Origin of the sequence: Streptomyces sp. Je 1-4 4N24, assembly GCF_026239515.1 — a bacterium.
GTDB lineage: Bacteria > Actinomycetota > Actinomycetes > Streptomycetales > Streptomycetaceae > Streptomyces > Streptomyces nigrescens.
This window is the reverse complement of the sequence record NZ_CP110836.1, coordinates 2,228,519-2,286,189: the sequence shown is the minus strand read 5'-3', so window position 1 is coordinate 2,286,189 and position 57,671 is coordinate 2,228,519. Positions and strand designations below refer to the sequence as shown.

Here is a 57,671-nt window from a genome sequence, read left to right as displayed (position 1 = left end):
CCGCATGAATACCGACACTGTGCGGCCGGCGGTTACCGAATTACGGCTGTCCGCCTTCAAAACCCATCGCGGCGTCACCCTGCCGCTCACCCGGCTGACCTTGCTGAGCGGCGAGAGCGGAAGCGGCAAGTCCAGTGCGCTGCAGGCATACGAGATCCTCGCCCGGCTCGGGAGCGGGGAGTCGCTCGCACGGGCCGTGGGGGAGGTGGCGGGCAGCCCGGCGGCGTGTGTGCCGGCGGGCGCGCGCCCCGATGAACAGGGGCGGCGGGGGTTCCGTATCGGCTGCACGGTCGACGGTCCGGCCGGCCCCGTCAGCCTCGATCTCGCCGTGCAGGCCGAGCCCGAACTGCGCATCGTCGGCGAGCGGTTGACCGGTGGCGGCGAGACCTTGCTGACGACCGCGCTCACGGACCCGAACCGCCCCTCCGTCCAGGCGGCCTGGCACACCGCGGGGGCGACTCCGGTGACTCGTGCCCCGCTGCCCGACGACCGGCTCGGCACCTCACTGCTGCCGTTGCGCGTCGCGGGCAAGACGGAGGGCCAGCGGCTGGTGCTCGCCGCGGCCGAACAGGTCGTGGTCGCGCTGCGGTCGGCCTTTGTGTGCGACCCGCGGCCGGAGGTCATGCGGGGTGTGGGGACGGGCGGTACGGGGGGAACCGGGCAGGACGGTGGATGTGGTGCGGACGGTGCCGGTGGTGCGGGGCGTGGTGTCGGGGTGCGGCGGAGTGGGCTGGGAGCGGGTTCGGGGGGCGGGCCGGGGAAGCCGGGAGGGGCCGGCGGGACTGCCGGGGCTGTCGGGGCCTGGGGGACGCGGAAGCGTAAGGGGAGCGGTGGCGGTGAGGCGGGCAGCTGGGGCCGCGATACGGAGGGCGCGCGTGGCGAGGGGCGGCTGCGGTCGTCCTGCGACAACCTGCCCGCGGTGCTGGAGCGTACGAGCCAGGAGTGTGCGCGGCGGCATGCGGTGCTGGTCGCGGCGGTACGGGAGGCCTGCGCCGGTCCTGTCGAGGGGCTGCGTGCGGTGCCACGGCAGGCGGGCGGTACGGGGCACGGGGCCGCTGACGCCGCTGGGGTGGCGGGGCCGGGCGGGTCATCGGGGCCGCAGGCCGGGGCGGTGGGCGTGCGGGCCGTCCTCGACCGGGGGGCGCTGGGCGAGCTGCCCGTCGAGCAACTCGGCGATGGTGAGCTGCGGTTTCTCGCGCTGGCGCTGGTGCTGCTCACCGGGCCGGAGGTGCTGGCGATGGATCCGGTCGGGGAGGTCCCGTCCGCTCATCAGCAGATGACGGTGATGGCGGACGGGATGGACCGCTGTATGGACCCCAGGCAGGCGCGCGAGCTGGTGTCGCTGGCCCTGCGGATGACCGACCGGGGGCATGTGCGGCTGCTGGGGACGGTGCGGGACCCCTCGGTGGCCGAGGGGTTGCCCGGCGTACAGGTGCTACACCTAGGGGTATGAGCGAGGATCTTCATGCGCTGCAGCGACGCCTGGCCGAATTTGCGGCCGCGCGGGACTGGCAGCAGTACCACACCCCCAAGAACCTGGCCGCGGCGCTCAGCGTGGAGGCCGCGGAACTCGTCGAGATCTTCCAGTGGTTGACGCCGGAGGAGTCGGCGAAGGTGATGTCGAACCCGGGGAAGGCCGGCCGGGTCGAGGACGAGGTCGCGGACGTGCTGGCGTATCTGCTGCAGTTCTGCGAGGCGCTGGGGATCGACGCCCTGGCGGCCCTCGCCGCGAAGATCGAGCGCAATGAGTCGCGGTTCCCTGCGGTCCGCTCGGCGCGGCCGGACCGGCCGCGGGAGGGCGAGGAGTAGGGGCGAGGAGCAGGGGCGAGGAGCAGGGGAGAGGGGCAAGTGGCACAGGGCGGGGCCGGCGGGGTGTGAGCGCCGGCCCCGCTCGCGCGTTCTCTGCGGGCTGCGGGCTGCGGGCTGCGGGCTGCGGGCTGCGGGCTGCGGGCTGCGGGTGCGGGCTGCGGTCTGGGTTCGCGGGTCATCCGGGCGTTCCCCGGCGGCCGTTCCGGCGTTTCCCGGCGGCCGTTCCGGCGTTCCCTTCGGGTGTTTCGCGTGGCTTGTGCCGGTCGTGTGAGGGGTGGGGATGCTGGGGCGGGAGGGGAGGGAGCGGGGGCGTAGCCACCGCGTGTCACTCTCCGGAGTCATGGATCTTTCCACACCGCCTTGCTTGTCCACAGATTTGCGAATTCCCCTGGCTTTTTTGGGTGTTCGCATTCACTCTGGGTAGTGGAAAGAGTGCAGGGTGCATGCGAATGGAGAGGAAGGGAGGGAGCGGATGGACGCGGTGCGGATCATTGCGGCCAGTCGGCGCGGGCTGGCGGAGGCGAACACGGTGCAGGGAGTGATCGTCGAGGCATGGCAGGCGCAGGCCTTGGCGGAGGCGGTCGGCAGCCATCTCGCGATATTCGGGCCGTACGAAGTGCGGTCCAGGGCCCGGGGGCTGGGCGACGCGGGCGGGCGGTTCAGCGGGGGACTGCTGTGCCCGGCGTCGGTCGCCGGTGGGCTGCGGGCGGCTCAGCTGTCCGAAGTGTGTGATGCCAAGGCGGCTTTAACCGGCCTGTGCAGACTGCTGCGAGAGGTGTGCGAAGCGCTGGTGGCAGTGGTGCTGCTGGCAGACGAGGAGGGGATGTACTGGACGTGCGTCGAGGCGATGGACACGGTCGATGAATCGAGAGATCGTGTGGCCGGAATACTGGAAAAGCTGGAGGTGCGCGACCGGAATCCTGCCTGAGCAAACCTGATCCGAACCGACCGCGATCACGCGGTGGGCAAGCCCCGAGCGGTAACGCACCGACCGCGGGCCGGGAGTGCTCGCGCCCCACACCCAGACGGCATGGCCGAGCCATCGCGTCGGCCCCTGGCTGCCACTGCTGATGTCACCGCACGACCACGACGGCCCCTGCGCGCGCCACCGCGTATCCCGCACGGTTCATGGACCCACCCGCCCACCGTCAGCCCTGCCCCGCCGCCAACGTCACCCAGGCCGTCTCCGTGTCACCCAGGTCGTCTCCGCGTCACCCAGGCCGTCTCCGTGTCACCCAGGCCGCCTCCGCCGTGGACCCACCCACAGCGTTGGTATCGCACGGCGTCCCGCGAACTGCCTCGCAAGCCGTCCCGCAAGCCGCCCCGCGAGTCGCCCTGCAAGCCGTCCGGTCGACCGCCCTGCCCGGCCGGCCCGGCACCACCATCCGCTCACCACCGCGCCCTCGTCACGACAAGGGATGGCCTGCCCCGCCCTGCCCTGCTTCTGTCCCTCCCGTGTCTGGATCGACCCAACGGCTGCCCCACCGCCCCCGTGTACTCAAACGCTCTCCGACGATTGGGGCGTCGCGCGGAGTGCAGGATGGAGGTATGGACCTACGAATCTTCACCGAGCCCCAGCAGGGGGCCTCCTACGACACTCTGCTGAAGGTCGCCAAAGCTACTGAGGATCTTGGTTTTGATGCGTTCTTCCGCTCGGACCACTATCTGCGGATGGGCAATGCCGACGGGCTTCCCGGCCCGACCGATGCCTGGATCACGCTGGCCGGCCTTGCTCGTGAGACCCGGCGCATCCGTCTCGGGACGCTCATGACGGCGGGTACCTTCCGGCTGCCGGGTGTGCTGGCCATCCAGGTGGCCCAGGTCGACCAGATGTCCGGTGGACGGGTCGAACTCGGCCTCGGGGCGGGCTGGTTCGAGCAGGAGCACACGGCGTACGGCATTCCGTTCCCCAAGGAGAAGTTCGCGCGGCTGGAAGAGCAGCTGGCGATCATCACCGGTCTGTGGGCCACCGGGACAGGAGAGGAGTTCAGCTACGACGGGACCTACTACCAGCTGGAGAATTCGCCCGCGCTGCCCAAGCCCGCCCAGGGCAAGGTGCCGGTGCTGGTCGGTGGACACGGGGCGACGCGTACGCCACGGCTGGCGGCGCAGTACGCCGATGAGTTCAACATTCCCTTCGCCTCGCTCGAAGACAGCGAGCGCCAGTTCGGACGGGTGCGGGCGGCCGCCGAGGCCGCCGGGCGGAAGGGCGATGAGCTGGTGTACTCCAACGCCCTCGTGGCCTGCGTAGGGAAGGACGAAGCCGAGGTCGCGCGACGGGCCGCGGCCATCGGGCGGAACGTGGACGAGCTGAGGGCCAATGGCCTCGCGGGCTCACCCGCCGAGGTCGTCGACAAGATCGGTCGCTATGCGGCCATCGGCGCGTCCCGGATCTACCTGCAGATGCTGGACCTGGACGATCTGGACCACCTCGAACTGATCTCGACACAGGTGCAGTCGCAGCTGGGCTGACGCCGGGCGGCGCTTCCGGAAAACCAGTGGGGATCGGGCTGTCTTGCGGTAATACTCGGACGCGTGTTCCTGACGATAACCACCACCGGCAGCGCCGACCGTCCCGCGACCGACCTCGGGTTCCTGTTGCACAAGCATCCCGACAAGGTGCAGCAGTTCTCGACGTCGCACGGCACCGCACACGTCCTCTATCCGGAGGCCGACGCACAACGGTGCACCGCGGCACTGCTGTTGGAGGTCGATCCCATCGCCCTGGTGCGCCGGAGCCGCGGCAAGGGCCGTGGCGGCGCGCCGGATTCGGCGCTGGGCCAGTATGTGAACGACCGCCCGTACGCGGCCTCCTCGCTGCTGGCGGTTGCGCTGCGGAGCGTCTTCGCGAGCGCGATGAAGGGGCAGTGCACGGCACGGCCCGAGCTGGTGGCGCAGGCGCTGCCGCTGCGCATCGAGGTGCCGGTGCTGCCCGCCCGGGGCGGTACGGAGCTGGTGGACAAGCTGTTCCGGCCGCTGGGCTGGACGGTGCGGGCCGAGCCGGTGCCGCTGGACGAGACGTTCCCGGAGTGGGGCGACTCGCGCTATGTGCGGCTCGTCCTGGAGGGGGAGTGCCGGCTCGCCGAGGCGCTGCGGCATCTGTATGTGCTGCTGCCGGTGCTGGACGACGCCAAGCACTACTGGGTCGCGCCCGACGAGGTCGACAAGCTGCTGCGGGCCGGCGAGGGCTGGCTGGAGGACCACCCGGAGCAGCGGGTGATCGTCGGCCGCTATCTCGCGCGCCGCGGGTCGCTGACACGCCAGGCCATGGAGCGGCTGGCGCTGGAGCGGCTGGCCGAGTCGGACGATGTGGCCGCCGAGGAGCTCGACAACGCCGTGGACGAGGAGGCGGACACCGAGGACAAGCCGGTGCCGCTCGCCGTCCGGCGGCGGGAGGCGATCCTCGCGGCCCTGCGCTCCGCCAAGGCGGCGCGGGTGCTCGACCTGGGCTGCGGGCAGGGCCAGCTGGTCGGTGCGCTGCTCAAGGAAGGGCAGTTCACCGAGATCGTCGGCGTGGACGTGTCGATGCGGGCGCTGCACGAGGCGCGGCGCCGGCTGCGGCTGGACCGGATGCCCGAGCGGCAGTCGGAGCGCGTACGGCTCGTACAGGGGTCGCTGGCGTACACCGACAGCCGGCTGAAGGGGTATGACGCGGCGGTGCTCAGCGAGGTCGTCGAGCATGTCGATCCGGCGCGGCTGCCGGCGCTGGAGTATGCGGTGTTCGGGGCGGCCAGGCCGCGCACGGTCGTGGTGACGACGCCGAACGCCGAGTACAACGTGCGCTGGGACTCACTGCCGGCCGGGCACGTGCGGCATGCGGACCATCGCTTCGAGTGGACCCGGGAGGAGTTCCGGCAGTGGGCGCGCGGGGTCGCCGCACGGCACGGTTACGAGGTGAGCTTCGGCCCGGTGGGTCCGGACGACCCCGAGGTCGGTCCGCCCACCCAGCTCGCGCACTTCCGTATCACCGGCGACGGAAGTGGTAGGCCTGAAGACAGCGGGAGCAGCCGGGAAGGCCGGGGGCCCGAAGGTGGCGGCAGCGCTGCGGACAGCAGCGCTTCGATGAGCGGGAAGGAGGTCGCGGCATGACGGACGACGCCCGTACGGGGTACGGCGAGGAGAACCAGCACCCGCACGAGAACCAGCAGGAGAGCGGGAGCCGGCAGGAGGGCGGCATCCGTCAGGAGCGCGCGGAGCGGGCGCAGGACCGGCCCGAGCGGGCGCCGCGTACGCTCGCCGTGCCCGACCTCGCGCTCGTGGTGCTGATCGGAGCCACCGGCTCCGGCAAATCCACCTTCGCCGCCCGGCACTTCCGGCCGACCGAGGTCCTCTCCTCCGACTTCTGCCGGGGGCTGGTCAGCGACGACGAGAACGACCAGAGCGCCAGCGGCGATGCGTTCGACGTACTGCACTTCATCGCCGGCAAGCGGCTGGCCGCCGGGCGGCTGACGGTCGTGGACGCCACCAACGTGCAGTCCGAGGCGCGCGCCCAGCTGGTGCGGCTGGCCCGGGAGCATGACGTCCTTCCGGTGGCGATCGTGCTGGACATGCCCGAGCAGGTCTGCGCCGCACGCAATGCGGCGCGCGCCGACCGGGCCGGGCTGCCCCGCCGGGTCATCCAGCGCCACCAGCGTGAACTCCGCCGTTCCCTGCGGCACTTGGAGCGGGAGGGTTTCCGCAAGGTGCATGTCCTGCGGGGCCCGGAGGAGGTGGAGTCCGCCGAGGTCGTCCTGGAGCGGCGGTTCAACGATCTGCGCCATCTCACCGGCCCGTTCGACATCATCGGCGATATCCACGGCTGCCGTTCCGAGCTGGAGACCCTGCTCGGCAGGCTGGGCTATGCGCTGGTGCGCGACGCGCTCGGCCGGCCCGTGGACGCGGCACACCCCGAGGGCCGTACGGCGGTCTTCGTCGGTGACCTCGTCGACCGCGGGCCGGACAGCCCCGGAGTGCTGCGGCTGGTGATGGGCATGGTCGGGGCCGGGCATGCGCTGTGTGTGCCCGGCAACCACGAGAACAAGCTCGGCCGCTACCTCAAGGGCCGCAAGGTCCAGCACACCCATGGGCTCGCCGAGACCATCGAGCAGCTGGAGAAGGAGGATGCCGCCTTCCGCACCGAGGTCGGCGAGTTCATCCACGGTCTGGTCAGCCACTACGTCCTGGACGGCGGCGGACTCGTGGTGTGCCACGCAGGGCTGCCGGAGAAGTACCACGGCCGGACGTCGGGGCGGGTGCGTTCCTTCGCGCTGTACGGCGACACGACCGGCGAGACCGACGAGTTCGGCCTGCCGGTGCGCTACCCCTGGGCCGAGGACTACCGCGGCCGCGCCGCCGTCGTCTACGGCCACACCCCCACCCCGCGCGCCACCTGGCTCAACAACACCCTCTGCCTGGACACCGGCTGTGTCTTCGGCGGGGCGATGACCGCGCTGCGGTGGCCGGAGCGCGAGCTGGTGGACGTACCGGCGGAGCGGGTCTGGTACGAGCCCACGAAACCGCTCGCGACGGAGGCGCCCGGCGGGGCGGACGGCCGCCCGCTCGATCTGCACGATGTGGCCGGGCGGCGGATCGTGGAGACCCGGTACATGGGCCGGCTCGCGGTCAAGGAGGAGAATGCCGCAGCCGCGCTGGAGGTGATGAGCCGCTTCGCGATCGACCCGCGGCTGCTGCCGTACCTCCCGCCGACGATGGCGCCCTGCGCGACCTCGGCGGAGGAGGGGTATTTGGAGCACCCCGCGGAGGCGTTCGCCGGCTACCGGGCCGACGGTGTACGGGAAGTGGTGTGCGAGGAGAAGCACATGGGATCCCGGGCAGTGGTCCTGGTGTGCCGCGACGAGACCGTGGCCGGTGAACTCTTCGGTGTGCCGAAGGGGGTGTCGGGAGCCCTGTACACCCGCACCGGCCGGCCGTTCTTCGACGACCCGGAGGTGACCGAACGCCTTCTGCGGCGGGTCCGGGACTGCGCCGAGGAGGCCGGTCTGTGGGACGGGCTGGAGACCGGCTGGCTGCTGCTGGACGCCGAGTTGATGCCCTGGTCCCTGAAGGCGACCGGTCTGCTGCGCAAGCAGTACGCGGCCGTGGGCGCGGCGTCCGGTGCGGCGTTCCCGGGCGTGCTCGATGCGCTGGAGGCGGCGGCCGCCCGGGGTGTCGAGGTGTCGCCGCTGCTCGGCCGGCAGCGGGACCGGGCCGCGGACGCGGCCGCGTTCACGGAGGCGTACCGGCGCTACTGCTGGCGGGTCGGCGCGACGGCGGCGGACACCGCCGAGGCACCGCAGGAGCCGGGCGGCGGAGCCGGGCTCGGTGACCTGGACGGCATCCGGCTCGCGCCGTTCCAGATTCTCGCGGTGCAGGGCCGCAGCCTCGCCGGGCTGGCGCACACCGACCAGCTCGCCCTGCTCGACCGGCTGATCGCGGCCGAGGGCGCGGTGACGGCCCGGGAGTCCGGGACGGCCGGGGGCGCCACGGACCGGCCGGGGCTGCTCGCCACGACCCGGCGGATCCTCGTCGACACCGAGGACGAGACCTCGGTCGCGGCCGGGATCGCCTGGTGGCAGGAGCTGACCGCCGACGGCGGTGAGGGCATGGTCGTCAAGCCGGTGCGGGCGCTGATCCGGCAGGCCGACGGACGGCTCGTCCAGCCGGGCGTCAAGTGCCGTGGCCGCGAGTACCTGAGGATCATCTACGGGCCGGAGTACACCCGCCCGGACAACCTCCAGCGGCTGCGCGTCCGTCACCTGGGCCACAAGCGCTCGCTGGCCCTGCGGGAGTACGCACTCGGCCTGGAGGCGCTCGACCGGATGGCGGACGGCGAACCGCTGTGGCGGGTCCACGAGGCGGTCTTCGCGGTGCTCGCCCTGGAGTCGGAGCCGGTGGACCCACGGTTGTAGGCGCGTCCGACGGGGAGGGGCGGGCCAACCCCCTCCCCGTCCTGCCCGTGCCGCCCTCTAGGACCGCTGGCAGCCGGCCGGGCTCCGGTCCGACCGGACCGACATCGCCCGACTCCCTCCGCCGGGCCGTCCGAGCGGCCAAGATGGACGGATGGGATTCCAAGTCGACTCCGAGGCCGGGCGGCTGCGCCGGGTCATCCTGCACCGCCCCGATCTGGAGCTGAAGCGGCTCACGCCTTCCAACAAGGACGCCTTGCTCTTCGATGACGTGCTGTGGGTGCGCCGGGCGCGGGCCGAGCACGACGGGTTCGCGGATGTGCTCCGGGACCGGGGGGTGGAGGTGCACCTCTTCGGGGATCTGCTGGCCGAGAGCCTGCAGATCCCCGAGGCCCGGCAGCTCGTCCTCGACCGGGTCTTCGACGAGAAGGAATACGGGCCGCTGGCCACCGACCATCTGCGGGCGGCCTTCGACGAGCTGCCGGTGCCGGACCTCGTCGAGGCGCTGGTCGGTGGCATGACCAAGCGGGAGTTCCTGGAGCGGCACGCCGAGCCGATCTCGGTCCGCTTCCATGTGATGGATCTGGACGACTTCCTGCTGGGCCCGCTGCCCAACCACCTCTTCACCCGCGACACCTCCGCCTGGATCTACGACGGGGTGTCGATCAACTCGATGCGCTGGCCCGCCCGGCAGCGCGAGACCGTGCACTATGAGGCGATCTACCGCCATCACCCGCTCTTCCGCGGTGCGGGCTTCCATGTCTGGTCCGAGGGGCAGGCGGACTACCCCTCGACGATCGAGGGCGGCGACGTCCTGGTGCTGGGCAGTGGCGCGGTGCTGATCGGGATGAGCGAGCGGACCACCCCACAGGCCGTCGAGCTGCTGGCGCGGGGGCTGTTCGCGGCGGGGTCGGCGCGCACGATCGTGGCGCTCGACATGCCCAAGCGCCGGGCCTTCATGCATCTGGACACCGTCATGACGATGATCGACGGGGATACCTTCACCCAGTACGAGGGCCTGGGGATGCTCCGCTCGTACACCATCGAGCCGGGCTCGGGCGATCAGGACCTCAAGGTCACCGACCATCCGCCGGAGCATATGCACCGCGCCATAGCGGCCTCTCTGGGCCTGTCGGACATCCGGGTGCTGACCGCGACCCAGGATGTGCACTCGGCCGAGCGTGAGCAGTGGGACGACGGCTGCAATGTGCTGGCGGTGGAGCCGGGTGTGGTGGTGGCGTACGAGCGGAACGTCACCACGAACACCTTCCTCCGCAAGCGCGGTATCGAGGTGATCACGATCCCGGGGAGCGAGCTGGGGCGCGGCCGCGGCGGACCGCGCTGTATGAGCTGTCCGGTGGCGAGGGACGCGGTGCCGGGGGCAGCCTGAGCGTGACCCGTACTCCGCCGGGGAGCAGGCGCCGGACCCGTACGGCAGCAGGCAGTCTGTATAGAGATACAGGCGTGCGTATATAATTCCAGGGTCCGAGTCCGTCCCGACCGCCGCGAACCAGGAGCCCACCCATGGCGATAGACCTCACGGGCCGCCACTTCCTCAAGGAGCTGGACTTCAGCGCCGAGGAGTTCCGCCGACTGATCGACCTGGCGGCCGAGCTGAAAGCAGCCAAGCGCGCCGGCACCGAGGTCCCTCGCCTCCAGGGCAGGAACATTGCCCTGATCTTCGAGAAGACCTCGACCCGGACCCGCTGCTCCTTCGAGGTCGCGGCCGCGGACCAGGGTGCCTCCACCACCTACCTGGACCCGTCCGGCTCACAGATCGGGCACAAGGAGTCGGTGAAGGACACCGCCCGGGTCCTGGGCCGGATGTTCGACGGTATCGAGTTCCGCGGCAGCCGCCAGTCCGACGTCGAGGAGCTGGCCGCGTACGCCGGGGTGCCCGTCTTCAACGGACTGACCGACGACTGGCACCCGACCCAGATGCTCGCCGATGTGCTGACCATGGTCGAGCACGGCCAGGGCCGCCCCCTGACGGAGACCGCGTTCGCCTACCTCGGCGACGCCCGCAACAACATGGGTAACTCCTACCTCGTCACCGGCGCCCTGCTCGGCATGGACGTACGGATCGTGGCACCCAAGCAGCTCTGGCCCGAGGGGCCGGTCGTCGCCGAGGCGCAGCGGCTCGCGGAGGCCAGTGGCGCCCGCATCACGCTCACCGAGGACGTGGCCGAGGGCGTACGCGGTGCGGACTTCGTGACGACCGACGTCTGGGTCTCGATGGGCGAACCCAAGGAGGTCTGGGACGAGCGGATCGCGCTGCTCGCCCCGTACGCGGTCACGATGGACGTGCTGCGCGCCACCGGCAAGCCGGAGGTGAAGTTCCTGCACTGTCTGCCCGCGTACCACGACCTGGGCACGGCGGTCGGCCGGGAGATCCACGCCCGGCACGGGCTCTCGTCGCTGGAGGTCACCGACGAGGTCTTCGAGTCCGCCCACTCCGTGGTCTTCGACGAGGCGGAGAACCGGATGCACACGATCAAGGCGGTGCTGGTCGCGACGCTCGCCCGGTAGGGCCGCTCGCCGCCCGGGCGCACACTGCACAAACAGGACACTGCATAGCCATACGCACAAACGGGCGATCATACGGTGGCAGCGGTTACCATCTAGCCGCTCGCGGGGTTCGGACCCACCGGTCCGGACCCCGCTCTGTGTGCGGCCCACCCCCGCCGCGCGCACCGCACCACCAGAGAGAGAACCACCGTGCGCCCGCCCGTCTCCCGTCCGTCCGGACTGCGCATCAAGTCGCCCGATATCCTCATCGCCGAATCCGGCGCGGATCTCGAAGGCAACGGCCTCAAGCGCAGCATGGGGCTCTTCCAGCTCATCTGCTTCGGCATCGGCGCCATCGTCGGCACCGGCATCTTCGTCGGCCTGTCCGACACCGTCGCCGAGGCCGGCCCCGCCGTCATCGTGTCCTTCGTCCTGGCGGCCGTCACCTGCGTCTTCACCGCCTTCTCCTTCGCGGAGCTGGGCGGCGCGATACCGGTCTCCGGCAGCGCCTACTCCTACGCCTACGCCACCCTCGGCGAGCGCATCGCCTTCCTCGTTGGCTGGTGCCTGCTGCTCGAATACGGCATCTCGGTCTCGGCGGTCGCCGTCGGCTGGGGCCAGTACCTCAACGAACTGCTCGGCAGCCTGACCGGCTGGCAGCTGCCCGCCGCGCTCTCCCAGCCGCCCGGCGACGGCGGCATCGTCAACATCCCGGCCGTCGTCGTGATGGTGCTCGCCGCACTGCTGCTCGTCCGCGGCATCCGGGAGAGCGCCCGCGCGACCGCCGCGATGGCCGTGCTGAAGCTCGCGATCCTGGTGCTGTTCTGCGTGATCGGCTTCAGTGCCTTCCGGGCCGGCAACCTTTCGCCGTTCGCCCCGGAGAGCGTCGCCGGCATCACCTCCGGCGCCTCGCTCGCGTTCTTCTCGTACATCGGCTTCGACGCGATCACCACGGCCGGTGAGGAGGTCAGGGACCCGCGGCGGAACATCCCCATCGCGATCATGGTCTCCCTCGGTGTGGTCACCGTCCTGTACTGCCTGGTCGCGGTCTCCGCCATCGGCGCGCTCTCCGCCGACCAGGTCGCCGGCCGGCCCGCCGCGCTGTCGCTGATCGTCAACCACGTCACCCACTCGACGCTGGGCGGCGGGGTGATCGCCTTCGGCGCCGTCGTGGCCATCGCCTCGGTCGTCCTGGCGGTCATGTACGGCCAGACCCGCATCCTGATGTCCATGTCGCGGGACGGACTGGTCCCGCGGATCTTCGAGCGGGTCTCGCCCCGGACGTCCACCCCCGTCGCCAACACCTGGATCGTCGCGGTCGTCTTCGCCGTGCCGGCCGCGGTCGTCCCGCTGGACGCGGTGATGAATCTGTCGACCATCGGGACGCTGGCGGTCATGGCGGTGGTCAACCTCAGTGTGATGGTGCTCCGCCGCACCCGCCCCGATCTGCCGCGCCGCTTCCGTGTCCCGCTCTTCCCGGTCAGCCCGGTGCTCGGCGTCGGCTTCTGCCTCTATCTGATGTACGGCACCGGTCCGGCGACCTGGCTCCAGTTCGCCGGGTTCCTGGTGGCCGGTGCGCTGGTCTACGCGTGCTACGGGCGCCGTCGCTCGCGGCTCGGCGCGGTGCCGCAGGACCCGGCGGCCGGGGCCGACGAGGCCGGTGCGGCCGTCGTCAGCGCCGGCGCGGGCGCCGCAGCTCGGGAAGGGTGAACCAGACCGCCTTGCCGCGCGGCGTCGGACGGCAGCCGGAGGCGGCGCTGAGGGACCGGATCAGCAGCAGACCACGGCCGCCGTGGCTCCCTCCGCGGCCCGGGGCGGCGGAGGGGGCGTCGATGCCGTTCGCGGCATCGGCGTCGTCCGCGCCGGGGGAGGTGTCGGAGGTCTCCGCGCTGTTGTCGTCGTCGGCAAGGGCGTTGGCGTCGGCGTCGGTGTAGTCGTCGGGATCGGCCCCCTCGCGCCCGTCGTCCTGGCCGTCCACGCCGTCCTGGCCGTCCGCGTCGAGCTCGTCGTCCGCGCCGTGCTCCTCGTGCCCGTCGGGTTCCTCGCCGTGCCCTTCGTGTCCGCCCTTCCCGGTCTCCCAGGTCTCCCCGGTCTCCGCGGCGCCGTCCGCGTCCTCGCGGTGCCCGCCCTGCTGCCCGGTGTCCTCCGCGCGCTGCATCGGGACATGGCCGTCGGCCGCCGGGGGGCCGTCCGTCGTGCGGACCGGCGGGGGACCGGCCGGTGCCAACGCCACCAGCGGGGCGTCCGGTTCCGCCAGGGGAAGCGGCTCGCCGAGTCCCTCGACGAGCCGCGGACTGTCGTCGTGCACCTCGATCCGGCAGCCCGCCGGCCGCAGCTCCACCACCAGCTCGATGGGGTCGGCGCCGCGGGTGTGCTTGAGCACGTTGGTGACCAGCTCCGCGGCCAGCAGCTGTGCGGTGGTCCGGTCGGCCGTCGCCCGGAGATCCTGCATGGCGGTGCGGACCATCGCACGGGCGATGGGGACCGCGGTCGCACCGCGCGGCAGCGTGATGCGCCAGGTCGCAGGGGTGGGCGGTTCCAGCATGCGCGGTCGTCCGTTCACAAAGGGCCGGGTCGGCGGCTCGAAGCCGGATCGGATACCCCCACCGTAGAGAGCGCGGGGGTGGGGAATCAGGGGCGAGCGGCCGGGGCCGGCATGACCTACGTCCTGCGGTGGCCGGGACCTTCGGCAGGTTCACCCCGACGGCCCCCGGCGGGTGGCGAGAGGCTGCCGACGGCGGATGTCGTATCGCGTTCTCATGACGACAGTCATGAATGAGTGATAACTTCGAAGAGCATCCGGAACAGCATCCACCGGCCGACCGGCCAAAGGGGGCAGGCAGTCCGATGAGCCCGTTCGCAGGATCCGCCCGCAGTACACAGACCTGGCAGCACATCCGAGTGACGAGGCAGGACGGGGTCGCCACCGTCACCCTGGCCCGCCCGGACAAGCTCAACGCGCTCACCTTCGAGGCCTACGCCGACCTCCGCGACCTGCTCGCGGAGCTGTCCCGGGAGCGCTCCGTACGCGCCCTGGTGCTCGCGGGGGAGGGGCGCGGCTTCTGCTCCGGCGGCGATGTCGAGGAGATCATCGGCGCCACCCTGGGCATGGACACCGCGCAGCTGCTGGACTTCAACCGGATGACCGGGCAGGTCGTCCGGGCGGTGCGGGAGTGCCCGTTCCCGGTGATCGCGGCGGTCCACGGGGTCGCGGCGGGGGCGGGCGCGGTGCTCGCGCTGGCCGCGGACTTCCGGGTCGCCGACCCGTCCGCCCGGTTCGCCTTCCTCTTCACCCGGGTCGGACTGTCCGGCGGTGACATGGGCGCGGCCTATCTGCTGCCGCGCGTCATCGGCCTCGGGCACGCCACCCGGCTGCTGATGCTCGGTGACACGGTCCGCGCGCCGGAGGCCGAACGGCTCGGTCTGATCAGCGAGTTGGCGGAGGAGGGCCGGGCCGACGAGGCGGCCGCGGCGCTCGCCCGGCGGCTCGCCGAGGGGCCCGCGATGGCGCACGCCCAGACCAAGGCGCTGCTCACCGCCGAGCTCGACATGCCGCTGGCCGCCGCCGTGGAGATGGACGCCGCCACCCAGGCGCTGCTGATGAACAGCGACGACTACGCGGAGTTCCATGCCGCCTTCACCGAGAAGCGGGCCCCCAAGTGGCAGGGGAAATAGCCATGCGGGTCGCCGTCATCGGCGGCGGGCCGGGCGGGCTGTACGCAGCGGCCCTGCTCAAGCGCCTCGACCCCACCCGCGAGATCACCGTATGGGAGCGCAACGCACCCGATGACACCTTCGGCTTCGGCGTCGTGCTCTCCGACGAGACCCTCGGCGGCATCGAGCACGCCGACCCGGAGGTCTACCGCGCCCTCCAGGCGGAGTTCGTCCGCTGGGACGACATCGACATCGTCCACCGGGGCCGCACCCTGACCTCCGGCGGGCACGGCTTCGCGGCGCTCGGACGGCGCCGGCTGCTGGCCGTGCTCCACCGGCGCTGCCGCGACCTCGGCATCGAACTGCGCTTTCGCACCGAAGCCCCGCCGGCCGCCGAACTGGCGCGCGCGTACGACCTGGTGATCGCCGCCGACGGGGTGCACAGCACGACCCGCACCGCGCACGCCGACGCCTTCGGTCCGCAGCTGACCACCCACCGCTGCCGCTACATCTGGCTCGCCGCCGACTTCGCCTTCGACGCCTTCCGCTTCGAGATCGCGGAGACCGAGCACGGCGTCGTACAGCTCCACGCCTACCCCTTCGCCCGTCCGCAGCCCGGTCACGATCCCGCGGCACCGTCCGACGGGCCCGAGGGCTCCGCCGGCGCCAGCACGGTCATCGTCGAGATGCGCGAGGAGGTCTGGCGGTCGGCCGGACTCGACCGCTGCGACGAGCGCGAGTCGGCCGAATGGTGCGCCAAGGTCTTCACCGACGCCCTGCGCGGCCGGTCGCTGCGCGGCAACAGCTCCAGCTGGACCGCGTTCCGCACGGTCGTCAACGAGCGCTGGTCGCACGGCAACACGGTGCTGCTCGGCGATGCCGCGCACACCGCGCACTTCTCCATCGGCTCCGGCACCAAGCTCGCCGTCGAGGACGCCCTGGCGCTGGCGGCCTGTCTTCAGGAGCAGCCCGACACCGCCACCGCCCTGGCCGCGTACGAGGAGGAGCGCCGCCCCGTCGTCGCGTCCACCCAGCGTGCCGCCCGCGCCAGCCTCGCCTGGTTCGAGGAGCTGGCCACCTACCTCGACCAGCCGCCGCACCAGTTCGCCTTCAACCTCCTCACCCGCAGCCGCCGGGTCACCCATGACAATCTGCGGCTGCGCGACGCCGGATTCGTCACGGCCGTCGAGGACGAGGCGGGCACCCCGACCGGCACACCGCCCATGTTCACGCCGTTCCGGCTGGGCGGGCTGACCCTGCGCAACCGGGTCGTGGTCTCCCCGATGGACATGTACTCCGCCGCGGACGGCAACGGCACCCCGGGTGACTTCCACCTCGTCCACCTCGGCGCCCGCGCGATGGGCGGCGCCGGACTGGTGATGACGGAGATGGTGTGTGTCAGCCCCGAGGGGCGGATCACGCCCGGCTGTACGGGGCTGTACGCGCCGGAGCACGAGACGGCCTGGCGCCGGGTCACCGACTTCGTGCACACCTCCGCCCCCGGCACCGCCATCGGTGTCCAGCTCGGCCACTCCGGCCGCAAGGGCTCGACCCGGCTGATGTGGGACGGCATCGACCAGCCCCTCCCGCACGGCAACTGGCCCCTCGTGGCACCCTCCGCGCTGCCCTACCGCCCCGGCGTCAACCAGACCCCGCACGCCCTCACCGAGCCCGAACTCGCCATCGTCCGCGAGCAGTTCGTCCGAGCCGCCCGGTCCGCCGCCCGCGCCGGCTTCGACCTTCTCGAACTCCACTGCGCCCACGGCTATCTGCTCTCCGGATTCCTCTCGCCGCTCACCAACCACCGCACCGACGCCTACGGCGGCGATCTCACCGGCCGGCTGCGCTTCCCGCTGGAGGTCTTCGACGCGGTCCGCGCCGTCTGGCCGGCCGGGCGCCCGATGACGGTCCGTATCTCCGCGACCGACTGGGCGGACGGCGGCACCACCGCGGCGGATGCGGTGGCGATCGCGGAGGCCTTCGCCGAGCACGGTGCCGATGCCATCGATGTGTCCACCGGCCAGGTGGTGCCCGACGAGCGTCCCGACTTCGGCCGCTCCTACCAGACCCCGTTCGCCGACCGCATCCGCAACACCCTCGGGGTGCCGGTCATCGCGGTCGGCGCGATCTCCTCCTGGGACGACGTCAACTCCCTGGTGCTGGCCGGGCGGGCGGACCTGTGCGCGCTGGCCCGACCGCATCTGTACGACCCGCACTGGACGCTGCACGCCGCCGCCGAGCAGGGGTATGCGGGGCCGGGCGCACCCTGGCCGCTGCCCTACCAGGCGGGCAGCCGCACTCCGCCCACCGGGCGCACGGATGCGCCGAAGCCCCGCCTCACGCTGCAGTGACGGGGAGGCACGGGCAGCGGGGCGGGGCCGTTACGGAGCCGGTCCGAAAGGGGACGTCGGCGGGCCGGTGCGCTCCGGCAGGGAAACCGTCAGGGGACCGGCGGGCCGGCGCGGCGGCCGGTCAGAGGCCGGTCAGGGCGTCGGCACGCTGGTGATCTGGGCCGACACGACCGGCTGGCCGTGCTGTTCGACGGTGACCTCGACCTGCCGGCGGTCGTCGTCGCCCCGGCCGGTGGTCCGTGCCTGAACCCAGGACGGCGCATCGAGTTCGGCGTACCGCGAGAAGGAGCACTCGAATGAGACCGGCAGTGTGAAGCCGGGCGTCGTCGCCTGCGCGGCCTGCCGGGCGGCCTCGACCATCAGCATGCCGGGGGCGTGGTCCACGGGGTGGTCGAAGAGGACCGGGTGCGAGGTGTCCACCCGCAGCTGCCAGAGGTCGGGCCGGTCGGTGGGGGAGAGCACCACATCGCGGTCGTGTTCCCGGGCGACCAGCCGCGGGCTCACGGCCTCGGGCAGCGGCAGCGTCCGGGAGTTGGCGAGTGCCACATCGCTGTACTCGCCGCGCAGCCGGCGGTAGACGGCCGGGCTGTGACAGGAGTAGTCGAGCGTCGCGGAGGCCAGCTCGGCGCCGTCGCACATGATCCGGAACTCCTGGAGGGCGCTGACCAGCCGCTTGCCGCGGAAGACCATGTCGTGATCGCTGATGTGCAGTTCGACCTCGGCGGGCTGCTGCGCGGTGCGCAGCGCCTGCGGCGCGAGGTCGTAGCGGACCCGCTGCCAGATGATCGGGTGGTCGAGCGGCACACGGTGCACGACATGGCTCAGTAATATGCCGGCCTGCCGCATGGTCTCTATCAGCAGGATCGGGTCGTGCAGCCCGTGGAGCGGGCCGTAGAAGGTGTGGGCGCGCGGCCACTGGGCGCTGACCACCCAGCTGTCGGCCGGGCCGCGCCGCCAGTTCGTCAGGAACACCTCGGACACCGCGGTGCGGTGGACGTACTCGCGCGGCACGGTGGTGGTGAGCTCCGACGGTCGGTTTCCGTCAGCGGGCCGGCTTTCGATCTCGTGGTGCTGATCGCGCAAGTACGGCGTGAGCGTGGCGCTGGCCATGGGGGGTTCCTTTCTGAGGTGCGGCTCTCAGCGCCCTGACGGGCTGAGGCTTGGTGACGGCCCGAGCACTAAGATACGGACCATGTGGTTTGTTTTCCAGAGCCGGGAAAGAGCCGGCGGCTCTGCCAGGGCGGCGGCTCCGGCGTCAGACCGGGATCTTCACACAGCGGCCGTGCGGATCCAGATGGCTCAGCGCACCGGGCGACGCGAGCCCCGGAAGCGTGTGCTTCCACAGGGCCGTGACGCGCTCAGGGAGATCGGCGCGGTTGGTCGCGGCGCGGGAGAACAACTGCACGCCCATGTAGGCGGCGACGAAGAACTCGGCCGCCCGGTCCGGTGCCACACCGGGCAGTAATTCCCCGTTGTCCCGGGCCTCGGTGAACATCGTGGTGATGATGTCGGTCCAGGCCTGGTACGGCACCAGCGGATCCTCGCTGAAGGTCGTCTCCACCGCGATACGGGTGCCGGCCTGCAGCAACGGGTCGCTGCGCAGGGCCAGTGCCACCTGGTGGGTGAAGTCGATGGCGTCCTGCAGCCGGGACTCGCTGACCTGCGGCAGAAACGGATCGGTCTGCTCCGTTATGACCGCGCGAGCCAGTGCGTCCTTGGACGTGAAATGGAAGTACACCGCTCCCTTGGTGACCCCGGCGCGCTGGATGATCTCGGCCATCGTGGCGGCCTGGTACCCGCGGGTGCCGATGACATGAGCCGCTGCTTCGAGGACGGCGCGTCGGGTGCGCACTGCGCGTTCCTGCTTGACCACCGATCATCCTCCGTATGCTCTCTTGGAGTTGTTGTGCCTGAGTGCGACCCGCTGCCCGTGGCCGCGCAGTCTATTTCCGCATCATAAAGAAGCCAACCATGCGGTATTGAATTTGCGCCCGGTCCGGAGGCGGGCCCCGGCGGGTATGAACCGGCGTCGCCCTCCGGAGCGGTGCCATCGAGTGCTACGAGCGCGAGGAGCTGTCCGATGTCCCCCACCGTCGTCCCCGGCATACCTTCCCTGCACCGCGAGGTCCGGCTTGCCGCCCGGGCCGAAGGCGAGCTGACGGCACACCATTTCATGATCGCCGAGGTGCCGGTGCCGGAGCCGGAACCAGGACAGGTGCTGGTACGCAACCGCGTCATGGCGGTGACCGCGGCGATGCGGACGCAGATGACCGGAATCCGTCTGCCCATGGCCTCATTTGTGCCGGGTCAGGCGCTGTGGGGCTCGGCGGTCGGCGAGGTGGTGGCGGCGCCCGGAGGCGGATTCACCCCCGGCGAACTGGTCCAGCACCCCTACGGATGGCGGGAGTTCGCGGCGGTCGAGGAATCGCGGGTGCGGAGCCTCGCCGAGGATCCGCTGCCGACTCCGGCCGCGCATCTGTCGCAGGGGGCGACCGCCTGGGGTGCCTTGCGCCTGGCCGCCGAGGTCAGACCGGGGGACACCGTGTTCATCAGCGGCGCGGCGGGCGGCGTGGGCAGCCTGGCCGGACAGCTCGCACGGCGGCTGGGCGCCGGACGGGTCGTCGGCAGCACCGGCTCGGAGCGCAAAGCCGCGCGGCTGCGCGCCGAGTTGGGCTACGACGACACGGTCGTGCGCGGCGCCGGGCCGATCGAGCGGCAGCTGCGGCGGGCGGCGCCGGACGGTATCGATGTGCTGCTGGACACCGTGGGCGGCGAGCAGCTCACCGCGGCGCTCGCGGTGGCCCGGGCCGATGCGCGGTTCGCACTGGTCGGCGCGCTCTCCAGCCAGTTGGGCGGCAGCGGAGCCATCGCCCCGGTGGAGCTCGACCCGGGGCTGATCATCATGCGGCGGGTGGCACTGCGCGGCTTCGGGCTGCATGCGCATCCGGATCTGCCGCAGGAGTGGGCCAAGGAGTTCGGCCAGGGCCTGCGGGAGGGCTCGCTGGTCTTCCCGCACGCTCTTCTGAAGGGGATCCAGCAGGCACCGCGGGCGCTGAGTGAACTGACACAGGGGCGTCATATCGGGGCCGTGCTGGTCGAGTTGTGAGGCCGGGGCACGAGGACCGGGGCGGACCGGGAGTGCCGGGTCAGCCGGCCGCCGGGAGCTGCGCGGGAGTCGGCACCGCGGCCGGGATCCGGCCCGGTGCGGACGGCAGCAGCGCCCACAGGCCGACGATGGCTTCTTCGTCCCACCACGTCCCGTCCTCGCTGCCCAGATGCAGCAGGCCCACCACGATCGAGGTCAACAGCTGGGCCGTGCGCCGCGGTTCGGTGTCCGAGGCATGCGGACCGGCCGGGCCGCCGGTCCCGCAGGTCACCGCTTTGTCGAGAAACAGCGCGTACCAGCGCTGCTCCAGGGCGTAGATACCGAGCCCCGGCGCGGTCTCCGGCCGCAGCCGCAGTCCGGCGCGCAGTACGGCGTCCGACTCCACCCGTCCGAACAGCTCGACGGTGAAGTCCCGTACGGCGGTGGTCAGCGGCTGCGGGGAGCGGGTGAAGGCGTCCTCCAGCTCCTGGAGGGACTCCAGCGCGGCGTCCCGCACCGCGAGCGTGAGGTCGTCCTTGGAAGTGAAGTGGAAGTAGAGCGCCCCTTTGCTCAGCCGGGCCCGCCGGCTGATCTCGACCATGCCCGCTGCGGGAACCCCCTTCTCCAGGAAGGTCTCTGCGGCCGAGCGGATGAGTGCCTGGCGGCTCTGGATGGCGCGATGCTGGGTGGGCACGGTGTCCGTCCCGTCTCTAGTACGGCTGCGAGCTCATTGCAGTCTACATAGAAAACCAACCATGCGGTTCGATATGCTTCAGGGGATTGGCCGGAACTGGTGGGCCCTGACGTGAAGGCGGCGATCGGCCGCTCGTTCCGGCGCTCGGTGCCTCACGGGGGGCATGTGCCCCCAGTCTGGCTCCGCCGGGGGATGTTGTCGACCCGTCAGGGCTGACGAGGATGCATTGACAAACAGCGCAGGCGGTTTTTAAATCTCCGAAGGCGGTAAACGGGACGTTCCCTTCCGTGGCACCGCCTCGACGGTTGCGTACCGCCTTGGACGGCGGTGCGCCCTGGCGAGACCGCCGCTGCCGTTACCCGTCGTCGACCGCAGGCCGCCCCATCAGCCGAGCCAGCAACGCCACCAGAGCCCCTGCACCCCCCATCGCAATCCGGAAAGGTCTCCAGCCATGCGCGTAGCAACGGAAGTCGAACGTCCCGTGAGAGGTGTACGGGGCGCCGGAGGTGAGACGATCAGGGCCGCAGTCTTCGACCTGGACGGCACTCTCGCCAACACCCTCCCCGCGATCAGCAAGCTGCTGATCAAGGTGGCCGCGGAGCAGGGATGTTCGGTGACCGCCCGGCAGGCGGCCGCCGCCATCGGCAAGCCTCCCGGCCCCGCCTTCGGCCGGCTGCTGGGCAAGCCCGAGGACGACGGCCGGGTGCAGGCCGCCATCTCCCGCTACCGCGAACTGTTCGCCTACGAAGTGCTGTGCCTGGGGCCGCAGCTGCTCTTCCCCGGTGTGACCGCGGGACTGTCCGCGCTGCGCGCCCACGGGGTCGAGCTGGCCGTCGCCACGTCCAAGACCACCCGCAGCGCGGAGGCGCTGCTCGACGTCATGGGCATCCGTGACCTGGTCGGCCCGGTCATCGGCCAGGACATGGTCCGGCGCGGCAAACCGCATCCGGAGATGGTGCTGCGGGCGGCCGGCCGGCTCGGTGTCGCGGCCTGGCAGAGCGCGTATGTGGGGGACACCGTGGGGGACATGAGGATGGCGGTCACCGCGCGCATGGAGCCGGTCGCGGTGACCTACGGCGTCGGCACGTTCGGCGAGCTCGCCGCGGTCGCCGGCACCCGGATGTGCAGCTCCTTCAAGGACGTGGTCTCCGTGATCGCCGCCGCGCGGCCGCGCTCGGGCGTCACGGTGGGGGCCCAGCAGCGCCGTCGCTGAGGACGGTGGGCGGGGGTCGCTACGCCCCGGTCATCGCCTCGTGCGCGTAACGGGCCCCGGCGGCCCGGAGCGTGGTGTGCAGCCGGCTGAACACCTCGGCCGCGCGGCCGCCCGGCCAGTCCTCAGGCAGGAGGGGAGAGGGCAGTCCGGGATCCGCGTAGGGCAGATGGCGCCAGGCGTCCAGCGCCAGCAGATAGTCGCGGTAGGCCGCTTCGGGGGGAACCGAGCGGCGCCGCGACCACCGCTGGAGGACCGGCTCCTGCTCTGCGAGGAAGGCGCGGTGCTGTGCGGCGACGGCGTCCAGGTCCCACCAGCGCGCGACCGCGTCGGCCGTGGGGGCGAAGCCGGCGTGCGTACCGGTGAACAGATCGACGTACGGGTCCAGTTGCAGCCGCTCCAGGGTGTGCCGGGTCTCCTCGTAGAGCTGCGCGGGGGCGATCCACACACCTGGCGCGGCGGTGCCGAAACCGAGCCGGGCCAGCCGGGAGCGCAGCAGGTGCCGTTTGTGCCGTTCCTCCTCGGGGACGGAGAAGACGGCCAGCACCCAGCCGTCGGACAGCCGCGCGGCGGGCCGGCCGAAGATCCGCCGGTCGCCGTCCTCCAGCAGCTGGCGGGCCGCCTCGGACAGCCCGTACGCGGCGGCGCCGGAGGCCGTCCGCGCGGGGACCAGCAGCTCGCGCCGCTTGAGCCGGGAGACCGCGGAGCGCACCGACGGCGGATCGACCCCGAGCGCACCGAGCAGCCGGATCAGGGCGGCCACCGGCACCGGGGCGGCCGTCCCGCCCGGGGTGTCGGGTCCGCCGCGGCCGTAGGCGCCGTAGAACGTGACGATCAGGGACCGTGGGGTGCGCTGCGTTTGCTGGTCGTTCACCGGGTCACTCTAGATGGGGTCCCCGCAGCCGGAAGCGCTGGAGCTTGCCGGTCGGGGTGCGCGGCAGCGAGGTGTGGAAGACGATCTCGCGCGGGCATTTGTAGGGCGCGACGCGGGTCTTGGTGAAGGCGCGCAGCGCGGCGACGGTGTCGTCGCCCCGGGGGACGCCGGCCCGCAGCACGACATGGGCGACGACCACCTGCCCGCGGTCCTCGTCGGGCCGCCCGACCACCGCCGCCTCGGTCACATCGGGGTGCCGCAGCAGCGCGTCCTCGACCTCGGGTCCCGCGATGTTGTAGCCGGCCGAGATGATCATGTCGTCCGCGCGGGCCACATAGCGGAAGTAGCCGTCGGGCTCGCGGACATAGGTGTCGCCGGTGATGTTCCAGCCGTCCCGTACGTACTCCGTCTGCCGGGCGTCCGCGAGATAGCGGCAGCCGGTCGGCCCGCGGACGGCCAGCAGCCCCGGTGCGCCGTCCGGGAGCGGGGCGCCGTCCGCGCCCACCACCCGCGCCTGGAAGCCCGGGACCGGCAGCCCCGTCATCCCCGGCCGGATCGCCTCGTCGGCGGCCGAGATGAAGATGTGCAGCAGCTCGGTGGCGCCGATGCCGTTGATGATCCGCAGACCGGTCGCCTCGTGCCAGGACTGCCAGGTCGCGGCGGGCAGGTTCTCCCCGGCCGACACGCACCGGCGCAGCGAGGAGACATCGTGCCCGGCAAGCTTGGGCAGCATCGCGCGATAGGCGGTCGGCGCGGTGAACAGCACCGAGATCCGGTGCGCCGCGATATCGCCGAGCAGCTGCTCCGGCCCGCCCCAGTCGGCGAGGAAGGCCGAGGCGCCCGCCCGCAGCGGGAAGATGACCAGGCCGCCGAGGCCGAAGGTGAAGCCGAGCGGCGGACTGCCGGCGAACACGTCGTCCGGCTCCGGGCGCAGCACCTGCGCCGAGAAGGTGTCCGCGATGGCGAGCACATCGCGGTGGAAGTGCATACAGCCCTTGGGGCGCCCGGTGGTGCCCGAGGTGAAGGCGATCAGCGCGACATCGTCGGCGGAGGTCGCCACGGCCGGGTACGGCGCGCCGCCCGGCCGGGCGAGCCGCCGCAGATCGTCCGGTCCGTCCCCGCCGTAGGTGGTGATCCGCAGCCCCGGGACCTCGGCCTTGGCGAGATCGTCGACGGCCCGCACCTCGCACAGCGCATGCTGTACCTGCGCGATGGCACAGATCGTGGCGAGCTCCTCGGGGCGCTGGGCGGCCAGGACCGTCACCGCGACCGCCCCCGCCTTCATCACGGCGAGCCAGCAGGCGGCCAGCCAGGGTGTGGTGGGGCCGCGCAGCAGGACGCGGTTGCCCGGCAGCACCCCCAGCCGGTCGGTGAGGGCATGGGCGATGGCGTCCACCTGAGCGCGCAGCTGCCCGTACGTCCAGACCGGTCCGCTCGCGTCGCGGACCGCGGGCCGGTCGGCGCCGAGCCGCTCGATGGTGCCGTCCAGCAGCTCGGCGCCGCAGTTCAGCCGGTCGGGATAGCCCAGATCGGTGAGGTGCGGCCACTGGTCGGGGGGCGGCAGCCGGTCGCGCGCGAAGGTGTCGGTGTGGGCCGAGGACCGTAGCTCCATGACGGGTGCCCCCTAGGGCGTGTCCGGTGGGCCGGGGGTGGCCGACGGGCGGCCGGGAGAGGAATGGGGGAGTGTGGAGGCCGGTGCGGAAACCGGTCGGGGACTGCTCGGTTGGCTGCTCTTCTGCGGTTCATCTGCGGTCGAGGACTGCCGTTCGGATCCTTCGTCAGCGTAACGTGTTCGTGACGGCAGTCAACAGACCGCGATAGAGGACCGCTACCAGGGAGCCGCCTCGTGACCGTATTCGCGCTGGGACCGGACGAGGAGCAATGGTGCGCCGAACTGCGCGCGCTGACCGCCGAACGGCTGAGCCCGCTGGCGGAGAAGGGCGAGGAGGGCCGGGTCAACCGCCCGCTGGTCGCCGCTCTGGGCGAACTGGGCCTGCTGCGCCGTCTGTTCCCCGCCGAGGGCGCGCTGCGCGCCCTGGACCTGTGTCTGCTGCGGGAGTCCCTCGCCCAGGAGTGCACGGAGGCGGAGACCGCACTGGCGCTGCAGGGTCTGGGCGCCTATCCGGTGGTGCAGTCCGGGACCGCGGCCCAGCGCGAACGCTGGCTTCCGGAGGTGGCCGCCGGCCGCGCGGTCGCGTCCTTCGCGCTGAGCGAGCCGGGCGCGGGCTCGGACGCCGCCGCGCTGTCGCTGGCCGCCGAGCCGGACGGCCCGGACGGCTGGCGGCTCACCGGTGAGAAGTGCTGGATCTCCAACGCCCCCGAGGCCGACTTCGCCACCGTCTTCGCCCGGACGGGCGGCGCGGCGGGAGCGCGCGGGGTCACCGCCTTCCTCGTCCCCGCCGACCGTCCCGGCCTGACCGGCGCGCACCTGGACATGCTCAGCCCGCATCCGATCGGCACACTGGTGTTCGATGGCACGCCTGTGACCAGGGCGGATGTGCTGGGCGAGGTGGACGGCGGATTCGCCGTCGCGATGGCCACCCTGAATCTCTTCCGGCCGAGCGTCGGCGCCTTCGCGGTCGGTATGGCGCAGGCCGCGCTGGACGCGGCGCTGACGCACGCGGGCGCGCGCACCGCGTTCGGCGGCCCCCTCAAGGACCTCCAGTCCGTCGGCCACCAGCTCGCCGAGATGGCCACCCGGGTCGAGTCCGCGCGCCTCCTGGTCTACGCGGCGGCCTCCGCGTACGACACCGGGGCCCCGGACCTCGCCCGCCGCTCGGCCATGGCCAAGCTGCTGGCGACCGAGACCGCCCAGTACGTCGTCGATGCCGCCGTGCAGATCCACGGCGCCCGCGCGCTGCGCCGTGGCCATCTGCTGGAGCACCTCTACCGTGAGGTCCGCGCGCCGCGCATCTATGAGGGCGCCACGGAGGTGCAGCGCTCGATCATCGCCAAGGAGCTCTACCGGGCGCGGCCTTGAACTCCGCGCCCGTGCCGGCCCGTTGGGTGCCTCAGATGTTCGACTTCCAGACCTGGCCCAGCTTGCACTTGCCGGACTTCGGTCCCTGGTCGTTGGGGTTCTTGATGAAGGTGCCGGAGACCGAGGCGGGCCGGGTCTGGCCGGCGGGCACACCGCTGACGGAGATCTGCGCCGAGCCGAAGGTGGCGCCGGTCTCGTCGGTGAACTGGACGGTGCCGTTGTAGGACGCCGTGCTCCCGGAGTTTCCGTTGGTCACGCTCAGCTTGGCGCTGAGTGTGCCGGCCGCGCTGTCGACCTGGCAGTCGGTGATGCGGATGTCCGACTCGGGCGGCGTGGTGGACCCGGCGGTCGGCGAACCGCCCGTGGTGGTGCCGCTGCTGCTGGTGGTGCTCCCGGAGCTGCTGTAGCCGCCGTCGCTGCTGCTGTAGCCGCCGCTGGAGCTGCTGCTGGAGCTGGAGCTGCTGCCGCAGCCCCCGCCGTGCGAATGCCGGGCGCCGGTCAGCGCGACGACCACCAGTGCGCATGCGGCGACAGCGCGGACATGGCGAAACTGCATAGCTTTTTCTCCCCCGTGATGACGGCCGCCCCTGTGGACGGCCGCTGTGTGCGCGTACCCATACGCGCAACCGATTGGTGACGCGCGCTCGCCCGGTGTTCTTGACGAGCGCGCGTCAGGCTAGCAAGCGCGGGCACGGACGCCGAATTCCGGCCGACGGGCGAGGGCCGTGGCCGGATGTCACGCTGACTGCAGAGAGGATCCGCGAAGGGAATCGCCATGATCACTACTGACTTCGTTCCCGGCTCCCCGTGCTGGCTCGATCTGGGCGCCCCGGATGTCGAGGTCGCAACGGCCTTCTACCGGGCCGTGTTCGGCTGGCAGGCCGAACCGCACGGCGGCCGGGAAACGGGCGGATACACCCTCTTCCGGCTGGACGGCAGGGCCGTCGGCGCGGTCGGCCCGCTCACCGAGGACGGCGCCCGCTCCGCCTGGACGGTCTACTTCCACACCCCCGACGCGCATGCCACGGTCCAGGCCGTGGAGCGGGCGGGCGGGACGGTCCGCGTGGCGCCGGTGGTGGCCGGTGCGGGCGACGGGCGGTTCGCCCAGCTCACGGACCCGCAGGGGGCGGAGTTCGCCGTCTGGGAACCGGCCTCGTACCCAGGCATCGAGGCCGCCGACGGGACGGGCTCACTGGTCTGGACCGAGCTCTACACCACCGATCCGGCCGCCGCGCAGACCTTCTACAAGGCCGTCTTCGACTGGAGCACCCAGGACATGCCGCTCCCCGGCGGCGGTGGCACCTACACCCTGCTGACGCCCGCGGGCTGCGGCGAGGAGCGGATGCACGGCGGCCTCATGGGCGTCCCGGCGGATCTGCTCGGCCCCGGAGGGAAGCCGTACTGGCACCCGGTGTTCGGCTCCCGGGACTGCGACGCCACCGTCGGCCTGGCGACGGGCAACGGCGGCACCCTCTCGATGGGCCCGGAGACCGCCGAGGGCGTCGGCCGCCTCGCCGTCTGCACGGACCCGTCGGGCGCGGAGTTCGTGGTGCTCACGCCGGAGGGCACGCTGTGAGCGCGCCTCCCCCGGCGTGACAACCGCCCGCTGCCCGGGGCGCTCCCGTCCATCGCCCTGCCGCCCCGCCGCCCGGAGGCGCCGGGGGAGCGGGTGCGAAGCAGGTCGTTCCCGTTTCCGGTCTGTTTGTCGCACCCCCCGCTTACACTGACTGCTCCAAGTCTGAGCAGGGGGCGGGATGAAGAACGGTGCCGGCAAGCTGACCCTCGATCTGGCGGGTGCGCCGGACACCGATGTGGAGGAACTCCGCTCGCTCGCCGAGCAGTTGCGCCGCGCCCTGCTGGAACTCGACGTCGAGGACGTGCAGTTCGCCCGCGGGGGCGCAGCTGCTCCCGAGGGCGCCAAACCCGGCGAGGCCATCGCGGCGGGAGTGCTCGTCGTCACCGCCGCCCCGTTGCTCGTCCGCCAGGTGCTCCAGCTGGTCGACACCTGGCTGCGCCACCGCCCGCTCCGCAGCGTAAAGGTGGAACTCGACGGTGACACCATCGAGTTGGGGCATGCCTCCGCCGAAGACCAGCGGCGTCTGATCGACGCGTTCGTCAGTGCGAGTGCCCGGCGGGCCGGCACCCCCTCGTCCGGGGAGTGAGCCGGTGTCCGGTTCCCGAGCCGGCCGCAGGGACGCACTGCTGATCGCCACCGGCAGGTACGAGAGCCCGGCGCTGAAACCGCTGCGCTCGCCACGCCAGGACTGCGAGGGCCTGGCCGCGGTCCTCCGCGATCCCGGCATCGGATGCTTCACCGTCGAACAGCTCGTGGACGCCAAGTCGTACGAGGTCAAGCGCGCACTGGAGCAGTTCTTCCGCAACCGCGGCCGGGAAGATCTGCTGCTGCTCCATCTGTCGTGCCACGGCCTCAAGGACGACGAGGGCCGTCTGTACTTCGCCACCCAGGACACCGACAAGGACTTACCGGCTTCCACGGCGGTCCCGGCCGCCTTCCTGCACGATCAGATGGCACGCTGCCGGGCCCGGACCATCGTCGTGCTGCTCGACTGCTGCTACAGCGGTGCGTTCCTCCCCGGCGCGAAGGGCGACGACTACGTCCAGGTGAAGGAGGAGCTGGCCGGGCACGGCCGCGCCATCCTCACCGCGACCAACCGCACGGAGTACGCCTGGGAGGGCGACCATCTGGCGGCCGCCGCACCGCAGCCCTCCCGCTTCACCGGTGCGCTGATCGAGGGCCTGCGCAGCGGCGACGCGGACGCCGACCAGGACGGCCGGATCACGGTCACCGAGCTGTACGACTACGTCTACGAGTACCTGCACCACGCCGGCGCGCGCCAGCGCCCCCGGATGTGGGCCGATCTGGAGTACCGGGTCGTCCTCGCCCGGACACCCGTCCGTACGGCCCCTGCGGCGCCCGCCGGGTCGGCCGCACCCGATCCGGCCCCTGCTACCGCTCCCGCTCCCGCTCCCGCGGCTCCGTCGCCGTCGGCGGAGAGCGCGCCCGGGAACACCCCCACCGCGGTCCGGGAGCAGACGGCGCCTCCGCAGCAGGGCTTCTTCGCCCGGCTCAAGGACGCCTTCAACGGCGCGGACACCGGCACCGGCCGCTCCTCCGTCCCGCGCCAGCTCGCCCGTCGTGGCCAGGACGCCCTGATCCGGATGGAGTTCCCGCTGGCCGAGACGGCGCTGGGCACGGACAAGGACATCGAGGTCGATACCGCGGCGGTCTGTGACCGGTGCCGGGGCGCGGGCGCCGCCGTGGGCACACCGGTGTACCCCTGCCATTCCTGCTCCGGCCTGGGGACCTCCGGACCGGGGCCGACGGGCGGCAGCTCTCTCCAGTGCTCCACCTGCGACGGGAGCGGGGTGCGCATTCCGTCGCCGTGCGCCCTGTGCGCGGGCACCGGACGGGTGCCCGTACGGCGGACACTCACCGTCCGGATCCCGGGAGGTGTCGACGACGGCACCCGCATCCGGTTCGCCGGGGAGAGCGAGGTGGGGCCGGGCGGCGGCCCGCCCGGCGACCTCTACCTAGAGGTCATCGAACTCCCGCACCCGGAGCTGGTGCGCCGGGGCGACGAGCTGCACCTCACCCGGCGCATCCCGCACGCGCTCGCGCACAGCGGCGGCACGATCGAGGTGACCACGCTCGACGGCCCGAAGTCCGTCCGGATCCCCGCCGGACTGCGCTCGGGGCAGACGTTGCGGCTCGTCGCGCACGGCACGATGCATCTGCGCGGGGGCGGCCGCGGGGATCTGCTGCTCCATCTCGATGTTGGCGAGGACGAGGACGGGGACGGTGACGAGGACGGGGACGAGGGCGAAGGCGGGGGCGAGGGCGGGGCTGAGGGCGCGGCCTGAGCTGAGAAGTGACTGCGCTTCAGTAGTGGCTGCCGGTTCCTGCGGGGGCGTCGGCACAGCGGCAAGGGGCGTTGTCAGTGGTCCATGTGACGATCGCTCGAGTACGGCCGGTGTACGCGCAGCGACCATCGGCCCGGCCGCAGCTCGCGAAGGGAACCACCCGTGAACCACACCACCCGCTTCGCGCTCCGCCTCGCGCTGAGCCTCGCCGATCCGGCCACCGCCGAGGGGCTCGCCGAGCGGCTGCGCCCGGAGCTGCCGGCCGTTCTCGCGGACCGGTTCGGGCTCCCGAAGGAGATGATCGAGGAGCTGTTGGGCGGGGACGCCGCGCAGATGCGGGCCGCGCTGTTCATCGAGCCCGGGGAATGGCTCCTGGGGGCGGCCGAGCTCGGCGATCCGGCGGTCGGCCGGGCGCTGTGGTACGCGGTGTTCCGCGACGACGAGGACGACCGCAGGCGCGCGATGAACCACGTCCCCGGCCTGCCGGCGGCGCTCCTGGACGCCGCCGACCTCACGGATCCGCGCTGGTACGAGGACGACGGCCTGTTCCCGGTCCTCTGCAACGAGCGCGTCGGCTCCTCGCTCGTCCCCCTGCTCACCAGCGGATTCCCCGGGGTGAACGTCGTCGGCCTCGCCCTGTTCGGCGTGCATCTGCCCCCGCCGGTGGTCGTGGACGCCTGCATCGGCCTCCTGGAGCTCTGGGGCAGCACCGAACCGTTCACCCAGCTCCTGGAGCTGGCCGAGGAGATCCCGGCTCTGGAATCCGGGCATCCATGGCTGTCGGAGCTGCTGCGGCAGGCCATCGACGCCCCCGACCCGGAGTCCCTCCTGAGGGCGCACCGGCCCGAAGGGGAGTGGGCCGACCCCGAGCACCTGCGCGCGATGCTGGAGCTCCGCTACGGTGACGGCCCCGCGGTGCGGCCCGACGGCCTCGACTGGGACCTGATCCGGCGCGAGCACGAACGACTGCCCTTGGGAAAGGCACCCGGGCACTCCGGCAACTACGGCCCGGGGCTGCTCCGGCTCACCCGGTGGGAGGGCTGCCCCGCCGACCTGGTGAGGGAGAGCTTCCGCCACAACGCCTATCAGACCGCCTGGCAGGCCGCCGACCTCCCCTTCGAGTTCCTCGCGGAAGCCGCGGCGGACGACATCCCGCTGAGCCACGTCCTCAAGCGCGGCATCGGCGAGGGCCGGCTGTCCCCGCACCGGGTCCTGACCGAGCTGACGCCGGCGGCGGACATCCTGCGCGCGCTGCCGTACGACCACGAACCGACCCGCAAGGCCGTCGCCGATCTCGTGGCCCCGCTCGGTGCGGACCCCGTCAACTGGCTGACGTACTACGACCGGATGCGGCGCTTCCCCCGCAACAGCGTCGCCGCCCTGGTCGCGGACGTCACCGGCCCGGCCTCCCGCAAAAAGCGCTGCACCAGCTGGCCACGGCCGCGGAAGGCGCAGTTCCCGCCGGGCCACACCCCCGAGGAGTCCCGGGCGGCGTTCCTCGGGATGCTCGAATGCGCCCCGGAGGAGGTCCAGATCGCCGTCGTCCCGTCCCTCGATCCGCTGGCCGTCCAGCAATTCCTCCTGGAGGGGAATCCGTCCCCCGCGGTCCGCGACGCGGTGGCCGCCGCCCACGGCCTTCCCGCCCAGTTGGCGATGGCCGCCGGAGCTGTCCGAGAGGAGAAGCTGGAGTACCTCCTCGATCTCGACGAACCGGCGGTGGACGCCCAGCTGTTCCGCGACCACTTCCTCGACCGGTCCGAACGCGCGCGGCTGCTCGCCGGGCGGCTGCGCGGCGGCGGCATCCGCCCGGTGTCCGGGGAACTGCTCGCCGAGCTCGACGGCTTGGTCATCAGCCAGGACCGCGACATGCTGCTGGCCGGCCTGGAATCCGGCGATCTGAATGTGGCCCGCCGGATCCTCGACAGGCTGCGCCTCTATCTTCCGGCTGGCCGGCTGCGGCTGCTGAGCGCCGTATGGGAGCGCGGCGGGCCGGACGCCGTACGGGAGATCCTGGCCATGAACCGCCTCCCGGTCACCCTCCGCCGCTGGACCGAGAAACTGCTGGACGTCCCCGACGGTCTGGAGCGGCTGCGGGCCCGGCTCGCCGAGGAAGCGGCGCCGGAGCGGCTGGCGGCGTATCTCACCAGGCCGGGCGACCGGCCCGACATACGGCTGAACCGGCTTCTCAGCGAGGGCATGGAGCTGCCCTGGCCGGCCCTGGTGACGGCGCACCGCGCCGGCCCGCTCTCCGCGGACCTGGTGACCACCCTCGTGACGGAGCGCCCGGACTGCCCGCGTGAACTGCTGCTGGCGGGGCTGGCCAATGCCCCCGAGCGATGGGGAAGCTGGATCGAGGCCGCCCTGCGGAACGGATCGCTCACCCTGGAGGATCTCCTTGACCACACGGCCCCCGCCGAGGCGGCCCTCGACCTCCTGCACCGCTACCGCTACGGGCACCCCGACGACCGGTTCCCCGACGAGATGTGGCGGCCCGTGCGGGAGCGGGCCGCGGCGCTCGTCCGGGAACATCTGGGCACGGACGTCGAAGCCTGGTCCGTCTTCCTCCGGCTGCTCCCGACGTTCGTCGGCACCCTGCCCGAACTCGCCGCAACGGCCGGGGCAGTCACCCGTGTTCCGGCCTGAGCGGCGACTGCCGGCTCCTGACGGGACGCCCGCGGGGGGAGGACCAACGGGGAGCACCATCGCAGGAGGAGCTGCGCCGGGACGGCCCCGTGACGGGGTGCGGAGCATTTCGGTCCCCCTCTGCTCCGCACCCCGTTCCACAGCAGCCGCGCGGGTCCCTCGGCCCGGCGGCGGACCGGGGCCCCTCAGCCCCGGTGGTAGGTGTGGAACCCCCGGCCCGTCTTGCGGCCCAGCAGGCCCGCCTCCACCATGCGCTGGAGCAGCGGGGGCGGCGCGTAAAGGGGTTCCTTGAACTCGTCGTACAGGGACCGGGCGATCGAGGCGACGGTGTCCAGGCCGATCAGGTCCGCGAGCTTCAGCGGTCCCATGGGGTGGGCGCAGCCGAGCTCCATACCCGCGTCGACGTCGGCGGCGGAGGCGAAGCCGGACTCCGTCATCCGCACGGCCGACAGCAGATACGGGATGAGCAGGGCGTTGACGACGAAGCCCGCCCGGTCCTGCGAGCGGATGACGCTCTTGCCGAGGCTCCGGGTGGCGAAGTCCTCGACGGCCGTGACCGTCCCGGGCGCCGTGTGGAGGGAGGTCACGACCTCCACCAGCGGCAGCACGGGCACGGGGTTGAAGAAGTGCAGGCCGACGACCCGGTCGGCGCGCCGCGTCGCCATCCCCAGGCGCATCACGGGGAGGGAGGAGGTGTTCGACGCGAGGACGGCACCGGGATCCTCGACGATCTTGTCGAGCGCGGTGAAGATCTCGGTCTTGGCGTCCGCGTTCTCCACGACGGCCTCGACGACGAGCTGCCGGTCGGCGAGGCCGTCGAGACCGGCGGTGAAGACCGTCCGCGCGAGGGCGTCCTGCGCCGCGTCCCGCTCCAGCTTTCCGTGCCGTACCGCGCGGTCCAGCGAGGCCGCCACCCGTTCCTCTGCGGCGCGGGCGGCCATGGCGTCCACCTCGCACACGACGGTGTCCAGTCCGGCCCGTGCGCACACCTCGGCGATACCGGCGCCCATCTGGCCACCGCCCACCACCCCGACGCGCTGGATGCTCCCGCTCATGACCGCGCCTCCGTGTGCCGGACCAGGTGACGGGTGTAGGCGTCGGGCGTGAAGAAGGCCGGCAACTCACGTGCCAGTGCGGTCCGTTCGAACAGCGCCCGCACCGCGTCGACATCTGCCCAGGGGTACTCGGCACCCAGGGCGGCGCTCTCCTCGTCGAGCATCCGCAGCACCGTCTCCCGGTCGACCACGCGGTGCCGCAGCCACTGCCAGATCTGCGCACGGGCGATCTCGGCGGTTGCCGCGTCCTCCATCAGGCCGTAGAGGGCGACGGCCCCGCTGCCGCGCAGCCAGGCGTCGAAGTAGCGCAGCGCGACCGCAATGTTGGTGCGCAGCCCCTCCGGTGTGGGCGGACCGCTGATCCGGCGCACCGACAGCAGGTCAGCGGCGGTCACCTCCACATCGTCGCGGGTCCGCTCGATCTGGTGCGGCCGGTCCCCGAGGACGCCGTCGAAGACCTCACGGCAGACGGGGACGAGTCCGGGGTGGGCGACCCAGGAGCCGTCGAAGCCGTCCTCCGCCTCACGCTCCTTGTCCAGCCGGACCGTGGCCGGCGCCGCCTCATGGGCGGCCCGGTCCGTGCCGGGCACCTGCGCGGCCATACCGCCGATCGCATGGGCGCCGCGCCGGTGGCAGGTGCGCACCAGCAGTTCGGTGTACGCCCGCAGGAACGGGGCGGTCATCGTCACCTTGGCCCGGTCCGGCAACAGGAAGTCCGTACGGTGCCCGAAGGTCTTGATCAGGCTGAACAGGTAGTCCCAGCGGCCGGCGTTGAGCCCGGCGCTGTGCTCGCGCAGCTCGTAGAGGATCTCGTCCATCTCGACGGCGGCGGTGATCGTCTCGATGAGTACGGTGGCGCGGACGGTGCCGCGGGGGATGCCGAGCAGTTCCTGGGCGAGGACGAACACATCGTTCCACAGGCGGGCCTCGCCCCGGTTCTCCAGCTTCGGGAGGTAGAAGTAGGGCCCGTGGCCGGCGTCGATCTGGCGCTGTGCGCAGTGGAAGAAGTAGAGGCCGAAGTCCACGAGGGAGGCGGGCACGGGACGGCCTTCGAACTCCAGGTGTTCCTCGGTCAGGTGCCAGCCGCGGGGCCGGACCATGACGGTGGCGAGCCGGTCGCCCAGCCGGTACTCCTTGCCCGCCCCGGTGGTGAAGTCGATCCGGCGCTCGATGGCGTCGAGCAGGTTGAGCTGACCGCCGACGATGTGCTCCCAGGTGGGGGAGGTGGCGTCCTCGAAGTCGGCCATCCACACATGCGCCCCGGAGTTGAGGGCGTTGACGGTCATACGGCGGTCCGGCGGGCCGGTGATCTCGACACGGCGGTCGGTCAGGCCCGGAGCCGGGGCCGCCACGCGCCAGGACCGGTCCGCGCGGAGGGCGGAGGTGGTGAGGCGGAAGTCGAGCGGGGAGCCGGCCGCGAGACGGATCGCCTGGCGGCGGCGCTCCCGCAGGACGTCCAGGCGACGCTCGCCGAAGGCGGCGGCCAGGTGGCCGACGAAGTCCAGGGCCGCGGGCGTGAGGATCTCCTCGTGGCGGTCGCCCGGCGCCGCGAGGACCCGGACGCGGTGTGTCAGTGCGCTGGTGGACATCAGGTTCTCCTGATCGGGAAGCGGAGCGAGGGCCGGCCGGAGACGGTCGCCCGGCCCTCGCTCGGTCACGGGCCGGAACGGCAGGCGCCCGGGGGCGGCTCAGGGGGAGACGTTCCCTAGTGGAACTGCTCCTCTTCGGTGGAGCCGGTCAGCGCGGTGGTGGAGGAGGCGGGGTTGAGGGCGGTGGAGACCTGGTCGAAGTAGCCGGTGCCGACCTCGCGCTGATGCTTGACGGCGGTGAAGCCGTGCTCCTGGGCGGCGAACTCCCGCTCCTGCAGGTCGACATAGGCGGTCATACCGTGCTCGGCATAGCCGCGGGCCAGGTCGAACATGCCGTGGTTGAGGGAGTGGAAGCCGGCCAGGGTGATGAACTGGAAGCGGTAGCCCATCGCGGCCAGCTCCCGCTGGAACTTGGCGATCTGGTCGTCGTCCAGCGCGGCCTTCCAGTTGAAGGACGGCGAGCAGTTGTACGCCAGCATCTGGTCCGGGTACCGGGCGTGGATCGCCTCGGCGAACTCCCGGGCCTGCGCCAGGTCCGGGGTGCCGGTCTCGACCCAGATCAGGTCGGCGTACGGGGCGTAGGCCAGGCCCCGGGCGATGACGGGCGCCATGCCGTTACGGACCCGGTAGAAACCCTCCGCCGTGCGCTCGCCGGTGACGAACTCGGCGTCCCGCTCGTCGATGTCGCTGGTCAGCAGGTTCGCCGCGAGGGCGTCCGTACGGGCCACGATCACGGTGGGCACATCGGCGATGTCGGCGGCGAGACGGGCCGCGTTGAGGGTGCGGATGTGCTGGCCGGTGGGCACCAGCACCTTGCCGCCGAGGTGGCCGCACTTCTTCTCCGAGGCGAGCTGGTCCTCGTAGTGGATGCCCGCGGCACCGGCCGCGATCATGGCCTTGGTCAGCTCGAAGGCGTTGAGCGGACCGCCGAAACCGGCCTCCGCGTCGGCGACGATCGGGGCGAGCCAGTCGGTGGTGTCGTGGCCGCCCTCGGCGGTGGCGATCTGGTCGGCGCGCAGCAGCGCGTTGTTGATCCGGCGCACCACCTGCGGAACGGAGTTGGCCGGGTACAGGCTCTGGTCGGGGTAGGTGTGGCCGGCCTGGTTGGCGTCGGCGGCGACCTGCCAGCCGGAGAGGTAGATGGCCTGCAGCCCGGCCTTGACCTGCTGCACCGCCTGCCCGCCGGTCAGCGCGCCCAGCGCGTGGATGTAGTCCCGCTCGTGCAGTTGCCGCCACAGCCGCTCGGCACCGCGCCGGGCCAGGGTGTGCTCCTCGCGGACGCTGCCGGAGAGCCGTACCACCTCCTCGGCGCTGTAGGTGCGCTCGATGCCCTGCCACCGGGGATCGGTGGCCCAGCGCTGCGCGAGCTCCTCGGCCGCCGTCGTCCTTGCCTCTGCCATGGTCGTCACCGTCTCCTCGGTTGTCCGGTCTGCCAATGTCCCCGCTGCCCGCGAAAGGGAATGGCACTGGATGTCCTGTCTGGGGTGCGGCCCGCCGTCCCGCCGCTGGGTGGAGCTGAGCAATGCCGCCGGTCAGCCTGCTGCCGTTGCCGGGATCTCCGACGTCAGGGCCGTGAATCGGACCCGGTGAGGCGAGTTGGCCGCAGCGGTCCGGCGGGCCGCACAGGAACTCTGACACCGGCACTGAGTGCCAACAACCATGGCCAGGTGCCAACTTCTGCGAATCTTCATGGCCGCAGTTGCCAACTTTGCGAAGGGTGCTGCGACGCGTGGTTCGCGTACGCTGACGACCGTCCCGGACTACGGAGGTGCGCGGTGAGCAAGACCTACGCGGGAGCGCGGCTGCGAAGGCTGCGCGAGGAGCGCCGGATGAGCCAGGCCGAGCTGGCCCGGGTCCTGGGCATCTCACCCAGCTATCTGAACCAGATGGAGCACGACTCCCGCCCGCTCACCGTGCCGGTCCTGCTGCGGCTGACCGAAGCCTTCGGCGTCGACCCCGGCTTCTTCTCGGAGCGCGACACGACCCGCCTGGTGGCGGATCTGCGCGAGGCACTGGCCACGGAGCTCACCGAAGCCCGGGTGTCCCCGGCCGACCTCGCGGAACTCTCCGCACGGATGCCCGCGGTCGCCAAGGTCCTGCTCGACCTGGGCCGCCGCAACCAACTCCTGGCCGAACGGCTCGCCGACGCCGCCGACGGCCGCGACGCCGGACAGGAGGCACCCCGCTCACCGCACGAAGAGATCCGGGACTTCTTCTACCGCCGCCAGAACTACCTGCACGACACCGACCTCGCGGCGGAGCACCTGGCCGAGGAGATCGGCATCCGGCCCGGCGAGGTCGTACGGGCCCTCACGGCGCGCCTCGCCGACGGCCACGGCGTGCGCCTGGCCGCCCGGACCGGCAACCACCTGCACCACTACGACGAAGCGTCCCGCACGCTCCACCTCTCCGGCCGCCTCCGCCCCGGACAGCGCGCGTTCCGCATGGCGACCCAGCTCGCCCTGCTCGAATACGGCGACGAACTGGACCGCCAGGCAGCCCAGGACTTCCCGGCCGGCTCACCCACCCACGCCCTGGCCCGCATCGGCATCGCCAACTACTTCGCCGCCGCGCTGATCCTGCCCTACCGCCCCTTCCGCGAGGCGGCCGAAGAGGCGCGCTACGACATCGAACGCCTCACCGACCGCTACGGCCTGGGCTACGAGACCGTCTGCCACCGCCTGAGCACCCTCCAGCGGCCCCGCCTGCGCGGTGTGCCGTTCTCCTTCGTCCGGGTCGACCGGGCCGGCAACATGTCCAAGCGGCAGTCCGCGACCGGATTCCACTTCTCCCGCGCCGGGGGCACCTGCCCGCTCTGGAACGTCTACGAAGCCTTCGCCGCACCCGGCCGCATCCATGTCCAGATCGCCGAAATGCCGGACGGACAGCGCTACTTGTGGACGGCCCGCGCGCTCACCCGCCACCGAGGCGGCTGGGGCGAACCGGGCAAGACCTTCGCCATCGGCCTCGGCTGCGAAATCCGCCACGCCGCCCGCCTGGTCTACTCCGACGGCCTCGACCTCGACAGCGCCTCCGCCGCCACACCCATCGGCATGGGCTGCCGGGTCTGCGAACGCCTCGACTGCCCCCAGCGCGCCGCCCCGCCCCTGGGCCGCCCCCTGAAGATCGACCAGAACAGCGGCACCTTCATCCCGTATCCGGTGGCAGACCACTCCGCATGACCGCCTGACCGGCCCCTCCTCCCACGACGGCCCACCAAAGCATCGGCGTACACGGCACGGACACCCTCCACCTCCGCTCCCGGGGCAAGCCGCTCGCGCGGGCAACTCCGGGCCCTTCGGCAGTCAGGAGTCAGGACACCATCGCGGCGGCGCGGGCGACCGGGTGCAGCGCGGCGTACTCCAACGGCGCCGACGGATCGATCGAAACATCCAGCGGGGCAGGTTCGGTACCCGCCCGGACCAGCAGATCCCCGATGGCGGCGATCATCGCCCCGTTGTCCGTACACAGCCGCAGCGGCGGCACCCGCAGCGCGATGCCGGCAGCGGTACACCGCTCCTCCGCCAGGCTCCGGACGCGGGAGTTGGCGGCCACCCCGCCCACCACGACGAGAGTGCCGACCCCGTTGGCGGTGCAGGCGGCGACCGCCTTACGGGTCAGCACATCGGCGACCGCCTCCTGCAGCGAGGCCGCCCCGTCCGCCACCGGCAGGACCTGCCCCCGGTGCCGCTCCGCCCACCGCGCGGCGGCCGTCTTCAGTCCCGAGAAGGAGAAGCCGTACGGATCATCGCGCGGACCGGTCAGCGGCCGGGGAAAGCTCACGGAGCGGATATCACCCTCCCGCGCCGCCCGGTCAATGGCCGGACCCCCGGGGTACGGCAGCCCGAAGACCCGGGCGACCTTGTCGAAGCACTCCCCGGCGGCGTCATCCAGGGTGTCGCCGAGATGCATGATCGGATCGCGGGCCAGGTCCCGCACGAGGAGCAGCGAGGTGTGGCCCCCGGAGACGATCAGCACCACACAGGGATCGGGCAACGGGCCGTGCGCGAGGGTGTCGGCAGCGACATGACCGGCCAGGTGGTGAACCCCGTACAGCGGCACATCCAGCGCATACGCCAGGCTCTTCGCCCCGGCCAGCCCGACCTGGAGCGCCCCGGAGAGCCCCGGCCCGGTCGTCACCGCGACCGCCCCGACATCGGAAATCCCCAGCCCGGCCTCCTCCAGCGCTTGCTGCACCACCGGGTTGAACGAGTGGACATGGGCCCGGGCCGCGATCTCCGGCACCACACCCCCGAACCGCGCATGCTCATCCATGCTCGACGCCACCGCATGCCCCAGCAGCCGGCCATTCCGCACCAGCCCGGCCCCCGTCTCATCACAGGACGACTCAATGCCCAGCACCACGGGTGCCCCACGCATGCACTGCTCCTCTCGCTTACTGGGAGCAGGTTAATTGCCCATATCTCTCTATTGCGAATGCCTTGCAATAAGCGGCGCCCATGTTTACGGGACGGAGCCAGGACCGGCGCCACACGCACACGCCAGGAACTGCCCGGCCATCATCGAGTGCCACGCGCTGCCGACCGGCGGCTCCCGGAGAACGCGGCAGGGTAGTTGCCGCATTCCACCTGACGGCTCAGGACGCGCGGATCGCGGAACGGCACGCAACGCCGCGCGAGAAGCCGGCACGACGCAGGCGTCCCAACCCCCGTCGCGCACGAAGGTGAACGTATCGCTGCCTGCACCCCACAGAAGCCGCCGCACCCCTCCTGGCCCACATCACTGTGGTTCAGGAAGGGCGCGGCGGCAACCGCCGTTCAGATGTCCCGGAAGATCTCGATCTGTGCCCCGATCGAGTTGAGGCGTTCCGCCAGGTCCTCGTAACCCCGGTTGATGACATAGACGTTGCGCAGGACGGAGGTGCCCTCGGCGGCCATCATGGCCAGGAGGACGACGACGGCCGGGCGCAGGGCCGGGGGGCACATCATTTCTGCGGAGCGCCAGCGGGTCGTGCCGTCGATCAGGACGCGGTGCGGGTCGAGGAGTTTGACCTGTGCGCCGAGGCGGTTGAGGTCCGTCAGGTAGATGGCGCGGTTGTCGTAGACCCAGTCGTGGATGAGGGTCTGGCCCTGGGCGCTGGCCGCGATGGCGGCGAAGAAGGGGACGTTGTCGATGTTGAGGCCCGGGAAGGGCATCGGGTGGATCTTGTCGAGCGGGGCCTGGAGCTTGGAGGGGCGGACCGTCAGGTCGATGAGCCGGGTGCGGCCGTTGTCGGCGGCGTACTCCGTGCTGCGCTCGTGGTCCAGGCCCATCTCCTCCAGGACGGCGAGTTCGATCTCCAGGAACTCGACCGGGACCCGGCGGATCGTCAGCTCGGACTCGGTGACAACGGCCGCTGCCAGCAGGCTCATTGCCTCGACCGGGTCCTCGGACGGCGCGAAGTCCACATCGCGTTCGATGTGTGCGGCGCCGTGGACGGTGAGGGTGGTGGTGCCGATGCCGTCGACCCGGACGCCCAGCTCCTCCAGGAAGAAGCAGAGGTCCTGGACCATGTAGTTGGAGGAGGCGTTGCGGATGACGGTGACGCCGTCGTGCCGGGCGGCGGCCAGCAGCGCGTTCTCGGTGACGGTGTCGCCGCGCTCGGTCAGTACGATCGCGCGCTTGGGGGCGACGCTGCGGTCCACCTCGGCGATGTAGGTGCCGTCGGTTGCGGTGATCTCCAGGCCGAAGTGGCGCAGCGCCGTCATGTGCGGGGTCACGGTCCGGGTGCCGAGATCGCAACCGCCCGCGTACGGCAGCTTGAAGTGGTCCATCCGGTGCAGCAGCGGGCCGAGGAACATGATGACGCTGCGGGTGCGGCGTGCCGCCTCGGTGTCCATCGAGTCGAGGTCGAGCTCCGCGGGCGGGACGATCTCCAGATCGTTGCCGTCGTTGATCCACCGTGTCCGCACGCCGATGCTGCCCAGTACTTCGAGGATGCGGTAGACCTCCTCAATACGGGCCACCCGGCGCAGAGTTGTGCGGCCCGCATTGAGCAGTGTGGCGCACAGCAGCGCCACACAGGCGTTCTTGCTCGTCTTCACATCGATGCTGCCGGACAGCCGGCGGCCGCCGACCACCCGCAGATGCATCGGCCCGGCGTAGCCGAGCGAGACGATTTCACTGTCGAGGGCCTCGCCGATCCGGGCGATCATCTCAAGACTGATGTTCTGATTCCCGCGTTCGATGCGGTTGACGGCACTCTGGCTGGTGCCCAGAGCCTCCGCAAGCTGCGTCTGTGTCCAGCCACGGTGTTGCCGGGCGTCACGGATGAGCCTGCCGATGCGTACGAGGTAGTCGTCTGCCATGGGGTGACCGTATCTCAGATATGAGATGGAGCTGTATTGCGACATGCCGAGTTGTTCTACTACTATGCGAACAACTCGGAGGTAGTCATGAAGAGTGCATTACGTTCCGCCGCGACCTCGGACGGCTCCGCGGCGACCTGGCTCGCCGCCGTCCCCTTCGTCGTCGTGATGGTGGTGTTCGCCGGTATCTATGTGGGAGTGGCCGACCGGCTGCCCGATCCGCTGGCCACCCACTTCCGCGGCGAACGCGCCGACGGCTTCTCCTCGGTTCCGGGCTTTCTGACCGAGTCCCTCGCCCTGCTCCTCGCCCTCGGCTCCGTCTTCGGCCTGCTCATCCATCTGCGGGTACCGGCGCCCGACATACCGTGGCTGATCGCCGGCTGCTACGTCACCGCCGCCGGGCTCGGTCACGTCCTCTGTGGGACGCTGCTCGCCAACGCCGGCGTCAGCGACGCCTCGGCCGTCCGGGAACCGTGGTGGCAACTGCCCGTGGGTCTCGGTGTGGCGCTGTTCGCCGGCGCGCTCGGACGGCTGCTCGCCGGGGCGGCGCCCCCGCGGCCCCCGCAGGAGCCCGGTGCGACGTCCCGGCTCGACCTCCCCGCCGGCACGACCGCCGGCTGGTCACGCACCATCAGCTCACCCCCGCTGATCGTGCTGGGTGTCCTGCTGCTCGGCGCCGGACTCGTCGTGGGCGTCCTCGCCGACTGGCTCTCCGCCGCCGGGCTGCTGTTCGGCGGTGCCATGGTGCTGCCCCTGGCCTCCGTGCGGGTGACCGTGGACCGGCGCGGGCTGGCCCTGTCGCCGACGCTGCTGCCCGGCCGCTTCCGGCTGCGGCGCATCCCGGTGGACCGCATCGCCGAGGCCGGCAGCCGCCGGATCGCCTGCTTCGCCGAGTTCGGCGGCTGGGGCTACCGCATCCGGTCCGGCGCCAGCGGCCTCGTACTGCGCTCGGGGGAGGGCGTCGTGGTACGGCTGACCAACGGCAGGGAGTTCGCGGTGACGGTCGATGATGCCGCGACGGCCGCCGCACTGCTCAACACGTATGCGGACCGCGCACAGGCGCGGCAAGGAGGCTGAGGTGCTCTTCCGGGTGGACCCCGGGTCGTCCGTCCCGCTCGGCGACCAGATCGCGGCCTCGGTCCGCGGTGCCATCGCCGACGGCACGGTGGACACCGGGGAGCGGCTGCCGGCCGCCCGCGAGCTCGCCGCGTCCCTCGGCGTGAACGTCCATACCGTGCTGCGCGGCTATCAGCGCCTCAAGGAGGAGGGGCTGATCGAACTCCGCCGCGGCCGCGGTGCGGTGGTCATCGGTGGGGCCGCCCCCGCCCGCGCCCGTCTCGGGGAAACCGCGGAGCGGCTGATCGCCGAGGCCCGCAAGCTGGGGCTCTCCGACGAGGAGATCGTGACGGTGGTGCGGGTGGGGCTCGCGGGACGGTAAGGCGAAGCGGGCAATGTCACCTCACCGTCGAGGTTCCGCAGCGCTGCTGAGGTTCCGCAGCGCTGCCGCACTGCCGAGCGCTTCGCGGGAAGCGCTGAGAGCTGGCGTCATGCGGCTGCGGCTGTGGCTGCGTCGTGGCCGGTCGAGCAGTTCCCCGCGCCCTTCGGGACGCCACCCCGCCCCACCCCACCCCACCGCACCGGACTTCAGCGGGGCCGCTCGGCTCCGTGCTCGTCCCTCTCCTCGCCCGTCGGAGCCGGCCCCGCTGCGCGTACGCCGCGTACCTGAGGGGAGAGCAGGGCGGCGGCCGAGGCGAGGACGATCAGCGCGGCGCAGCCGGCGAGGGCAGGGCCGACGCCGGTCCGTGCCGCGACCGGCCCGGCGATCAGCAGGCCGAGCGGCGCGAAGGCCAGTGAGCCGAACCAGTCGTACGAGCTGACGCGGGACAGCGCCGCCTCAGGGACCTCGCGCTGGATGGTGGTCGCCCACAGCACACCGAAGATGTCGGCGGCGATACCCGAACCGAACATGGCCGGCGCGATCCACGGCACCGGCGCCCGCACGGCGAGCAGCGCGATCGGGAGGGCCAGCGGGAAGGTGGACAGCACCGCGATCAGCACCGGCCGGCGCACCCGGATACGGGCGGCCAGCCCGGCGCCCGTGATGGTGCCCAGCGCCTGCGCGGCGACGATCAGTGACCAGGAGCGTGCCCCGCCCAGCTCGTTCTCGGCCACCAGCGGACCCAGCACTCCGGCATTGGCATTGAGCGCGGCGACGACCACCGAGTACTGCGCGACGACCACCCACAGCCACTGCCGTCCGGCGAACTCCCGCCAGCCGTCCCGCAGATCGGCCCACCCCGAGGGCCCCGTACGGGCCCGCGCGGGCAGCCGGAGGCCCCGGATCAGCAGCGCGCTCACCACGAACGACGCGGCATTGAGCGCCAGGGCCCAGCCCGCGCCGACGACGGCGACGGCCACACCGGACAGCGCGAGCCCCAGCAGCATCGAGCTGTTCATACCGACCCGCAGCAGTCCGTTCGCCCGCTGCAGCCGTCCGGCGGGGACGAGCAGCGGAATGACGCCGTCCATCGCGGGGGAGAACAGCGCGGTGGCCGTTCCCGCCAGGGCCGCCAGTGCGCAGAGCGCCAGCAAGGGGGCATGCCCGGTCAGCACCATGGCGGCGAGACCGGCGTAGGCGGCGGCGCCGACGAGATCGGTGACGATCATCAGCCGGGAGCGCGACATCCGGTCCGCCATCACCCCGCCGGCGAGGACGAACACCAGCTGGGGCACCGCCTGACAGGCCAGCACCAGCGACAGCTGCCCGGGACCCGCCCCCGGCAGCGCCAGCACCGCGAAGGACAGCGCCACCCGGGCGAAGCCGTTCCCGAGGACCGAGATGGTGCGGGCGGCAGCCAGCAGGACGAACCGGCGGTCGCGCCAGAGGGGCGGGTCGGCAGATGGCGGGGCGGTGGCGGCGGGCGGGGACGGGCAGGCGGGCGCGGGTTCCGGAGTGGCCGTCACGGCGTCAGCGTAGGAGCCGGATGTCCGTGCCGCGCGCGGAACTCCGTACATCGGCCGGGAATGTGCGGTGCGCGGGGCCGCCACCTGCCGCCGCCTTCATATGAGGGCCAGACTGTGGTCATGACCTCCACCCCCGGGCCCGCCCCGCTCCCCGAGCCCGCCCCGCCCGGGGCGGCCGCCGAAGCCACCGGTGAACGGACCCCCGCCGACCGCGACACCCCTGACCGTGCCACCCCTGCCCGGCCGGCCACCGACCGGGCAACCGCCCACCTCCTGGACCGCTTTCTGGCCGCCCTCCGGCCCCGGCTCCCGCTCCGGGCGCTCTGGGCACACGGCTCCCTCGCCGGCGGCGACTACCAGCAGGGCCGCAGTGATCTCGACCTGATCGCGATCGTCGACCGTCCGTGTACGCCGGAGGAGGAACGGCAACTGGGCGAGCTCCACGCGGCCCTGGACCGGACCGAGCCCCTCGCCGCGAAGCTGCACTGCAGCTACCTGGCGGCCGACGAGACGGCCGACCCCGCACATATCCACCTCACCTGGGCCCACCGGGAGCTCAAGCGCCGCACGGTCACTCCGGTCACCCGACGCGAACTCCACACGTTCGGAAGCGTCCTGTACGGCGACGCCCCCACCGCCCTCCTCCCGCCGGTGACCGACGCGGAGCTCGCCACGTTCATCCGCACCGACCTGAGGGACTTCTGGCGGCCCGCCCTGGACGAGCCGGAAGAGTGGCTCCAGGACATCTGGGTCGACCTCGGCCTGCTGACCCTGGCCCGCGCCACGGTGACCCTCCGCGACGGCACGCTCATCAGCAAGGGCGAGGCGCTGGCCGTCCTCGGTGAACTCGGCGCCCCGGACGAGGTCATCGCCGACATCAGACACCGCCGCTACGGGCCCGCGGCACCGCCTCCGCCGCACGCCGGCCCTGCTCGCCCCTCCGCCCGGCTCGCCCGCCGCGCCGACCTGACCCGGGCGTTCCTCGGCCCGGCCATCGATCGCACGCTGGCGACGTACGGTCACACCTTTCCGGCCCCACCTGGCTGACCATCGTCCGAAAGCCCGGTCCGGTGTCGGGTGCCCGGTGTCTGGCGTCCGGTGTCCAACGAGCCACTCGTGTACGACCCTTCGGCGTGCGTGCGGCAAACGGGGGAGTGGCGTATCGAAGCGGCGGCGGGTCCGCTCGCCTGGTGTGTGGTGGCGGCCCGCCCCTCAAAGAGGCCCGAACTGTGGGTGCTTCGACCGGCGCGGCATGAACTCGCCGTGGGAGGCGGGAGGATAGGTCAGCCGGACCCCCGACACACCCGCGAGGCGGCCATGCCGGGTCGGATGAAGCCGGACAATTGCCCTGCCCTAGATTTGCGGGGTGACGACCCTGCGCCCCTCCCGCACCGGAACCCCGGCCCGCCGCCGCATCCTCTCGCGCCCCCGTGCCCTCGCGTTCGGCGCCGTGCCCGTTGTGGCGCTGCTGGCCGTCGCGGGGTTCGCGCCGCTGCCGTACTCGGTGGCGCGGCCGGGCCAGACCACGGATGTGCTGGGTGCGCACGGCGGCGGGGAGGTCATCTCGCCGACCGGCGCCGCGGTGCGCAAGACCTCCGGGCAGCTGCGGATGGTGGCGATCCAGGCGACCGCGCCGGACGCCGGTATCCGCGCGGGGGACGTGATCGAGGGGTGGTTCCGCAAGGACCGTGCGGTGATGCCCCTGGAGGCGGTCTTTCCCTCCGGTATGTCCGATGCGGAGATCGCGCAGCACAACGTCGCGGAGATGAAGTCCTCGCAGCGGGCCGCGACCACGGCCGCGCTCCGCTTTCTGCACCGGGACCCGGACCGGGTGAAGGTCCGGCTGCGGCTCGACGATGTGGGCGGGCCCAGCGCCGGACTGATGTTCTCGCTCGGCATCGTCGACAAGCTGGCCGGTGACGGCAGCGGCGGCGATCTCACCGGCGGCCGCACCATCGCCGGCACGGGGACGATCGACGCCGACGGAACGGTGGGCGCGGTCGGCGGGGCACCGCTCAAGATGCAGGCGGCCCGCCGCGACGGGGCGAGCGTCTTCCTCGTGCCGAAGGCGGAGTGCGCGCAGGTGCGGCCCGCCCCGGAGGGGCTGCGGCTGGTCCCCGTCAGCACCCTCAAGGGTGCGGTGCAGGCGCTGCGCGCACTGGCGAAGGGCGGCCCGGTCCCCGGCTGCTGAACCCGGCCGCTCCGCCCCGTTCCCGCCCTCGACAGCCCCTCGGGCGTACCACCGGCGTCGGCGTGGAGCACGACATCCGGGTCGACGACCGCGAGCAGCCCCTCGAAGTCACCGCCGCGCGAGGCGGTGAGGACGGCATCGACCACCTCCCGCCGGCGCGCGAGATCGGTGTCCGGGGCCGGGGCGGCGCCCTGGACCCGGCGGCGGGCGCGGCCGGCGAGACTGACGGATGTCACTGGACCAGGCCGGCGACCTGGACCAGCGAGCAGGCCGGCGGGCGCCGCGCGTCCTGGTACTCGTCCCGTACGCGGTGGAACGCCGGCAGGTCTGCCAAGGTCGGTCAGACAGACCGTCAGCTTGACCACGTCGTCCAGGGTGCAGGACGCCGACTCCAGCGGGCTGGCAAGATTCCGGATGTTGAGGGAGGCCGCCCGGCCGCCGCCACAGCACTCCGAGCGCGAGGAACCCGCGATGCCCTCCGGCCCGGAGTTATGCGCCTCGGTCGGCTTCCCGTGCCGCACGCTCCAGCCGGCTTCGGTAGTTCTCCCACCACGCCGAGTCGGCCGGCGGCATGCTGTCGTTGCCCTTGTTCATCCCCACGGCACCGTCCATGAGTTCCCGGAGGACATCGGCGTGCCCCGCGTGCCGGTGCGTATCGGCGATCACGCGCACCACGGCATGATGCAACGTCACCTCGTCCTTGTCGCTCGGCCACCACGGCACCCTGCCGATGGTGTCCAGCGCCAGCGCGTCGATCGTCGCGTCCGCGTGTGCCCACGCCCGGCGGTAGAGCCCCACCATCTGCTCGCGTGACTCGTCGGCGGTGGCCCACATGTCCGCGTTGGGCTCAGCGCCGTCCTCAAGCCAGGGCAGCGGCTCGCCGGACGGCCGTCCGAAGGTGTCGCCGAGGTAGCCCAGCTCCACGCTCGCCACGTGTTTCACCAGGCCCAGGAGGTTGGTGCCGGTCGGTGTCAGCGGGCGGCGGATGTCGTACTCCGAGAGCCCTTCGAGCTTCCACAGCAGGGCATCGCGGGCGGACTGCAGGTAGCGGTGAAGGTCGGCCTTGGGGCCCGATGCGGTCATGGGTCAAGTCTGCGGTTCGCGTGGTCTCTGTCCACCGTTTTTGTCCCTGCTGCTTTGCCCCTGCCGTTTGTCCCTTGCTGTTTTGTCCCCGCTCGCGGCGAACCGGGTCAGGTGACGCAACGACCGCAGCGGACGGGCCACTTGAGACCGGCTCCATGTTGCCGGTGCCCGGTGCCCGGTGCCCGGTTACCAGGCACCCGGGTGGCCCGCGCCGGTCACCCGGGTTCGGCACCGCTTCCGTGAAAGGGACCCTCGTCCGCGAAGGCGTGGGCGGCGAAGCGCCTGCCCATCCGGCGGTACGCGGCGGCGCCGGGGTGCAGGCCGTCGGCCAGGTCATCCGTCTCGTTCGGGCCGAGCAGCTCGCGTCCGTCGAGATAGTGCAGGTGGGGATCGTGTGCCTGCCGGGCCGCCACGATCCGGGCCAGCTCGGCACGGACCACCGTCAGCGACAACGCCCCACCTGCCACCTCGGCCGGGTCGCCCAGGGCGGTGAGCTTCCCGTCCGGGCCCGTCGCGGTCGGACCGGGCGTCTCCTCCAGGGCCGGACAGCTCACGGGGGACATCAGCAGCAGCGGGGTGTCCGGGTGCCCGTCCCGGATCGTGTCCAGGAATCCGTGTACGGCCGGGCCGAACGTCCGCAGCCGGAAGGCGGCCAGGCTCACGATGTTGATGCCGGTCTTGAGGCTGATCAGATCGGCGGGCATATCGCGGATCGTCCGGGCCACATAGGGATCCAGCAGCGCGTTGCCCGCCTGGCTGAGGTTGATCACCTCCACGCCCCCGAGCGCGGCCGCCACCACCGGCCAGGTGCCGGTCGGGCCGTCCGCCTCGAGGCAGTGGCTGACGGAACTGCCGTGGTGCACCCAGCGGCGCCGCCCGTCCGGCAGCGGCGCCAGCACCTCGCCGTCGGCGCGCAGTGCCACCAGCTCCGTGGGGGTCTGCTGCGGCAGCCACAGCTCGATCTGCTTCATACCGGCCGGCAGCCCGGCGAACCGTACGGTCCCCGGCTCGCCCGGGATCACTCGCTGTACGGTCCCGGGGCCCGCCATCAGCAGCACATTGCCCACCGGCGCTTGCCGGCGCCCGGCCGGGGCGCCGTCCACCAGCAGTTCCAGCATCCCGGTCGGACGGGGCCGGGGCTCGGTGTCGAGCTGCCCCGTAGAGGTCAGCACCTCGAACTCCAGCGCACGCGCATCGGTACGGAACACCAGCCGCACGCCCGAAGGCATCACGGTCACCCCGTAGACCGACGGGTCCTGATACTGCTCCTTGGTCCATGCGGGCAACCGGCGCGGCATCACCCCCGCCTCCGTGACCTCCAGGTCCAGCGCACCCCGTAACTCCACCGGCCCGCCCACCAGCTGAACTGCCTTCATCGTCCCCTCACCGCTCCTGTCCCAGGTCCCGTACTCCAAGCTCCGGATGCGCGGCGGCAGCCGCCGGTCCCTCACCACCCGCAGCAACCTTCGATCGTGCATGGTGGCCGCGTCGATGAGACTCGCGTATCCCGAGAATGTAGGCCGCAGTAAGCGCAACGACACGGTCTTCGTCATGGGACAGCTCCGCGAGGGCACGTGAGGCGGTGCTTCCCGGGATGTCCGCGAGCGCCTGTGTCAGCCGTCGCCGGGCAGACGAGGCAACGGTGTCGCGGGCGAGGCAGTCAAGGAGCCCGGTGGCGATCCGCTCCGCCAACGCGGGGTCACTCGCCAGTGTGCTCAGTGCATCGGCTGCATCGACGTCATTCGAGTCCTCGACGACCATATCGATGAGCGTCGGGACCGCATCGGCCACTTCACGTGCCCCGAGCGCCAGCGCTGCATACCTGCGGACCACGAGGTCGGGGTTCACGAGGGCGTCCTGCAGCAGTGCGGTCGCTTCACCGTTCGGAATCTCAGCGAGGGACCGGACGGCACGTTTCCGTACCTCGGCCACCGGTGAGCCGAGGCCCTCCGCCAGCAGCGTCAGTGCGCCCTCGCCCGATTGCGCCAAGGCCCATCGAAGGGCTCCGGCGACGTTCTCGTCCGTCTCGTTCAGCGCTGCCTCGACCAGTGCTTCCACTGGGATCCCCACCTCTTCCACGGAGTACAGGGCCGCGCGCTGGCGCGTCCCGGCGCTCTTCGACCCCAACGCCTGGAGGAGGGCAACGATCTGGAGGACGTCCTCCCAGCCGGCGGGTTCCGCGGTACCGATCCGACGGAGTCGCGTGAGCAACTCCGTTTCCCCTGCGATGCGTTCTCGCGTCTGACGGATGAGGTCGTCGACGAGCTCCGAGGGCGTGAAGCCGGGATCACCGAGCGCGCGGCTGACGTCACGCAGCGACAGCCCCAATGACCGCAGGCTCTCGATATGGAAGATCCGCCGGATGTCCTCGCCGGAGTACTCCCGATAGCCACCGTCGGTACGTCCCGTGGGCCGCACCAGGCCGAGCGAGTCGTAATGCCTGAGCATGCGGGCGCTGACCCCCGACCGTCGTGCCACCTCACCGATCAACACTGCCTCTCACCCCTCCTGGCCGGTCCTGCCGAGGGCCACGACGCGCTTCGCCTCTTCGATCGCGAACTCGAAACCCGCATCCGGATCGCGCAACAGCCGTTCCGTGGCGATCGCGTGCGCCCGCACACGAGGGTCGACATCCGTCATCGCCGGGCGCAGGGTCGGCAGCATCACCTCTCCGAGCGCGATCAGCGCCCGGCTCAGGCTCAGTTGCGTCTCCCGTTCGCCGCGCCCGAGCTGTGTCACCAACACTGCGGCCAACTCGGGCTCTTCGCCTTCGGGCACGAGCACGGCCGCTGCCCGCCAAGCGCTCCGCGCCACCTCCTCGTCGGCGTCGGACAGCAGCGCCCGGGTGATCGCCGGCCACGCCTGCCGATCCCCGATCTTGGACAGCGTGTGCAACGCCTGGCTTCGTGCCTGCGCACGCTCCGAGCGGACTTCATGGAGAAGCTCCGGAACCGTCATCGATGGTGAGTGGCGGGTGAGTGCCCAGGTCAGCATTTCGCGCACGTAGAACTCGGGCTCGCTCGCGCATCGTTCGATGAGTTTGTCGATGAACTGTGGGTCAGGGGTCGTGCCGACCGCCAGCGCTGCCCGCAGCCGCACCGACGATCGGCTGTCCTCCAGCCCCTGGAGAGCCCGCATCGTGTCCGTGTCCGTGTCCTTGTCCGTGTCCTGTTTCTGCATGGCCGTCCGGACCACCTCCTTGACGCCAGTGAAGACCTTGTCACGGTGTCAAGGTCAAGCGGAGCCAGGCCGCGAGCTCACCAGGACCCTGCCGCTGCTGTGCGGCCGGCGTGTGGGCCGAGGACTTCGAAGCCGTGCCCTTCAGGCTTGGTTTCCGAGCCGGAGCCTCAGTTGTTGGTCAGGGTGCGGTCGAGGAGGGGGAGCAGGCGGTCCCAGTGGCGCTGCAGTGCGGCGGAGTTGAAGGCGTCGGTGTCGGACATGGTGAAGCCGTGGAGGGTGCCGGGGTAGATCTCGGAGGTGTAGTCGACACCCGCGGCGTCCAGGGCCGCGTTGAGCTCGCCGAGGGCCTCGGGCGTGATGTCCGTTTCGGCGTGGCCGAGGTGGACCTGGGCGGTGAGCTTGGAGAGGAGTCGGTGGCTGTCGGGCCCGTCGGCGCCCACGGGGCCGTGGAAGTTGGCGACGGCGGCCACCTGGCCGGGGTGGGCCGCGGTGGTGCGCATCGCCAGCAGGCCGCCTATGCAGTAGCCGGTCACCGCGACCGGTCCGGCGCCGACCTCGGGCCGGCTGGTGAGGAACCTGAGGTAGGCGTCGGCGTCGCTCAGGACGCGTTCGGCGGTGTGCGCCTCGATCAGGGGCATCAGCTGGGCGACGAGCGCGGGCCGGGCCTCTTCTCCGATGTGCTCGGGAAGTTCGATCAGCGGTGCCGGGCCGTGCCGGTAGAAGAAGTTGGGGACGAGTACGTAGTACCCGTGCTCGGCCAGTTCGAGGGCCATCTCCCGCAGCGCGGGCCGGATGCCGAAGGCGTCCGCGTACATCAGCACCCCGGGGTGCCGCTCGCCGTGGTCGGGGAAGGCGGCGAAGGCGTCGGCCCGGCCGTCCGCGGTGGGAATCTGCAGTGTCTTGGTGGGCAAGCTCTTCCTTTCTTGTCAGCAACTCACTCGACTCTTGTCAGCAACTCACTCGACGCCGGGAGCCCGGCCGACCGTGGCCAGGTGGCTCCGTCCGGTTCGCGTGCGTCGTCACGCAGAGTAAAGTACAACGTGCATGGCAACAGATGCAATGCCCGTTGTACCTTTTCTTCGGGTGGATACCTTGACCAGGGCGGCAGCGGCAGAGAGGGAAGTCACCCATGAGGCAGGGCATGGCGGAGAAGCGGGCGGCCATCGTGCAGGGCGCGCGCAAGGTCTTCGGGCGCGACGGCTATACGCGCACGAGTATCGATTCGATCGCCAAGGAGGCCGGGGTCTCCACCCGCACGATCTACAACCACTTCCCCGGTGGCAAGGCCCAGCTCTTCCGGGCCGTGGTGGTCGAGGGCTCGGAAACGGTCGTCGAGGCGCGTCTCGACGCGATCGACCGGCGGCTGCACAAGGTGACCGCGGCCGACCTGGAGCAGGACCTCGTCGAGTTCGTCCGGGCCTGGGTCGCCCCGTTGCACCGGTTCTCCGATCACTTCGCGGTCGTCCGGCAGATGCGGGTCGAGAGTGCCCATGTGCCGGAGGAGTTCCTCACGGCCTGGCGGCGAAGCGGACCGCAGCGGGCGGTCGAGGCGGTGGCCGAGCGGTTCGAGCGGCTGGCCGCCGACGGGCTGCTCACGGCGGACGATCCGGCGCGGGCGGCCCGCCATTTGCTGCTGCTGACGGTGGCCGAGATCGACGACCGGAGCGTCCACGGGGCGTTGCCGCTCTCGGAGGAGGCGGAGGGCGCGATCATCGAATCGGGCGTACGGGCCTTCCTGCAGGGATACGCGCCGCGGTGATGCGTCCTCGCGTCAAGCACTTCCTTCGGTGCGGCCACACCTTCCGCTCCCGGGGTCTGATCGACGGTCCGGCAGTGACCGCGGTCATCCCGGTCAGGGCATGACCAGGCCGCAACGATGTACTAGAGTTATCTCGACATCGAGATATCTGCCGAGAGGCGTACCGCTGCCGCGCAAGTAAGGCATACCTAACTTAGGCCCACCTTAGCGGATGGGGCAAGGACGGTGACGGCAGCATTGCGGTGGTACGCGCGAATTCATGCATGAAGGAGACTGTCGTGTCGGCGAACAGCTTCGACGCCCGCAGCACGCTGCAGGTGGGCGACGAGTCGTACGAGATCTTCAAGCTGGACAAGGTAGAGGGGTCCGCCCGTCTTCCGTACAGCCTGAAGGTGCTGCTGGAGAACCTGCTCCGCACCGAGGACGGCGCGAACATCACCGCCGACCACATCCGGGCGCTCGGCGGCTGGGACTCGCAGGCCCAGCCCAGCCAGGAGATCCAGTTCACGCCGGCCCGCGTGATCATGCAGGACTTCACCGGCGTGCCCTGTGTGGTCGACCTCGCCACCATGCGTGAGGCCGTCAAGGAGCTCGGCGGCGACCCGGCGAAGATCAACCCGCTGGCGCCGGCCGAGCTGGTCATCGACCACTCCGTCATCGCCGACAAGTTCGGTACGAAGGACGCCTTCGGCCAGAACGTGGAGCTGGAGTACGGCCGCAACAAGGAGCGCTACCAGTTCCTGCGCTGGGGCCAGACCGCCTTCGACGAGTTCAAGGTCGTCCCGCCCGGCACCGGCATCGTGCACCAGGTCAACATCGAGCACCTGGCCCGTACGGTCATGGTCCGCAACGGCCAGGCCTACCCCGACACCCTCGTCGGCACCGACTCGCACACCACCATGGTCAACGGCCTCGGTGTGCTGGGCTGGGGCGTCGGCGGCATCGAGGCCGAGGCTGCGATGCTCGGCCAGCCGGTCTCCATGCTCATCCCGCGCGTCGTCGGCTTCAAGCTGACCGGTGAGCTGAAGCCCGGCACCACCGCCACCGACCTCGTGCTGACCATCACCGAGATGCTGCGCAAGCACGGCGTCGTCGGCAAGTTCGTCGAGTTCTACGGTGAGGGCGTCGCCGCCACCTCGTTGGCCAACCGCGCCACCATCGGCAACATGTCGCCGGAGTTCGGCTCCACCGCCGCGATCTTCCCGATCGACGACGAGACCATCAAGTACCTGAAGCTGACCGGCCGCAGCGAGCAGCAGCTCGCGCTCGTCGAGGCGTACGCCAAGGAGCAGGGCCTCTGGCTCGACCCGGCCGCCGAGCCCGACTTCTCCGAGAAGCTGGAGCTGGACCTGTCGACGGTCGTCCCGTCGATCGCCGGTCCGAAGCGCCCGCAGGACCGCATCGTCCTCGCCGAGGCCGCCACCCAGTTCGAGCGCGACGTCCTCAACTACGTCTCCGACGCCGACGAGGCCGGCGAGGAGTCCTTCCCGGCCTCCGACTCCCCGGCCGCCGCCGACGGCGTGCCGACCCGCCCGACCACGGTCACCGCCCCCGACGGCTCGACCTACGAGATCGACCACGGTGCGGTGACGGTCGCGGCCATCACCTCCTGCACCAACACCTCGAACCCGTACGTCATGGTCGCCGCCGCGCTGGTCGCGAAGAAGGCCGTGGAGAAGGGCCTGACCCGCAAGCCGTGGGTCAAGACCACCCTCGCCCCGGGCTCGAAGGTCGTCACCGACTACTTCGACAAGGCCGGTCTGACCCCGTACCTCGACAAGGTCGGCTTCAACCTCGTCGGCTACGGCTGCACCACCTGCATCGGCAACTCCGGCCCGCTGCCGGAGGAGGTCTCCAAGGCCGTCAACGAGCACGACCTGGCCGTCACCTCGGTGCTCTCCGGCAACCGCAACTTCGAGGGCCGGATCAACCCCGACGTCAAGATGAACTACCTGGCGTCCCCGCCGCTGGTCGTCGCGTACGCCCTCGCGGGTTCCATGAAGGTGAACATCACCCAGGACGCGCTCGGCACCGACACCGAGGGCAACCCGGTCTACCTCAAGGACATCTGGCCGACCGAGGCCGAGGTCAACGACGTCGTGGCCAACGCCATCGGCGAGGACATGTTCAACAAGTCCTACCAGGACGTCTTCGCGGGCGACGCCCAGTGGCAGGCGCTGTCGATCCCGACCGGCAACACCTTCGAGTGGGACCCGCAGTCCACCTACGTGCGCAAGCCCCCGTACTTCGAGGGCATGACGATGGAGACCACCCCGGTCTCCGACATCACCGGCGCCCGGGTGCTGGCCAAGCTGGGCGACTCGGTCACCACCGACCACATCTCCCCGGCCGGTGCGATCAAGGCCGACACCCCGGCCGGCCAGTACCTCACCGAGCACGGCGTCGAGCGTCGTGACTTCAACTCCTACGGCTCGCGCCGTGGTAACCACGAGGTCATGATCCGCGGCACCTTCGCCAACATCCGTCTGCGCAACCAGATCGCGCCGGGCACCGAGGGCGGCTACACCCGCGACTTCACCCAGGACGGCGCGCCGGTCTCGTTCATCTACGACGCCTCGCAGAACTACCAGGCCGCCGGCACCCCGCTGGTCATCCTGGCCGGCAAGGAGTACGGCTCCGGCTCGTCCCGTGACTGGGCGGCCAAGGGCACCGCGCTGCTCGGCGTCAAGGCCGTCATCGCCGAGTCCTACGAGCGCATCCACCGCTCGAACCTCATCGGCATGGGCGTCCTGCCGCTGCAGTTCCCGGAGGGCGCGTCCGCCGAGTCCCTCGGCCTGACCGGTGAGGAGAGCTTCTCCTTCTCCGGCGTGACCGAGCTGAACGAGGGCACCACGCCGCGCACCGTCAAGGTGACCACGGACAGCGGTGTCGAGTTCGACGCGGTCGTGCGCATCGACACCCCCGGCGAGGCGGACTACTACCGCAACGGCGGCATCATGCAGTACGTGCTGCGCTCGCTGATCCGCAAGTAAGTCCCCCAGGGCATCAGGACGGGCCGCACTCCCTCGACCGAGGGGGTGCGGCCCGTCCGGCGTCACGGGGCGACGGGGTCAGGGCGCCCCGAGCAGCTCGATCTCGGCGAGGGTCCCCGGGCCGTCGGGCACCAGCCGGTAGTGCCGATAGCTGCCCGGGTCGCCGATGCCGAAGACGCGGGTCTGGTGGTCCCAGGCGAAGGACTCCCCGTCGCGGTGGTCCAGCCGTGTCCACCGCTTCCCGTCCGGGGAGCCCTCCAGCGTCCAGCCGACCGGCGCGGTGGCACGGTCCGCCGAGGTGAGGGTGTACGACGTCACCCGCGCGGGGCGGGTGAGGTCCACCGGGGTCCCGGTCAGTGCGGCCGAGCTGCCCGAGGTGTTGTCGAAGAGCGGGCCGGTCGCCGGGTCGGTCACATCGGCCGGCGGTGTGGGCACCTTGTCGTCCCGGGTGAGGGACGTCGGAGCGGCGTGCGCTCCGGTGCCCCAGGCGGACGGGCGGTCGCCCATGGTGAAGTCCAGCGTGCCGCCGCGGGCGAGGAGCCGGTGCGGAAGTGCGGTGGAATTCCAGGCTTTGCCGTTCACCCGGAGGCCTTGGACATAGACATTGCGCGCGTTGTTGCGCGGGGCGTTGACGGTGAGATCGCGGCCGTTCTCCAGGTGGACCGTGGCCTTGGTGAAGAGGGGTGAGCCCACCGCGTATTCGCCCTGGCCCATCACCAGCGGATAGAAGCCGAGCGCGCTGAAGACGTACCACGCGGACATCTCACCGTTGTCCTCGTCGCCCGGGTACCCCTGGCCGATCTCGCTGCCGAGGTAGAGCCGGGACATCGCCTCGCGGACCTTTTCCTGGGCCTTCCAGGGCCGGCCGGCCGCGTCATAGACATAGGCGATGTGATGCGAGGGCTGATTGCTGTGCCCGTACATGCCCATCCGGGTGTCGCGGGCCTCGGTCATTTCATGGATCACGTCGCCGTAGGATCCGGCGAATTCCTTGGACGCGGTCTCCGGGGTGGAGAAGTACGCGTCCAGCTTCTTGGCCAGGGCGGCGCGGCCGCCGTAGAGGTTGGCCAGGCCCCGGGTGTCCTGCGGCGCGGTGAAGGCGAAGGTCCAGGCGTTGGTCTCGGTGTAGTCGTGGCCCCAGACCCGGGGGTCGAACGTGCCGGGCGGCAGCCGCCAGTTGCCCCGGGAGTCCTTGCCCTGGAAGAAGCCGACCTTGCGGTCGAAGAGCTTGACGTAATTCTGGGCGCGGCCCAGGAAATAGGCTGATTCTTCCTTGTAGCGGGGTTTTTTGGTCTTCTCGTACAGCGCCTTGCCCATACGGGCGATACCGAAGTCGTTGAGGTAGCCCTCCAGCGCCCAGGACATGCCCTCACGGGTATCGGTGCTCGTATAGCCGAGGAAGGGCGCGGTGGCCATGCCCTTGCGGCCGACTCCGGGCTGCGGCGGGGCGACGGTGGCGTTCTTGACGGCCGCGGCATAGGCCGCCTCGGCGTCGAATTCCACGCCCTTGGCATAGGCGTCGGCGAACGCCACATCGGAACTCGTCCCGGTCATCAGGTCCGCATAGCCGGGCGAGGACCAACGGGAGATCCAGCCGCCGTCCTTGTACTGCTGGACGAAGCCGTCGACCATTTTCCCCGCGCGTTTCGGGGTGAGGAGCGAATAGGCGGGCCAGGTGGTCCGGTAGGTGTCCCAGAAGCCGTTGTTGACGTACACCTCACCGTCGACGATCTTCGAGCCGGTGTGTGTCGGGGTGTCCTGGCCGACCTGCGGCGAGAACGGGCTGGCGTAGCGGCTGCGCGAACCGACCTGTTCGAAGCCGGAGTTGGGGTAGAGGTAGAGGCGGTAGAGGTTGGAGTAGAGGGTGGTGAGCTGATCGCGGCTCGCGCCTTCGACCTCGATCCGGCCGAGCAGGTCGTCCCACTGCGACTGCGCCCGGTCCTTGATGCCGGCGAAGGTCGCGCCGTCGGGGATC

44 protein-coding genes and 3 pseudogenes (1 of these 47 cut by a window edge) are annotated in these 57,671 nt (G+C 71.5%); 25 read left to right on the top strand and 22 right to left on the bottom strand.

Annotation, left to right across the window (positions count from 1 at the left end):
• Positions 1-4 precede the first annotated feature (4 nt).
• From SLV14N_RS09690 to SLV14N_RS09650, 9 genes are all read left to right on the top strand, one after another.
• Complete coding sequence (locus tag SLV14N_RS09690) at positions 5-1,453, top strand: biotin transporter BioY (protein ID WP_263269042.1); 1,449 nt, start codon at positions 5-7, stop codon at positions 1,451-1,453.
• Positions 1,450-1,809, top strand: coding sequence for a nucleotide pyrophosphohydrolase (locus tag SLV14N_RS09685; protein ID WP_018088816.1), 360 nt, complete (start codon positions 1,450-1,452; stop codon positions 1,807-1,809). Before SLV14N_RS09690 ends, SLV14N_RS09685 begins: the two co-directional genes overlap by 4 nt.
• A gap of 472 nt (positions 1,810-2,281) precedes the next feature.
• On the top strand, positions 2,282-2,737 hold the full coding sequence (locus tag SLV14N_RS09680; protein ID WP_208680590.1) for a DUF6099 family protein: 456 nt from the start codon (positions 2,282-2,284) through the stop codon (positions 2,735-2,737).
• 620 nt (positions 2,738-3,357) lie between these two features.
• Positions 3,358-4,281: an LLM class F420-dependent oxidoreductase gene (locus SLV14N_RS09675; protein ID WP_208680589.1), complete on the top strand. Its 924-nt coding sequence runs from the start codon at positions 3,358-3,360 to the stop codon at positions 4,279-4,281.
• 63 nt (positions 4,282-4,344) lie between these two features.
• Positions 4,345-5,898, top strand: coding sequence for a 3' terminal RNA ribose 2'-O-methyltransferase Hen1 (locus SLV14N_RS09670; RefSeq protein WP_263269041.1), 1,554 nt, complete (start codon positions 4,345-4,347; stop codon positions 5,896-5,898).
• Positions 5,895-8,696: a polynucleotide kinase-phosphatase gene (locus SLV14N_RS09665; RefSeq protein ID WP_263269040.1), complete on the top strand. Its 2,802-nt coding sequence runs from the start codon at positions 5,895-5,897 to the stop codon at positions 8,694-8,696. The genes SLV14N_RS09670 and SLV14N_RS09665 overlap by 4 nt, the downstream gene beginning before the upstream one ends.
• Before the next feature lie 151 nt (positions 8,697-8,847).
• Complete coding sequence (locus SLV14N_RS09660) at positions 8,848-10,083, top strand: arginine deiminase (RefSeq protein ID WP_018088821.1); 1,236 nt, start codon at positions 8,848-8,850, stop codon at positions 10,081-10,083.
• Between the two features lie 134 nt (positions 10,084-10,217).
• Positions 10,218-11,222 carry an ornithine carbamoyltransferase gene (argF, locus tag SLV14N_RS09655; RefSeq protein WP_208680587.1) on the top strand — a complete coding sequence of 335 codons (1,005 nt, stop codon included), beginning with the start codon at positions 10,218-10,220 and terminating at the stop codon, positions 11,220-11,222.
• A gap of 189 nt (positions 11,223-11,411) precedes the next feature.
• On the top strand, positions 11,412-12,911 hold the full coding sequence (locus SLV14N_RS09650; protein ID WP_208680586.1) for an amino acid permease: 1,500 nt from the start codon (positions 11,412-11,414) through the stop codon (positions 12,909-12,911).
• Here the strand turns inward: SLV14N_RS09650 and SLV14N_RS09645 are convergent.
• Together SLV14N_RS09645 and SLV14N_RS09640 are read right to left on the bottom strand one after the other, a co-directional pair.
• Positions 12,874-12,993: pseudogene (locus SLV14N_RS09645) on the bottom strand (ATP-binding protein); the annotation flags it as partial. The gene SLV14N_RS09650 and the pseudogene SLV14N_RS09645 sit on opposite strands and share 38 nt — an antisense overlap.
• A 507-nt stretch (positions 12,994-13,500) precedes the next feature.
• Positions 13,501-13,746 (bottom strand): annotated as a pseudogene (locus SLV14N_RS09640) (ATP-binding protein); the annotation flags it as partial.
• Between the two features lie 302 nt (positions 13,747-14,048).
• Between SLV14N_RS09640 and SLV14N_RS09635 the strand changes: the two are divergent.
• Positions 14,049-14,876, top strand: a complete 828-nt coding sequence (locus SLV14N_RS09635) for an enoyl-CoA hydratase family protein (protein WP_208680585.1) — start codon at positions 14,049-14,051, stop codon at positions 14,874-14,876.
• A gap of 2 nt (positions 14,877-14,878) precedes the next feature.
• Entirely contained in the window at positions 14,879-17,206 is a 2,328-nt protein-coding gene (locus SLV14N_RS09630) for a bifunctional salicylyl-CoA 5-hydroxylase/oxidoreductase (RefSeq protein WP_263273087.1), read from the top strand.
• A 132-nt stretch (positions 17,207-17,338) separates the two neighbouring features.
• Here SLV14N_RS09630 and SLV14N_RS09625 read toward each other — a convergent pair whose 3' ends face one another.
• Entirely contained in the window at positions 17,339-18,316 is a 978-nt protein-coding gene (locus SLV14N_RS09625) for a ScbA/BarX family gamma-butyrolactone biosynthesis protein (RefSeq protein ID WP_208680584.1), read from the bottom strand.
• A gap of 145 nt (positions 18,317-18,461) precedes the next feature.
• On the bottom strand, positions 18,462-19,058 hold the full coding sequence (locus SLV14N_RS09620; RefSeq protein WP_259670209.1) for a ScbR family autoregulator-binding transcription factor: 597 nt from the start codon (positions 19,056-19,058) through the stop codon (positions 18,462-18,464).
• Between the two features lie 228 nt (positions 19,059-19,286).
• Here SLV14N_RS09620 and SLV14N_RS09615 point away from each other — a divergent pair, with 228 nt between their 5' ends.
• On the top strand, positions 19,287-20,312 hold the full coding sequence (locus SLV14N_RS09615; protein ID WP_263269039.1) for an NADP-dependent oxidoreductase: 1,026 nt from the start codon (positions 19,287-19,289) through the stop codon (positions 20,310-20,312).
• Between the two features lie 40 nt (positions 20,313-20,352).
• Here SLV14N_RS09615 and SLV14N_RS09610 read toward each other — a convergent pair whose 3' ends face one another.
• Positions 20,353-20,985 carry a TetR/AcrR family transcriptional regulator gene (locus SLV14N_RS09610; protein WP_208680581.1) on the bottom strand — a complete coding sequence of 211 codons (633 nt, stop codon included), beginning with the start codon at positions 20,983-20,985 and terminating at the stop codon, positions 20,353-20,355.
• A 451-nt stretch (positions 20,986-21,436) separates the two neighbouring features.
• On the opposite strand from SLV14N_RS09610, the gene SLV14N_RS09605 reads away from it, so the two are divergent.
• Positions 21,437-22,198, top strand: coding sequence for an HAD family hydrolase (locus SLV14N_RS09605; RefSeq protein ID WP_208680580.1), 762 nt, complete (start codon positions 21,437-21,439; stop codon positions 22,196-22,198).
• Positions 22,199-22,217: 19 nt separating this feature from the next.
• Here the strand turns inward: SLV14N_RS09605 and SLV14N_RS09600 are convergent, their stop codons facing one another.
• Positions 22,218-23,069, bottom strand: a complete 852-nt coding sequence (locus SLV14N_RS09600) for a PaaX family transcriptional regulator C-terminal domain-containing protein (protein WP_263269038.1) — start codon at positions 23,067-23,069, stop codon at positions 22,218-22,220.
• Positions 23,070-23,073: 4 nt separating this feature from the next.
• Entirely contained in the window at positions 23,074-24,681 is a 1,608-nt protein-coding gene (locus tag SLV14N_RS09595; RefSeq protein ID WP_208680578.1) for an AMP-binding protein, read from the bottom strand.
• Between the two features lie 234 nt (positions 24,682-24,915).
• Between SLV14N_RS09595 and SLV14N_RS09590 the strand changes: the two genes are divergently transcribed.
• Positions 24,916-26,049, top strand: a complete 1,134-nt coding sequence (locus tag SLV14N_RS09590; RefSeq protein ID WP_208680577.1) for an acyl-CoA dehydrogenase family protein — start codon at positions 24,916-24,918, stop codon at positions 26,047-26,049.
• A gap of 31 nt (positions 26,050-26,080) precedes the next feature.
• Here SLV14N_RS09590 and SLV14N_RS09585 read toward each other — a convergent pair whose 3' ends face one another.
• The gene (locus SLV14N_RS09585; protein ID WP_208680576.1) at positions 26,081-26,605 is read right to left on the bottom strand and encodes a hypothetical protein; all 525 of its coding nucleotides are present in this window, start codon (positions 26,603-26,605) and stop codon (positions 26,081-26,083) included.
• A 219-nt stretch (positions 26,606-26,824) separates the two neighbouring features.
• Between SLV14N_RS09585 and SLV14N_RS09580 the strand changes: the two genes are divergently transcribed.
• The 4 genes from SLV14N_RS09580 (at position 26,825) to SLV14N_RS09565 (ending at position 32,574) form a co-directional block, all read left to right on the top strand.
• Complete coding sequence (locus tag SLV14N_RS09580) at positions 26,825-27,625, top strand: VOC family protein (protein WP_208680575.1); 801 nt, start codon at positions 26,825-26,827, stop codon at positions 27,623-27,625.
• Between the two features lie 178 nt (positions 27,626-27,803).
• Positions 27,804-28,211 (top strand): hypothetical protein, encoded by a 408-nt coding sequence (locus tag SLV14N_RS09575; protein ID WP_208680574.1) that lies wholly within the window; start codon positions 27,804-27,806, stop codon positions 28,209-28,211.
• Positions 28,212-28,215: 4 nt separating this feature from the next.
• Positions 28,216-29,931, top strand: a complete 1,716-nt coding sequence (locus tag SLV14N_RS09570) for a DnaJ C-terminal domain-containing protein (protein WP_263269037.1) — start codon at positions 28,216-28,218, stop codon at positions 29,929-29,931.
• Between the two features lie 162 nt (positions 29,932-30,093).
• A complete protein-coding gene (locus SLV14N_RS09565; RefSeq protein WP_263269036.1) occupies positions 30,094-32,574 on the top strand; it encodes a hypothetical protein in 2,481 nt (826 codons plus the stop codon).
• A 185-nt stretch (positions 32,575-32,759) separates the two neighbouring features.
• Here the strand turns inward: SLV14N_RS09565 and SLV14N_RS09560 are convergent, their stop codons facing one another.
• The 3 genes from SLV14N_RS09560 to aceA form a co-directional block, all read right to left on the bottom strand.
• Positions 32,760-33,629: a 3-hydroxybutyryl-CoA dehydrogenase gene (locus tag SLV14N_RS09560; protein ID WP_208680571.1), complete on the bottom strand. Its 870-nt coding sequence runs from the start codon at positions 33,627-33,629 to the stop codon at positions 32,760-32,762.
• On the bottom strand, positions 33,626-35,218 hold the full coding sequence (aceB, locus tag SLV14N_RS09555) for a malate synthase A (RefSeq protein ID WP_263269035.1): 1,593 nt from the start codon (positions 35,216-35,218) through the stop codon (positions 33,626-33,628). Before aceB ends, SLV14N_RS09560 begins: the two co-directional genes overlap by 4 nt.
• A 116-nt stretch (positions 35,219-35,334) precedes the next feature.
• Complete coding sequence (gene aceA, locus SLV14N_RS09550; RefSeq protein ID WP_263269034.1) at positions 35,335-36,618, bottom strand: isocitrate lyase; 1,284 nt, start codon at positions 36,616-36,618, stop codon at positions 35,335-35,337.
• A gap of 375 nt (positions 36,619-36,993) precedes the next feature.
• On the opposite strand from aceA, the gene SLV14N_RS09545 reads away from it, so the two are divergent.
• Positions 36,994-38,400 (top strand): short-chain fatty acyl-CoA regulator family protein, encoded by a 1,407-nt coding sequence (locus SLV14N_RS09545; protein WP_263269033.1) that lies wholly within the window; start codon positions 36,994-36,996, stop codon positions 38,398-38,400.
• A gap of 130 nt (positions 38,401-38,530) precedes the next feature.
• Here the strand turns inward: SLV14N_RS09545 and tsaD are convergent, their stop codons facing one another.
• Positions 38,531-39,598, bottom strand: coding sequence for a tRNA (adenosine(37)-N6)-threonylcarbamoyltransferase complex transferase subunit TsaD (gene tsaD, locus SLV14N_RS09540; protein ID WP_263269032.1), 1,068 nt, complete (start codon positions 39,596-39,598; stop codon positions 38,531-38,533).
• Between the two features lie 398 nt (positions 39,599-39,996).
• Positions 39,997-41,526, bottom strand: coding sequence for a UDP-N-acetylglucosamine 1-carboxyvinyltransferase (locus tag SLV14N_RS09535; protein ID WP_208680555.1), 1,530 nt, complete (start codon positions 41,524-41,526; stop codon positions 39,997-39,999).
• A gap of 87 nt (positions 41,527-41,613) precedes the next feature.
• Between SLV14N_RS09535 and SLV14N_RS09530 the strand changes: the two genes are divergently transcribed.
• Together SLV14N_RS09530 and SLV14N_RS09525 are read left to right on the top strand one after the other, a co-directional pair.
• Entirely contained in the window at positions 41,614-42,603 is a 990-nt protein-coding gene (locus SLV14N_RS09530; RefSeq protein WP_208680554.1) for a DUF1648 domain-containing protein, read from the top strand.
• Position 42,604: 1 nt separating this feature from the next.
• Complete coding sequence (locus SLV14N_RS09525; protein WP_093648684.1) at positions 42,605-42,964, top strand: GntR family transcriptional regulator; 360 nt, start codon at positions 42,605-42,607, stop codon at positions 42,962-42,964.
• A gap of 206 nt (positions 42,965-43,170) precedes the next feature.
• Here SLV14N_RS09525 and SLV14N_RS09520 read toward each other — a convergent pair whose 3' ends face one another.
• Positions 43,171-44,490: an MFS transporter gene (locus SLV14N_RS09520; RefSeq protein WP_263269031.1), complete on the bottom strand. Its 1,320-nt coding sequence runs from the start codon at positions 44,488-44,490 to the stop codon at positions 43,171-43,173.
• Between the two features lie 120 nt (positions 44,491-44,610).
• On the opposite strand from SLV14N_RS09520, the gene SLV14N_RS09515 reads away from it, so the two are divergent.
• Both SLV14N_RS09515 and SLV14N_RS09510 read left to right on the top strand, forming a co-directional pair.
• Positions 44,611-45,537, top strand: a complete 927-nt coding sequence (locus tag SLV14N_RS09515) for a nucleotidyltransferase domain-containing protein (protein WP_208680552.1) — start codon at positions 44,611-44,613, stop codon at positions 45,535-45,537.
• A gap of 319 nt (positions 45,538-45,856) precedes the next feature.
• Entirely contained in the window at positions 45,857-46,681 is an 825-nt protein-coding gene (locus tag SLV14N_RS09510) for a S16 family serine protease (RefSeq protein WP_263269030.1), read from the top strand.
• 50 nt (positions 46,682-46,731) lie between these two features.
• Here SLV14N_RS09510 and SLV14N_RS09505 read toward each other — a convergent pair.
• The 7 genes and pseudogenes from SLV14N_RS09505 to SLV14N_RS09475 all read right to left on the bottom strand — a co-directional run.
• Positions 46,732-46,902, bottom strand: a pseudogene (locus SLV14N_RS09505) (RNA polymerase subunit sigma-70); the annotation flags it as partial.
• Positions 46,903-46,913: 11 nt separating this feature from the next.
• Complete coding sequence (locus SLV14N_RS09500; RefSeq protein WP_259670203.1) at positions 46,914-47,015, bottom strand: RidA family protein; 102 nt, start codon at positions 47,013-47,015, stop codon at positions 46,914-46,916.
• Between the two features lie 155 nt (positions 47,016-47,170).
• Positions 47,171-47,764 (bottom strand): DinB family protein, encoded by a 594-nt coding sequence (locus tag SLV14N_RS09495; protein WP_263269029.1) that lies wholly within the window; start codon positions 47,762-47,764, stop codon positions 47,171-47,173.
• Positions 47,765-47,979: 215 nt separating this feature from the next.
• Positions 47,980-49,140, bottom strand: coding sequence for an SGNH/GDSL hydrolase family protein (locus SLV14N_RS09490; RefSeq protein ID WP_263269028.1), 1,161 nt, complete (start codon positions 49,138-49,140; stop codon positions 47,980-47,982).
• Between the two features lie 7 nt (positions 49,141-49,147).
• Entirely contained in the window at positions 49,148-50,257 is a 1,110-nt protein-coding gene (locus SLV14N_RS09485) for a HEAT repeat domain-containing protein (RefSeq protein WP_208680549.1), read from the bottom strand.
• A gap of 6 nt (positions 50,258-50,263) precedes the next feature.
• Complete coding sequence (locus tag SLV14N_RS09480; protein WP_263269027.1) at positions 50,264-50,944, bottom strand: HEAT repeat domain-containing protein; 681 nt, start codon at positions 50,942-50,944, stop codon at positions 50,264-50,266.
• Between the two features lie 167 nt (positions 50,945-51,111).
• Positions 51,112-51,855: a dienelactone hydrolase family protein gene (locus tag SLV14N_RS09475; RefSeq protein WP_263269026.1), complete on the bottom strand. Its 744-nt coding sequence runs from the start codon at positions 51,853-51,855 to the stop codon at positions 51,112-51,114.
• Between the two features lie 218 nt (positions 51,856-52,073).
• Between SLV14N_RS09475 and SLV14N_RS09470 the strand changes: the two genes are divergently transcribed.
• Both SLV14N_RS09470 and acnA read left to right on the top strand, forming a co-directional pair.
• A complete protein-coding gene (locus tag SLV14N_RS09470) occupies positions 52,074-52,703 on the top strand; it encodes a TetR/AcrR family transcriptional regulator (RefSeq protein ID WP_263269025.1) in 630 nt (209 codons plus the stop codon).
• A gap of 278 nt (positions 52,704-52,981) precedes the next feature.
• The gene (gene acnA, locus SLV14N_RS09465; RefSeq protein WP_269470881.1) at positions 52,982-55,696 is read left to right on the top strand and encodes an aconitate hydratase AcnA; all 2,715 of its coding nucleotides are present in this window, start codon (positions 52,982-52,984) and stop codon (positions 55,694-55,696) included.
• Between the two features lie 78 nt (positions 55,697-55,774).
• Here acnA and SLV14N_RS09460 read toward each other — a convergent pair whose 3' ends face one another.
• Positions 55,775-57,671, bottom strand: the 3' portion of a protein-coding gene (locus SLV14N_RS09460) for a GH92 family glycosyl hydrolase (RefSeq protein WP_263269024.1). Its footprint extends 1,511 nt past the window's final position; only the last 1,897 of its 3,408 coding nucleotides appear in the window; the start codon falls outside the window, past its right edge; the stop codon is at positions 55,775-55,777.

Bases quoted from the DNA above. Each gene is read 5' to 3' on its own strand.
- SLV14N_RS09490 (WP_263269028.1), bottom strand. From the start codon at position 49,140: ATGAAGGCAGTTCAGCTGGTGGGCGGGCCGGTGGAGTTACGGGGTGCG.
- SLV14N_RS09580 (WP_208680575.1), top strand. From the start codon at position 26,825: ATGATCACTACTGACTTCGTTCCCGGCTCCCCGTGCTGGCTCGATCTG.
- SLV14N_RS09560 (WP_208680571.1), bottom strand. From the start codon at position 33,629: ATGAGCGGGAGCATCCAGCGCGTCGGGGTGGTGGGCGGTGGCCAGATG.
- tsaD (WP_263269032.1), bottom strand. From the start codon at position 39,598: ATGCGTGGGGCACCCGTGGTGCTGGGCATTGAGTCGTCCTGTGATGAG.
- SLV14N_RS09680 (WP_208680590.1), top strand. From the start codon at position 2,282: ATGGACGCGGTGCGGATCATTGCGGCCAGTCGGCGCGGGCTGGCGGAG.
- SLV14N_RS09690 (WP_263269042.1), top strand. From the start codon at position 5: ATGAATACCGACACTGTGCGGCCGGCGGTTACCGAATTACGGCTGTCC.
- SLV14N_RS09470 (WP_263269025.1), top strand. From the start codon at position 52,074: ATGAGGCAGGGCATGGCGGAGAAGCGGGCGGCCATCGTGCAGGGCGCG.
- SLV14N_RS09615 (WP_263269039.1), top strand. From the start codon at position 19,287: ATGTCCCCCACCGTCGTCCCCGGCATACCTTCCCTGCACCGCGAGGTC.
- SLV14N_RS09665 (WP_263269040.1), top strand. From the start codon at position 5,895: ATGACGGACGACGCCCGTACGGGGTACGGCGAGGAGAACCAGCACCCG.
- SLV14N_RS09625 (WP_208680584.1), bottom strand. From the start codon at position 18,316: ATGGCCAGCGCCACGCTCACGCCGTACTTGCGCGATCAGCACCACGAG.
- SLV14N_RS09530 (WP_208680554.1), top strand. From the start codon at position 41,614: ATGAAGAGTGCATTACGTTCCGCCGCGACCTCGGACGGCTCCGCGGCG.
- aceB (WP_263269035.1), bottom strand. From the start codon at position 35,218: ATGTCCACCAGCGCACTGACACACCGCGTCCGGGTCCTCGCGGCGCCG.
- SLV14N_RS09685 (WP_018088816.1), top strand. From the start codon at position 1,450: ATGAGCGAGGATCTTCATGCGCTGCAGCGACGCCTGGCCGAATTTGCG.
- SLV14N_RS09585 (WP_208680576.1), bottom strand. From the start codon at position 26,605: ATGCAGTTTCGCCATGTCCGCGCTGTCGCCGCATGCGCACTGGTGGTC.
- SLV14N_RS09535 (WP_208680555.1), bottom strand. From the start codon at position 41,526: ATGGCAGACGACTACCTCGTACGCATCGGCAGGCTCATCCGTGACGCC.
- SLV14N_RS09495 (WP_263269029.1), bottom strand. From the start codon at position 47,764: ATGACCGCATCGGGCCCCAAGGCCGACCTTCACCGCTACCTGCAGTCC.
- aceA (WP_263269034.1), bottom strand. From the start codon at position 36,618: ATGGCAGAGGCAAGGACGACGGCGGCCGAGGAGCTCGCGCAGCGCTGG.
- SLV14N_RS09630 (WP_263273087.1), top strand. From the start codon at position 14,879: ATGCGGGTCGCCGTCATCGGCGGCGGGCCGGGCGGGCTGTACGCAGCG.
- SLV14N_RS09675 (WP_208680589.1), top strand. From the start codon at position 3,358: ATGGACCTACGAATCTTCACCGAGCCCCAGCAGGGGGCCTCCTACGAC.
- SLV14N_RS09480 (WP_263269027.1), bottom strand. From the start codon at position 50,944: ATGCAGAAACAGGACACGGACAAGGACACGGACACGGACACGATGCGG.
- SLV14N_RS09635 (WP_208680585.1), top strand. From the start codon at position 14,049: ATGAGCCCGTTCGCAGGATCCGCCCGCAGTACACAGACCTGGCAGCAC.
- argF (WP_208680587.1), top strand. From the start codon at position 10,218: ATGGCGATAGACCTCACGGGCCGCCACTTCCTCAAGGAGCTGGACTTC.
- SLV14N_RS09515 (WP_208680552.1), top strand. From the start codon at position 44,611: ATGACCTCCACCCCCGGGCCCGCCCCGCTCCCCGAGCCCGCCCCGCCC.
- SLV14N_RS09605 (WP_208680580.1), top strand. From the start codon at position 21,437: ATGCGCGTAGCAACGGAAGTCGAACGTCCCGTGAGAGGTGTACGGGGC.
- SLV14N_RS09660 (WP_018088821.1), top strand. From the start codon at position 8,848: ATGGGATTCCAAGTCGACTCCGAGGCCGGGCGGCTGCGCCGGGTCATC.
- SLV14N_RS09575 (WP_208680574.1), top strand. From the start codon at position 27,804: ATGAAGAACGGTGCCGGCAAGCTGACCCTCGATCTGGCGGGTGCGCCG.
- SLV14N_RS09595 (WP_208680578.1), bottom strand. From the start codon at position 24,681: ATGGAGCTACGGTCCTCGGCCCACACCGACACCTTCGCGCGCGACCGG.